Annotated in this window: 37 protein-coding genes (1 of these 37 cut by a window edge); 17 read left to right on the top strand and 20 right to left on the bottom strand. The window is 36.6% G+C overall.

Features of this window, described 5'->3' with window-relative positions; translation table 11 throughout:
• Nucleotides 1-875: sensor histidine kinase (locus tag ACR2MV_RS07860; protein WP_434021360.1), on the top strand; the 875-nt coding region annotated here is incomplete at its 5' end.
• A 70-nt stretch (nt 876-945) separates the two neighbouring features.
• The gene (locus tag ACR2MV_RS07855) at nt 946-1,689 is read left to right on the top strand and encodes an NIPSNAP family protein (protein WP_434021359.1); all 744 of its coding nucleotides are present in this window, start codon (nt 946-948) and stop codon (nt 1,687-1,689) included.
• Nucleotides 1,690-1,719: 30 nt separating this feature from the next.
• Here the strand turns inward: ACR2MV_RS07855 and ACR2MV_RS07850 are convergent, their stop codons facing one another.
• The 4 genes from ACR2MV_RS07850 to ACR2MV_RS07835 form a co-directional block, all read right to left on the bottom strand.
• Nucleotides 1,720-6,921: an adenylate/guanylate cyclase domain-containing protein gene (locus tag ACR2MV_RS07850; protein ID WP_434021358.1), complete on the bottom strand. Its 5,202-nt coding sequence runs from the start codon at nt 6,919-6,921 to the stop codon at nt 1,720-1,722.
• 4 nt (nt 6,922-6,925) lie between these two features.
• Nucleotides 6,926-7,777: an SAM-dependent methyltransferase gene (locus ACR2MV_RS07845; protein WP_434021357.1), complete on the bottom strand. Its 852-nt coding sequence runs from the start codon at nt 7,775-7,777 to the stop codon at nt 6,926-6,928.
• 5 nt (nt 7,778-7,782) lie between these two features.
• Nucleotides 7,783-9,156 carry an oxygenase MpaB family protein gene (locus ACR2MV_RS07840; RefSeq protein ID WP_434021356.1) on the bottom strand — a complete coding sequence of 458 codons (1,374 nt, stop codon included), beginning with the start codon at nt 9,154-9,156 and terminating at the stop codon, nt 7,783-7,785.
• 262 nt (nt 9,157-9,418) lie between these two features.
• Entirely contained in the window at nt 9,419-10,654 is a 1,236-nt protein-coding gene (locus ACR2MV_RS07835) for an aminotransferase class V-fold PLP-dependent enzyme (RefSeq protein ID WP_434021355.1), read from the bottom strand.
• 179 nt (nt 10,655-10,833) lie between these two features.
• Here ACR2MV_RS07835 and ACR2MV_RS07830 point away from each other — a divergent pair, with 179 nt between their 5' ends.
• Nucleotides 10,834-11,754, top strand: coding sequence for a hypothetical protein (locus ACR2MV_RS07830; RefSeq protein WP_434021354.1), 921 nt, complete (start codon nt 10,834-10,836; stop codon nt 11,752-11,754).
• A 4-nt stretch (nt 11,755-11,758) separates the two neighbouring features.
• On the opposite strand, the gene ACR2MV_RS07825 is transcribed toward ACR2MV_RS07830, so the two are convergent.
• Nucleotides 11,759-13,612: an adenylate/guanylate cyclase domain-containing protein gene (locus ACR2MV_RS07825; protein WP_434021353.1), complete on the bottom strand. Its 1,854-nt coding sequence runs from the start codon at nt 13,610-13,612 to the stop codon at nt 11,759-11,761.
• Nucleotides 13,605-14,060: a hypothetical protein gene (locus ACR2MV_RS07820; protein ID WP_434021352.1), complete on the bottom strand. Its 456-nt coding sequence runs from the start codon at nt 14,058-14,060 to the stop codon at nt 13,605-13,607. The genes ACR2MV_RS07825 and ACR2MV_RS07820 overlap by 8 nt, the downstream gene beginning before the upstream one ends.
• Before the next feature lie 272 nt (nt 14,061-14,332).
• Between ACR2MV_RS07820 and ACR2MV_RS07815 the strand changes: the two genes are divergently transcribed.
• The 3 genes from ACR2MV_RS07815 to ACR2MV_RS07805 all read left to right on the top strand — a co-directional run bounded on the left by ACR2MV_RS07815 (nt 14,333) and on the right by ACR2MV_RS07805 (nt 17,431).
• Nucleotides 14,333-15,055, top strand: coding sequence for a head GIN domain-containing protein (locus tag ACR2MV_RS07815; RefSeq protein WP_434021351.1), 723 nt, complete (start codon nt 14,333-14,335; stop codon nt 15,053-15,055).
• Between the two features lie 133 nt (nt 15,056-15,188).
• Nucleotides 15,189-15,728: a gluconate 2-dehydrogenase subunit 3 family protein gene (locus tag ACR2MV_RS07810; RefSeq protein ID WP_434021350.1), complete on the top strand. Its 540-nt coding sequence runs from the start codon at nt 15,189-15,191 to the stop codon at nt 15,726-15,728.
• On the top strand, nt 15,725-17,431 hold the full coding sequence (locus tag ACR2MV_RS07805) for a GMC oxidoreductase (RefSeq protein WP_434021349.1): 1,707 nt from the start codon (nt 15,725-15,727) through the stop codon (nt 17,429-17,431). The genes ACR2MV_RS07810 and ACR2MV_RS07805 overlap by 4 nt, the downstream gene beginning before the upstream one ends.
• A gap of 207 nt (nt 17,432-17,638) precedes the next feature.
• On the opposite strand, the gene ACR2MV_RS07800 is transcribed toward ACR2MV_RS07805, so the two are convergent.
• The gene (locus tag ACR2MV_RS07800; RefSeq protein WP_434021348.1) at nt 17,639-17,983 is read right to left on the bottom strand and encodes a hypothetical protein; all 345 of its coding nucleotides are present in this window, start codon (nt 17,981-17,983) and stop codon (nt 17,639-17,641) included.
• A 146-nt stretch (nt 17,984-18,129) separates the two neighbouring features.
• Between ACR2MV_RS07800 and ACR2MV_RS07795 the strand changes: the two genes are divergently transcribed.
• The 6 genes from ACR2MV_RS07795 (at nt 18,130) to ACR2MV_RS07770 (ending at nt 22,248) form a co-directional block, all read left to right on the top strand.
• Nucleotides 18,130-19,014, top strand: coding sequence for a ChaN family lipoprotein (locus ACR2MV_RS07795; RefSeq protein WP_434021347.1), 885 nt, complete (start codon nt 18,130-18,132; stop codon nt 19,012-19,014).
• Between the two features lie 81 nt (nt 19,015-19,095).
• The gene (locus ACR2MV_RS07790; protein WP_434021346.1) at nt 19,096-19,260 is read left to right on the top strand and encodes a hypothetical protein; all 165 of its coding nucleotides are present in this window, start codon (nt 19,096-19,098) and stop codon (nt 19,258-19,260) included.
• 117 nt (nt 19,261-19,377) lie between these two features.
• Complete coding sequence (locus ACR2MV_RS07785) at nt 19,378-20,433, top strand: bestrophin family protein (protein ID WP_434021345.1); 1,056 nt, start codon at nt 19,378-19,380, stop codon at nt 20,431-20,433.
• A gap of 29 nt (nt 20,434-20,462) precedes the next feature.
• Nucleotides 20,463-20,918 carry a hypothetical protein gene (locus ACR2MV_RS07780; RefSeq protein WP_434021344.1) on the top strand — a complete coding sequence of 152 codons (456 nt, stop codon included), beginning with the start codon at nt 20,463-20,465 and terminating at the stop codon, nt 20,916-20,918.
• 115 nt (nt 20,919-21,033) lie between these two features.
• Nucleotides 21,034-21,792, top strand: a complete 759-nt coding sequence (locus ACR2MV_RS07775) for a flavodoxin family protein (protein WP_434021343.1) — start codon at nt 21,034-21,036, stop codon at nt 21,790-21,792.
• Nucleotides 21,793-21,834: 42 nt separating this feature from the next.
• Entirely contained in the window at nt 21,835-22,248 is a 414-nt protein-coding gene (locus ACR2MV_RS07770) for an MmpS family transport accessory protein (RefSeq protein ID WP_434021342.1), read from the top strand.
• A 31-nt stretch (nt 22,249-22,279) separates the two neighbouring features.
• On the opposite strand, the gene ACR2MV_RS07765 is transcribed toward ACR2MV_RS07770, so the two are convergent.
• Nucleotides 22,280-23,107 (bottom strand): cyclase family protein, encoded by an 828-nt coding sequence (locus ACR2MV_RS07765; RefSeq protein ID WP_434021341.1) that lies wholly within the window; start codon nt 23,105-23,107, stop codon nt 22,280-22,282.
• Nucleotides 23,108-23,118: 11 nt separating this feature from the next.
• Complete coding sequence (locus tag ACR2MV_RS07760; RefSeq protein WP_434021340.1) at nt 23,119-23,691, bottom strand: peptidylprolyl isomerase; 573 nt, start codon at nt 23,689-23,691, stop codon at nt 23,119-23,121.
• Between the two features lie 118 nt (nt 23,692-23,809).
• Between ACR2MV_RS07760 and ACR2MV_RS07755 the strand changes: the two genes are divergently transcribed.
• From ACR2MV_RS07755 to ACR2MV_RS07745, 3 genes are all read left to right on the top strand, one after another.
• On the top strand, nt 23,810-24,211 hold the full coding sequence (locus ACR2MV_RS07755; RefSeq protein WP_434021339.1) for a DUF2721 domain-containing protein: 402 nt from the start codon (nt 23,810-23,812) through the stop codon (nt 24,209-24,211).
• Between the two features lie 180 nt (nt 24,212-24,391).
• Nucleotides 24,392-26,836 carry a hypothetical protein gene (locus ACR2MV_RS07750; protein WP_434021338.1) on the top strand — a complete coding sequence of 815 codons (2,445 nt, stop codon included), beginning with the start codon at nt 24,392-24,394 and terminating at the stop codon, nt 26,834-26,836.
• 56 nt (nt 26,837-26,892) lie between these two features.
• Nucleotides 26,893-28,182 carry a serine hydrolase domain-containing protein gene (locus ACR2MV_RS07745; RefSeq protein WP_434021337.1) on the top strand — a complete coding sequence of 430 codons (1,290 nt, stop codon included), beginning with the start codon at nt 26,893-26,895 and terminating at the stop codon, nt 28,180-28,182.
• 48 nt (nt 28,183-28,230) lie between these two features.
• On the opposite strand, the gene ACR2MV_RS07740 is transcribed toward ACR2MV_RS07745, so the two are convergent.
• From ACR2MV_RS07740 to ACR2MV_RS07730, 3 genes are all read right to left on the bottom strand, one after another.
• Nucleotides 28,231-29,091 (bottom strand): glycoside hydrolase family 16 protein, encoded by an 861-nt coding sequence (locus tag ACR2MV_RS07740; protein ID WP_434021336.1) that lies wholly within the window; start codon nt 29,089-29,091, stop codon nt 28,231-28,233.
• Nucleotides 29,092-29,231: 140 nt separating this feature from the next.
• The gene (locus ACR2MV_RS07735; RefSeq protein ID WP_434021335.1) at nt 29,232-30,500 is read right to left on the bottom strand and encodes a hypothetical protein; all 1,269 of its coding nucleotides are present in this window, start codon (nt 30,498-30,500) and stop codon (nt 29,232-29,234) included.
• On the bottom strand, nt 30,500-33,748 hold the full coding sequence (locus ACR2MV_RS07730; RefSeq protein ID WP_434021334.1) for a carbohydrate-binding protein: 3,249 nt from the start codon (nt 33,746-33,748) through the stop codon (nt 30,500-30,502). The genes ACR2MV_RS07735 and ACR2MV_RS07730 overlap by 1 nt, the downstream gene beginning before the upstream one ends.
• Nucleotides 33,749-33,970: 222 nt before the next feature.
• Here ACR2MV_RS07730 and ACR2MV_RS07725 point away from each other — a divergent pair, with 222 nt between their 5' ends.
• Together ACR2MV_RS07725 and ACR2MV_RS07720 are read left to right on the top strand one after the other, a co-directional pair.
• Complete coding sequence (locus ACR2MV_RS07725) at nt 33,971-36,889, top strand: triple tyrosine motif-containing protein (protein ID WP_434021333.1); 2,919 nt, start codon at nt 33,971-33,973, stop codon at nt 36,887-36,889.
• Between the two features lie 226 nt (nt 36,890-37,115).
• Complete coding sequence (locus ACR2MV_RS07720; RefSeq protein WP_434021332.1) at nt 37,116-37,850, top strand: energy transducer TonB; 735 nt, start codon at nt 37,116-37,118, stop codon at nt 37,848-37,850.
• Nucleotides 37,851-38,064: 214 nt separating this feature from the next.
• Here the strand turns inward: ACR2MV_RS07720 and ACR2MV_RS07715 are convergent, their stop codons facing one another.
• From ACR2MV_RS07715 to ACR2MV_RS07680, 8 genes are all read right to left on the bottom strand, one after another.
• Entirely contained in the window at nt 38,065-38,646 is a 582-nt protein-coding gene (locus tag ACR2MV_RS07715; protein WP_434021331.1) for an HD domain-containing protein, read from the bottom strand.
• A 15-nt stretch (nt 38,647-38,661) separates the two neighbouring features.
• Nucleotides 38,662-39,165 (bottom strand): Pycsar system effector family protein, encoded by a 504-nt coding sequence (locus tag ACR2MV_RS07710; protein ID WP_434021330.1) that lies wholly within the window; start codon nt 39,163-39,165, stop codon nt 38,662-38,664.
• Between the two features lie 222 nt (nt 39,166-39,387).
• Nucleotides 39,388-39,864 carry a hypothetical protein gene (locus ACR2MV_RS07705; RefSeq protein WP_434021329.1) on the bottom strand — a complete coding sequence of 159 codons (477 nt, stop codon included), beginning with the start codon at nt 39,862-39,864 and terminating at the stop codon, nt 39,388-39,390.
• A 112-nt stretch (nt 39,865-39,976) separates the two neighbouring features.
• Nucleotides 39,977-41,881 carry an adenylate/guanylate cyclase domain-containing protein gene (locus ACR2MV_RS07700; RefSeq protein WP_434021328.1) on the bottom strand — a complete coding sequence of 635 codons (1,905 nt, stop codon included), beginning with the start codon at nt 41,879-41,881 and terminating at the stop codon, nt 39,977-39,979.
• A gap of 24 nt (nt 41,882-41,905) precedes the next feature.
• Nucleotides 41,906-43,717, bottom strand: coding sequence for an adenylate/guanylate cyclase domain-containing protein (locus ACR2MV_RS07695; RefSeq protein WP_434021327.1), 1,812 nt, complete (start codon nt 43,715-43,717; stop codon nt 41,906-41,908).
• 107 nt (nt 43,718-43,824) lie between these two features.
• The gene (locus ACR2MV_RS07690) at nt 43,825-44,322 is read right to left on the bottom strand and encodes a hypothetical protein (protein ID WP_434021326.1); all 498 of its coding nucleotides are present in this window, start codon (nt 44,320-44,322) and stop codon (nt 43,825-43,827) included.
• Nucleotides 44,323-44,493: 171 nt separating this feature from the next.
• Complete coding sequence (locus ACR2MV_RS07685) at nt 44,494-44,847, bottom strand: hypothetical protein (protein WP_434021325.1); 354 nt, start codon at nt 44,845-44,847, stop codon at nt 44,494-44,496.
• 102 nt (nt 44,848-44,949) lie between these two features.
• Nucleotides 44,950-46,203, bottom strand: the 3' portion of a protein-coding gene (locus tag ACR2MV_RS07680) for an adenylate/guanylate cyclase domain-containing protein (protein WP_434021324.1). It continues 627 nt past the right edge of the window; only the last 1,254 of its 1,881 coding nucleotides appear in the window; the start codon falls outside the window, past its right edge; the stop codon is at nt 44,950-44,952.

The following is a 46,203-nucleotide window of genomic DNA, read 5'->3' as shown; positions in this document are numbered from 1 at the left end:
ATAGGAATAATAAAAATCGTCAAAAGGCCAATGAATTATTAACGCAACAAAAAGAAAGAATCCAAGATACTTTGGCAGAGTTAAATGCAACTCAGTCACAACTCATTCAATCTGAAAAAATGGCTTCCTTAGGTGAGCTGACCGCCGGGATTGCCCATGAGATTCAAAACCCATTGAATTTCGTTAAAAACTTTTCAGAGGTCAGTACAGAGCTGATCGATGAGATGATTGAAGATATAGATGCAGGAAAGGAGCAGGAAGTCAAAGAGCTGGCATCAGAGATTAAAGAGAATCAGGAACGGATCAATCATCATGGTAAACGAGCTGGATCCATTGTAAAGGGAATGTTACAGCATAGCAGGATCAGCTCAGGTGAAAAAACATCAACAGACATTAATGCTTTATGTGATGAGTATTTAAGATTGTCTTATCATGGTTTAAGAGCCAAAGACAAGTCTTTTAATGCTGATCTTCAAACGAAATTAGCCGAGAATCTACCAAATATTGAGGTTGTACCTCAGGATTTTGGCCGGGTATTGCTTAACCTGATCAACAACGCTTTTTATGCGGTTAAAGAGAAAAGCGAAGCAATTGGCAAAGACTTTAAGCCGATGGTCAAGGTTAGTACCAGGCTCTTAAAAGATCAAGTTGAAATTAAAGTATCTGACAATGGAAATGGTATCCCGACAGAGGTAAAAGATAAAATCTTTCAACCGTTTTTTACGACAAAACCAGCTGGTCAGGGCACGGGTCTTGGACTTTCCTTGAGTTATGATATTGTGAGGGCCCATGGTGGGGAGTTGAAGGTTGAAACCAATGAAGAGAAGGGTACCGAATTCATCATTGAACTACCTCTAAAGAGCAGAGCTATATAATCATGAAAAAAGGAAGTGGAAGATTTTGTACCTTTAATTGATTATTCATCAAATTACCAAATCCAAGGTCATGTCAAAATTTATTAGTCTATTCGTTTGTCTCTTCGTTTTTAATCTTTCATTCAGTCAGGCTGAAATCTATGAGTTGAGAACCTATGAAATCGATTTTTTTAAAAATGAACAAGTTCTTCATGATTATTTTCAAAAGGCACTGCTTCCGGCATTCAACAGACAGGGAATTCAGCATGTTGGCGTTTTTGAAGAATTGGGAGATGCCCTTCCGAAAAAAATGTATTTATTAATAACTTATACTGATTTACAGGCCTTTTCAGATCGTGATGCAGCGCTGACAAAGGATGAAGTCTATACCAAGGATGCCGCTGCCTATATGAAGACTGGCGCGAGCGATTTTCCATTTAAAAGAATGTCAAGTTCATTAATCAGAGCTTCAACTGTTTTTACAAACCTGGTAAAACCTGCTAATGATTCGGGTGTGTTTGAATTACGTATTTATGAGGCCTATAATGAAGATGCTTTGCGTAGAAAAGTCAAAATGTTCAATGATCATGAGTTTCAGATCTTTGAGGATGTGGGTTTGCCTATGGTATTTTTTGGAGAAAATATTGCTGGCGAGCAAATGCCCTGTTTAACATATATGTTGGCCTTCAAAGATATGGAAGCCCATAAAAAGGCTTGGTCTCAATTTGGCCCACATCCAGAATGGCAGCGAATTGTAAAGTTGGAAGAATATGCCAATACAGTGAGCCTGATCACGAGAGTATTTTTAAAACCTGTAGATTATTCTCAGTTATAAATGATTCAATACAGTATGTTTATGTAGATTTTATGAGGTTTGAGGACTCACATAATACATGTCAATTTCTCCTTTGTTTTTAGCCTTTATTTTACCGCGATATTCACAGTCAAAAGTGTCTTTTATTTTGTGATAGGTAGATCCTGACACATTGATCTTACCAGGTGTACCACTGCTTTCCATTCGGGAGGCTGTATTGACCGTGTCACCCCAGATGTCATAGGCATATTTACTTTTTCCCACAACGCCGGCAGTTACAGGTCCTGAATGTATACCTATTCGAATCTGATAGGCGGCTCTGTTTTCTTTTTCCTTTGTTTTATTCAGCTCATCCAGGAATACTAGTATTTCATTGGAGGCTTGGACCATGTTTATGGCTGCATCATTTTTTTCGCTTTCATCCAGCCCGGAAGCACATAAATAAGAATCGCCAATGGTTTTGATTTTTTCAATTTTATGCTTTGAAATGATGTCATCAATACCCGAGAAAAATTCATGTAATTCGTTGACCAGCATGTCAGCATTCATGCTTTCACCTAGCTTTGTAAAGCTTACAATATCACAAAACATGACAGAAACATTATTGTAACTCTGAGCCTTATACCCACCAGTACTCTTTAGTTCTTCAGCGGCATGTTTTGGTAAAATATTTAATAAAAGTGAATCTGATTTTTCCTTTTGTTCTTCAATTTCTAATTTTTGTTTTTCGATTTCCTTCGTTCTTTCAATCACTTTTTCTTCCAGGTTTTCATAGAGAATGGCATTGTCAATTGAAATCCCTATTTGTCCAGAAAGCATTTGCAATAATCGGATACGGTTTTTATTAAAAACACCCTTGATAAGGTTGTTTTCCATATAAAGTAAACCATTTGTTTTTCCTTGAGAAGTCAGTGGTACGCACATCATAGAAATGGTTTTATTTCGAATAATGTACGGGTCACTATTAAATCGTTCTTCGACGCCGGCATCCTTGATAGCGGCACTTTCATTAGAATGCCAGGCATAATTAATAAAGGTGCTGGGAACTAATTCAGATTTTTCAAATGGAATGGAATTATGAATTTTAAACTTCTCATCCCCACTAACACCTTCCGCTTCTATACATAAAACATTGTTCTTTTCATGAAGCAATACACCACGTTCTGCACCTGCGTTTTCGATTGAAATCTGTAATAATTTTTTTAACAGATCGGTATATTTCACCTGACTGGCGATGGTTTGAGAGGCTTTAAGAACACTGGCCAAATCGAGAGCCGACCGGCTAGAAGTTGACGTGACGGAGTTTTTAGAAACTTCATTTGCTCTTTTCTTAGAAGCAATCATCCTGTAAAGTTCAGGATAATCGTTTTCGAGATGACTGCACTTTGTGTGGGCTCCCCAAATTTTATAGGCCTCCCAAGAATCCAAGAGGTAGACTTCACTTTGTTTTAGTAAGCCGTTTGATTGACAAATATTTGCTGCTTTTTCATTGGCCAAAGCTTCAACATATTTGAAATCATGTTGTGCTGCTAGTTGAATCGCCTTTTCGTAAAGTTTTTGGGCCTTCTCTGTTCTGTTTTGAATGGCATTATAATCGGCTTTCAAAAGGTAGAAATGCTGTAAATAGTTAGAAGGGCAGCCATTGGACCATTCTTTAAAACTCTTTAGATGTCGCTTTAAAACCTTCAGATACTTCTTTTTTTCATCCTTGTTAAAATCCGGATAACAGGCCACGATCGTTAAGGAATTATAAAACGCTCTTAGGGCATTGCATAGGTCACCTAAAAGGTTGTCCATATAGTTGTCAAGAATCGTATCTTCTACAAGAGCGTCATGGAATCGCTGGGAATAGTATAAATGAATTAAATGAGCAGTATGAAAAACAGCAAGTTTGGTCTGGTTACCTTCAATTTTTAACCTTTGTAAGGTTTTCTCTCCGTTAAATGAATCATCGTTCCAAGTCTTTTCTGAGGTTAATCCATTTAACCATTTGGTTAATTGGAAAAAACCTAAAAAGAAATCCATTCCACCCAATCCATTTTTAATAAGAGACATATGTTCTGTTGAAACATGATAGATCTCATTTAAATTTTTTCCACCGATGTATGCATTCCGGATATAGAATGCCACAGTATACCCCGTGAATACCTGATCACCGTTTAAGACACAAGCTTTTATCGTCTGTATCGTATCATCATATGTATCTTTAAAAGGGACCCTCCAGGAATTATGGAAACATAAGACTGTGTAATAGAGCCGCCATTTAATAAGAGGTGAATGCGTTTTTGTATGAAGTTTTAAAGTTAAATCCCAAAGTTTAAATCCCCGCTTTTGCATCTTCATCGCCGAAAGCACAACCACCGAGAAACCGGAAAACCCCCAGCCGCTGGCATCAGTGAAACCATTTTGAATAAATAGTTTTATAATTTTAAAAATCACCAGCATCATCAGGTTTTTGTCCTGCTGATAGGCACTTGTGGCCAGGTCAATCAGAAAACTGTTTAACGCTATATTTTCTTCGTCATCGGAATCCTCTATTTTAAAAAACCGGTCGGTATTGCTATATTTTGTTGAAAATAGGAAGAGGTATTTGGTCATGGTCACTAAAGTGGCTGCCTGAATTGCCCTTTTAGTTTTTGGAAATTGAATATTATAAAGTTTTGCTGCTTCCATCCCTAACCTCAAAGATTCTTGGGTATTTCCTATTTTTAGATATAAGGAAGAATGGATATAATATACTTTAAGCTTATCAAAATTAGTTTTGGAATGAGCCAGTACTTCTTTGAATTGAATTTCAGCTTTTTCGGTATTGTGATTAAGATATTCACACTCTCCAAGTTCTTTCAGAATGTTATAGGTATACTCATAATTTGTTGACCAGCTATCTGTTCCTAGCAAGGTTTTACCCATCTCGAGAAAACGAACTGCTAAATCATAAGAGATAGAACCCTTTGCCTTAACACCGGCTACAAGGCATAATTCTATCAGACGGTTCTTTTCTTGTTCATTATCTAGAAGGTCTAAGCCAAGTGCAAAATGGTTTAAAAGTTCAAAAATTCCTTCATGTATTTCGTTTTCAGGTTTTTTCAACAACAATCGACCAATCTGCAAGTGCATGGATGCCAAATGCTTCTCATCAATTAAGTTATAAGATGCTTGTTGGACTTTGTCATGAGTAAAAGTGAACTGAGCTGAATAATCTGTTAGATTATAATCGAAATCATACTGATCTGTAATTGAACCAAAAGCGAGTGATCTATATTTTTTATCTAAAGTATTAATATGTCCATCCTGAATGGCAATTTTTAATGAATGATAAATGCTTGCAGGAGATTTGCCGGTTAATTGAATCAGTTCGTCTAATTTGAAGGTGTTTCCCAGAACGGAAGCAATTTTCAACACTTCCTGGGTGGCATTGGGAAGAATAATAAGTCCTTCTGTTAATAGATCGATGACATTTTCAGTATAGTTTAAACGATCAATATCTGTAATATCAAATTTCCAAGTTCCGTTTTTTTTCTGCTGAACTAATTTTTTGTCGTATAGTGATTTTAAAAAACTATGAATAAAGAATGGGTTTCCTTTCGTTTTGGAATAAACCAATTTTCCGAGGATCTTTGATTCCCCTTCAGACATGGTGAAAGAATCTGCGGTAATCTGACACGTAATTTCTTCATTTAAAGCTTCCAGAAGAATCGTTTTGACTTGCTTTTCTGTTTCTTCTATTTGTTTTAAAGTAATAAGTAACGGATGTCCTGTTTGTACCTCATTGTTTCTATAAGAACCAAAAATTAAAATGCCATTACTATTGTCGCTGTCAAGAATTTTTTTGACAAGATTCAAGGATGATAAATCTGCCCATTGAAGATCATCTAAAAAAATCACCAAAGGCTTTTCATTAGTGCTAAAAGCGGATATGAAATCAAGTAAAACCATAATAAACCGTGATTCCTGCTCTGCTGGCTGAAGTTTTGGAACCTCTGGAAAATCCTTAATAATTTTGGTTATTAATGGCACTACCTCGGCAATGAGACCAACGTTATCTCCAAGTAATTCTTGTATTTTTTCTTTCCATATCTCAATGATGTGATCTGGTTCTGAAAGTAAGTTTTTGATGAACTCTTCTGTTGCTTCGATGAATGCATAATAGGGAATATCCTGTTTGAACTGATCAAATTTACCGCTCAAAAAAGTGCCGCCTTTTTGAATTATTGGGTATTTGATATGTCTGATCAAAGCTGATTTACCCGTTCCTGAGTACCCTGCGACCAATACCAGAAATGATTTTAACTCATTGATTTCATCATAATAACCGAGCAGCTCTTCCTTTTCATTTTTACGTCCGTAAAGCTTTTGACTCTGCTTATATTCTCCTGAACTATCTTCATTTCCAGGAACAAAACCTACGAGTGTTTTATTGCTTTCAACATGCTTTTTAATAAGTTCTAAATCATGTTTCAAACCTTTCGCAGTATGGTATCGATCTTCTGGATTTTTCTCCATCAATTTGTTTATGACTTCCTCTAGTCCATCGGGCAGAAAGGACAGAATAGAACTCAAAGGTGTTGGGATTCTTGAGAGGTGGAAGTGTATAATTTCAAGCGAATCAATGGAGTCGAAAGGTGGTTTTCCTGCGACAAGTTCATACATCAAGATTCCTAAAGAATAAAGATCACATTTGTGTTTGACTAAATAAGCGGTCCTTCCTGTTTGTTCTGGTGAAATATAGTTTAAGGTTCCTTCTATCTGATCAGTATGAAGTAAATCATTTCTTTCTGAATTCAGTTGAGAAGAAATGGCAAAATCAATAAGTTTTATTTTTCCATCTTCGGTTAACATAATATTTGCTGGATTGATATCCTTATGTATGACACCATTTTGATGAATATAATGGAGAATATCTGCCAACTGAATGGAAATATCAAGCACATCTTCAATAGATATTTCTTTTTTGAAAATGGATTCTTTTAATTCTTGCCCCTCGATATATTCAAGTACAAGAGCCATGTTGTTTCCTTCAATTACAAACTCATGTGCCTTGGGAATTCCATGGTGGTTTAATCCTTTCAAAATATCAAATTCATGACCAAATTTGGAAGATCGGTTATCCTCATGAACCAGTATAGATTTCTTTAAAACGACTTTTTCACCATCTGCCTCACGATTTGCTAACCAAATTTCATGATGCTGATTGATATTGAGCATTTTTAAGGTTGAATATCCCTCAAACGATATGTTTTCTTCTACTGCCAAGTATTTATTCTTTTATAAGTACCATCAATCCATAGTACCATAATTTGTTCTGAAGTGCTTCGTATTGTCTAATGGAGGCCAAATGATTTCCATGATTCACATCATTACGGAGACCTATTTTTCTTAAGAATGTGCCGAAGCCCCAAAGTTTGTTTGACATTGAATGCAGATGGGATAGTGAAGGTTCTGTAAATTTTGTAATGTCTTCTAATGTAAAATCAGCAAAGCCCGCACTTTGAACATTTTGCTCATGTTCATCATAAGTGTCGATATCTTTAATAGACCAGCCACCGAGCCATGAGTGGAGCAAGGCCTCTCCGTCTTCAGATAATGGTCTGTCCGTTCTTATGTAATCGGCACATACAAGCCTTCCTCCAGGTTTAAGCAGTCTATAGGCTTCCTGGTAAAATTTCTTTTTATCCTGAGCATGGCACATACTTTCGCAGGCCCAGATCAATGAAAAACTCTCATCTTTAAATTCAGTATTGCAATAATCCTGTTCAGAAAAACCAACCCGTGATTGAAGTTGTTTCTTAGAGGCCAGTTTCTTTGCCTTCTGAACCTGATGAGGAACTAGTGTAATACCTTCAACTTTTACATTGAAATTCTCTGCCAGCCATATAGAACTGCCGCCTCGGCCGCATCCTGCATCTAAAATTACATCTCCATCTCTTACGCCCGCCTTTTTTGCCATTACTTTATTTAGGTTTAATAGCGCTTCTTTGTGCGTGGTAACTTCATCGTCATAGAATCCGAAATGAACTGAATTATGATTGTTTCTGTACCAGAGAATGCGATAGTCGAGCCTGGTGTTATCGTAATAACTAATAATTGATTCTTTGTAGTTTAGATCCATTTAATTTATCCTTTTAATTTCCAGTTAGCTTGAAGTGTTTTTGGTATTCTGAATCCTGTATCCTTTCCTTCTCTATAATGTACATTCAATATCGAAATCATAATGCCCCCGAGTGCTGACATGGAATCGATAATCATATGTTCTTCGAATTCCTCGATAGGGTTACCAGTATCTTTATGATGCAAGATGTTGTGAATCATCGCCAGATGAATATCAATTAATTGTTGATCTTTTTTTGAAACTCCAAACAGATTCATGAAAAAGTCAAAAATCTTTTGAAACCATCCAACATGCTGTTTTGATCCGTTTTTTTCCTTTAATGTTTTATGGTATCCCTTTAGCTCTTTATGAAAGTGAGAACGAAGCTTCTTATCATGTGCATCCTTTTTTTCTTTTGTTGTATGAACTTCAAACAATTCTGGAAATTCCTTTTCAAAAGACGGACCTAGCATTTTTTCGAAACTATCCGGAAAACGTTCATCGGCCAACATTCGTTTCATCATCATTAAAGTGAGTTTTGTTGGTAAATGAAACTTGTCCATCGTCTGGACCAAGGCTTTTGCCAGGATAACACCAGAATAGGTGTCTCCTCTAAACAGGTGATCGTATATGGTGTGTTGAAGGGTCCAGGCTTCTTCCACATCTTTACTGATCAGGTCATCTTTAACACCCATAATTTTAGCAATGGTCTTCCAGGTATGAAACCATGCAGTCTGTTCTTCGGGTGACAATTGATCTCCTAAAAGCTCAAGTCCTTTAAAAAATTCAAGAGAAAAAACCTGGTTGGTCGCAATAAGATCTTCTTGACTTATAGGTTTGCCCCATTCAGAATTCCATTGTTCATTGGTATGGTTATCATCTAATATGATATGCCGCATTCCAGCGTGCATGATCCTTACCTTAGTGGCTGTTAAGATGCCTCTTTTTTCAGGGGTCCACCATTGTTCATCCATTACATCAAAAACAAATTGTGCCGTTTCAAATATTCTTCGTTCGGCATGATCTACCAGTAATTTGGTCATTCTAAGTACATTGGCGGGTTTTTCTGCGCGGTAGGTAAAAGGAAGAGATCTGAAAAATAAAATAAAAATAAATTTCATTCCATGTTCCTCCCAAATCTTATATGTTTGATTAAAATACTTAATATCCTCATCAGAAAAAGTTAAGCTGAGTTCTTTTTCAACAAAGTCATGCATAGAGGCAGGTAATTCTTTGGATACAAAATCGTCGTTTTTTGCCATATCCTTGAGCATACCTACAAGATGCTTCATTGAATGCGATTCAAAAATGGATTCAACAGCATCATCTGCTGGTTTATCCATTATCTGCCTTTGGTCGTCAAGGTTTATTCCATGCCAGATAAATTGTTTTTTAGCCATTATAATTGATTTGGTTGGTTTAGATTTGGTGTTTAAAATGTTTCGACAGTCAAAGTTTTTTATCAAAGACATTAACTTTTAGAGACTATCCAGGACCATTTATTTTGGTTTAAGATAATTAAAAATGTTCAGTTATTGCTAAATGCCTATTATTGTCATGGCTAAAGAGATTCATTCTTACTTGTTTTTACAAGTCAAAATGGACCAATGGCCTTATATTTTTTCCGAATAGACCATTTTAGTTTTCAAAGGAATTTAACGATCAATCTTTTGACAAGACCAGCGCCAGTGCATTTATCAATTGATCAACCTCCTGACTAGAGGTATAGTGTAGAAATGAAATTCTTATGACTCCAGGATCTGTTGGGATATCCATATCAATTAAAGGACGAACAGCATAAAAATTTCCCATGCCAAGCATGATTTTTTGCTCAATGAGCTGGGCATAAACCCTCTTTATATTTTTGTTTTTTGGAACTATTGAGATGATTGGAGCTCTATCCGTTGACTCCGCAGGTCCGATAATTTCAATATCATTTCTTGTTTTTAAAAATGCCAGTAATTGATCCATGAGTTCCTCTTCATGATCCTGAAACAATTTGTTAATAGCCGCACCTCTCTCAGCGGGACTGACTTCTTTTTTGAAATGATGATGGTAAACAGTGTCGAAATAGTCAATGATTCCGGTAGAAGCTGCTATTTGCGCATGATCTGGTCCGGCAGGTGTCAGCATACTTCTCGTGATACCTTCTTTAAAATAATGAGATTGATTTTCCATTTTTAGAATAAGCTTCTGATCTACATACATCAAACCAAGATGAGGTCCATAGGTTTTGTATAGCGAGAATAGATAAATGTCACATTCCAATTCTTTTATGTCAGGAAAGCCATGGGGTGCGTATCCTACGCCATCCACTACAGATAGTGCGCCGTGTTGATGACAAAGTTGGCTGATCTCCTTTACGGGATTCACATGCCCTATTACATTGGAACAATGTGGAAAAGCAAGCATTTTTGTACGTTCTGAAAACAGACTTTTTAAGGTATCAATTTTGAGTAATCCTGAGGATGACTCAACATGCCATTCGATGACTTTAATACCCTTTTTTTCCAATCTTCTCCAGGCACCTGCATTGGCTTCGTGGTCCTGGCATGAAACAATGATTTCATCTCCGTCATTCCACATGGGTCTCATGGCATTGGCCAGAACATAGATGTTTTGCGAAGTGGAAGGCCCTAAATGTATTTCAGCTGCATCCACATTTAAATATCCTGCAAGTTCGCCATACGCAGCGTCCATTAGATTTCCCGCAAGAGTTGAAGCTGGAAAAGGATAATGTACCTGCACCTTGTTCTTCATGTAAAAATCGGTGAGTCGATTAATAACCTGAATACAAGGGTAAGATCCACCGGCATTTTCAAAAAATGCCCAGCCTTGAAGTGTTGGTTCAGAAAAAGCAGGAAATTGTGAGCGAATAAAATTTAGATCTAGTTTCATAGATGAATTTAAGTTCTTAAAGTTAATGAAATTGACCAAATCTTGACCGACGGATTGAGTAAAATCAAAGATGATTTTTATGCCAACCTCCAGAAGGTGAGAAATGGAAGGTCATGATTTTTTTGAAAGGATTCTCATTTTTGTAGACTAAGCACTAAACAAAATTTAAATTTGAAAAAATGACTTCAAAATTTTCCCCCGATATTTTTTTGATTTTTGTGGCAATATGGCTTTTTTCTGTGAATGGTTTTGCGCAGGGATGCAGTGATGCAGGAGTGTGTACAATAGATAGTTTTAAACCTCACGAACATGATGCCAGTTATGAACTTCAAAATAGTTTTAAGGTTGGTTTTAATGTGGGAGCCGCTGATTATGATATTGGCGTGTTTGGTACATACCTCGATTACAGAAGAGAATTCAATGAACGCTTATCAGTAGATGCAAAGTTAACGACCCTTTCTCAGTCAGGGAATGATATTTCAACATTCGGATTGTCCGATATTTATGTCAATGGAAATTATAAATTAGGAAGTCGAACGTCATTAACTGTAGGATTTAAAGTTCCTCTATCGGATGCCAATAAGAAAGAAGATGGTTTGGCTTTACCCATGGACTACCAGTCAAGTTTAGGAACTTTTGATTTGGTTTTAGGAATCGGATACAATATTAAAAAATTACAATTGCTGGCGGCAATACAACAGCCCTTAACACAAAACAATAATGAATTTCTGTCAGATTTATACTCATCTGATTCGCCTTTGAGTGAGTTTCAATCGACCAATCAATTTAAAAGAAGCGGGGATGTAATAATTCGAGCATCTTATCCTTTAAACCTTGGTAAAAAGTTCGTTTTTACACCAAGCTTACTGCCGATTTATCACTTGAGTAATGATAAATTTACCGATATTGATGGTATTGAAAAGGAAATTGATGGTTCTCAGGGCTTGACCTTGAATTGGAATACGTATTTTGATTATTATCTAAATGGCAAACACAGCCTTCAATTGAGTTTGGGTTCTCCGTTTATTGTCAGAGAAACCAGACCAGATGGTTTAACCAGAAGTTTTGTTGCGAACATACAATACAGGATAAATTTTTAGAGAATTAAGATTCAGTTGAATTCTTTAAGCCATTAACAAAATACATATTGAGTTTACCCTTGTTTTTGGCCTCTATTTCACCTCTATAAGAACAGTTATATGCTGCCTTGATAAGCTCGAAAGTAGATTCTGAAACATTGATTTTTCCCGCTTCCGAATTTGATTCCATGCGCGAAGCGATGTTTACCGTATCACCCCAGATGTCGTAGGCAAACTTTTTTATTCCTACAACTCCAGCGACCACAGGACCTGAATTGATGCCTATTCGAATGTCAAAGTGGGCAATTTCGTCTGAATCATTTTCTTTGGTCTGTTTGACGAATTCTATAATTTCAAAAGCGGCTTCAACTGTTTTAATCGCGTGATCATTGGTGGGAAAAGGTAGCCCTCCGGCAATCATATAGGCATCACCAATTGTTTTTATTTTTTCAAGCCCATGTTTTTCTACTATTTCATCAAACCTGGAATAATAAAAATTCACACTTTCAACTAGTTTCTCGGGAGATAATTTTTCTGAACGTCGTGTAAAACCTTTAAAATCAGTAAAAAGAACACTGGCTTTATTAATTTTTTTTGCCTTAACTTTCCCGTTTTTTATTAATTCTTTGGCTGTTTCTTCAGGAAGAATGTTTCGAAGTAATTTATTGGAAAGATCTCTTTCTTTTTGAATGATGGAACTGGTTTTTTTAATGAAAACATTGCGCCTAAACAAGGCAATAGCAAAAAGTGAAATTGATACTAAAGCGATAATAATAGCGATGATAATCACACGTTGCTTTTGTTGTTTCTCGTCTAAAAGATCAACTTCGATTTGTTTTTGAGTCACTTCGAAATTGGTTCGCAAATCAGCTATTCTCTCTACAGATTCAATATTTATGATACTATCACGATATATATAATATTGATTTAGGTATTCAATGGATTTTTCAAATTCATTGTTCTCCTGGTAGAGTTCTGAAAGTTTCAAGTATGCATCTCTAATTTGTCCCTTCAGCTCGTATTCTTGTGCTAACTGAAGACTTTTTTCGGCGTATTTTTGAGAATTTGACCAATCATTTTTTCTGAGATAGATATCAGACATATAGGTGAGATAGACCGAAATAGCGTAATAATCTTTTACTTCTTCAAGAATTGCAATGGCTTTGTTGATCTTTGTTTCGGCAAGGTCATCTTTTCCTTGTTCGGCAAGAACCATACCCATATTTCCATTGTTATAAGCCAGGCCAATGGTGTAATTAAGATTATTAAAGATGGCATCGGTCTCCTCAAAATAAAGCAAGGCTTTATTATATTTTTTGTTATTAATTGCTGCATTGCCAGCGTTCAATAGTACAGATCCCAAAGTGATTGAATCGTTGTGTTTTCTGATTTTATCAATGGCCTTTTCATAGTATAGTTCAGAGTTCTCATGATTGCCTAATTTTGAATATACCCCTCCAATGGACATATAGGAAATACCTTCCCTGTCTGTGAATTTATGTTCAACAGCGATTTCTATACTTTTAAATAAATCAGTCAGCGCTTTTTCAAATTCCTGGTTAAAGGAATAGGCAGTTCCTCTATGAAAATAACCATTATAAAGGTTTTTATTTTGGTTAGATTTGGCTGATAACTCAATTAATTCTGTGGCATACCTAATAGCTAAATTGAGATCATTGAGTTCATTAAAAGTTAAATTTTCAAGTAATTTAATACGTTCAATGCCTTGAATACTCTGGTCGGAGTAATATACGGCTAGGCTATCGGCTATTCTTTGGTCTTGGGCAATTAGAGATTCGATCGCCCAAAACAGGATAACTATGGTTACATAGCCTTTTAAGGCTTTTAAAAAAATCGTATGCGGTTTAGAATTATCCACCACTTCCAGGAGGTCTTACTCTAATCTCAGGGTCTACACGGTAGCTACCATTTCGTAAGCCACCATTATTGCCATTGCTAACTGTAAACGATATCATATATTGCTCGTTTTCGTCATCAGTATCATTCTGAACGGTTCCGATGACTTTTTCAGGAGATTCACCATTCCCATGTAGTATTGTTTTTCCAAACACATTGCTTTTTTTTTCATGACTAATACTGGTAATATTCACGATGTCATTTGGAGAAGAAATTGAAAGTCCAATCCAAGTAATATACTCTCCTGGATCGACGTATGTATACCAATCTTTGTTCTTCTGATGGTCATTTTTGGGCCATCCTAACCAACAGCAATTGTCTTCATTACCAGGGACAATGTTCTCAGTATCTACATAGAGAATTACATGATGACTTTTTATAGGATCTTTTTTGTATTCGTGATCTTTCATAATTTAACTTTAAAGTGAATAACTATTTTGTTTATTCAAAATACGTTCGATAATTCTTTACTAAAAGTCATCAAGGACGAAAGCCCCATATTTCTTTCCGAAGAGAGACTTTTAGTTTTCAAGCTTTATTTTACTTTTTGAACTCAGATGATCCGTAAATAGTGAATGCAGTGTCTTTATAACTGTCAATCTGAGTGTTCCGTATGATTCTAATTTTGTAACGATTTCAAAAGATATTCGTCTATTCATTATAATCCAATTGAAATCAAATCATGAAAAAATTAGTAGTATTATCCGCATGTATTGTCTTCTTTCTAAACGCTTGTAATGATGATGACACCTATACGGGAGAAGGCCCTATTGTTACTAAAGAGTTGACACTTGAAACATTTTCGGCCATAGAGGCAATGGGTTCTATGAATATAGTAATTTCTCAAGGTTCTGAGCAAAAAGTAGAGGTCACAGGACATGCCAATATCATTGATCGAATAGAAACCTCGGTAAATAATGAGGTTTGGGAGATCAAATTAAAAGATGGTAGTTATAAGAATGCGGATTTGTCATTTAGCATAATAATTCCGGAATTGAATGCGGCATCTATGGAGGGATCGGGAGATATAGATATCAACGATTTTACCAGTAAAGAAAATGTTTTTCTAAGAATTATTGGATCTGGTGATATACAGTTAGATGAAAACACCGGTTGTGAAAATTTGAATATGGTGATTGAAGGATCGGGAAATATAAACGCAAATGGCGCCTTTTCGGATTTAGTGAATGTCGATATCGAAATTATAGGTTCTGGCTCTTCTGACGGCTTTGTATTAGAGGCCGATCAAGTAGAAATAAATATTGTTGGAAGTGCCGATTGTTCGGTGACGGCCAATGCCACTTTAAAAGTCACGATAGACGGATCAGGTTCTGTGAGATACAAAGGGGAGCCCGTGATTGAATCTGACATTTCCGGATCTGGAAAAATTATCAATAGCAATTGATTTAATAGTTTTTGCATGAAGCCATCAAACTTTGTTAATTTGATGTTTTAGGGATATTGTGTATCTTGCTTTTCAATATACATAAGGCCTCTGAAATGACGAGGAGGTTTTTGACTAAATCATAAAATTTTAGATGGAAAGACGCGAATTAATTAAACTGGTGACCATGGCAACTGGAGCGGCCTTAGCGGTTCCCTTATCCAGCTCACTTTTAACGGCTTGCAGTGAGGCAAAAAAAGTCGAGGCATCCAATTATTCACTGACCTACTTCAGCGAATCAGATTTCGCTTCACTTCAAAATATGCTGGATATTATTATACCAAAATCGGATAGCCCTTCTGCCGTTGATGTTGGAGTAGACCAAATAATTGATAATATGGTAGGTGTGGTTTACAGCCCTGATCAGCAAAATGAATTCACTGAAAAATTTACGGCCTTAATGAGCCACACTGTTAAACCAAGTTTGGAAAGTTTTAAAACCTTAATGGCATCAGATGAAGAAAAAGACGCCTTGGCTAAGGCAGGCCTCTTGGATGTAAAACAACAGGCAGTTGCATATTATTTATCGACTGAAGAAATAGGAAAGAATTATTTAAATTATTTACCGGTTCCCGGAGAATACGAACCTTGTATTTCGGTTGAATCTGTAGGAGGAAAAGCATGGACATTATGAGTTCGAAAGAAGGAGCAGAAAATACCTTTGACGCCATCGTCATTGGCTCGGGTATAAGCGGAGGTTATGCAGCAATGGAACTGTGCACCAAAGGTCATAAAACATTGTTACTGGAAAGAGGGAGGATGGTCAGGCACGGAGAATATCCAACTGCGAATATGGATCCCTGGGATTTGCCCAATCAAAATAAAGTGCCTCATAAAGAAATAGAGGAGCATTACTTTCAGCAAAACAGGTTGAACTGGTGGTTAAATGAGGATAATAAACATTGGATCAATAGGGACAGTGACTATTCTTATGATGAGGATAAAAGGTTTGATTGGATAAGAGGACACCATGTGGGTGGCCGATCCATCATGTGGGGTAAACATTGTTATCGTTGGAGTGATATAGACTTTGAAGCCAATAAAAAGGAGGGTGTAGGTGTAGATTGGCCCATTCGATATAAAGATATTGAACCCTGGTATGATAGGGTAGAAACCTTTGTAGGTGTGAGTGGTCAAAAGGAAGGTTTGAAACAGGTGCCTGATGGTAAGTTTTTACCGCCATTCCCATTGAATTGTGCTGAACAGCATTTTAGAGAAGAGGTTGCTAAGGTTTATCCAGAAAGAGTAGTGACACCGGGTAGAGTAGCTCATTTGACTGAATATGACCCCGAGATTCATAAAGGACTTAGAGGCAAGTGCCAGAACCGAAACAGATGCCATAGAGGTTGTCCGTTTGGAGCTTATTTTAGCAGTGTTTCATCAACAATTCCCGTGGCGGATGAAACGGGTAATTTAACGATTCGTGCCAACAGTGTTGTGGCAGAGATTATCTATGATGAGACATCAAAAAAAGCTTCTGGGGTGAGGGTCATTGACAGTGAGACAAAAGAGGAGATCATTTTTAATGCGCGCATAATATTTTGTAATGCAAGTACTGTCGGAACTACGGCGATCCTTTTGAACAGCCGTTCAAAAACCTTCCCGGAAGGATTAGGCAATGGGAGCGGAGAACTAGGTCATAATGTGATGGACCATCATTATGGAATGGGAGCATATGGTGAAATGCCTGGATTTGATGATAAATATTACAAAGGAAGAAAGCCTGCGGGTTTTTATATTCCAAGATTTAGAAATATTGATAATGCAACTGAAACAAAGGACTATATAAGAGGTTTTGGATATCAGGGATCTATAAACAGGTCTAAAAATAATCCTGCAGGTGTAATTGGGGATGAATTGAAGGATCAACTCTTTAAGCCAGGACCTTATTTTTTAGGAATGTCAGCATTTGGAGAAATATTGCCCAATCATGAGAACAGGATGTATTTGAATTTTGAGAAGAAAGATAAATACGGAATCCCGGTAATTACTTTTGATGCCGCCTTAAGAGAAAACGAAATAAAAATGAGAGAGGATGCTGTAAAATGCGCCGTTGAAATGCTGGAGGCAGCGGGTTGTAAAAATATTGGATCCTTTAATGGTGAAACTGCTCCAGGTGCATGTATTCATGAAATGGGAACTGCCAGAATGGGTCGTGATCCTGAGACAAGCGTCTTAAACAAATGGAATCAGATGCATGAAGTACCCAATGTTTTTGTTACGGATGGTGCTTGTATGACTAGTTCGGGAACACAGAATCCCAGTATAACCTATATGGCCTTAACTGCAAGGGCTGTTGATTATGCTGATAAGCAGATCAAAGCTGGAAGATTATAGAAAAAGAAAAGATATACAGATAATCGAAAAAATGACAGCTCTAGAGAGCTGTCATTTTTTATTTTTGAGCAGGTTTTTCAAAGCCTTGATTGAATCCTTTCGTTTCAGCAATATTGCCATCTGGTTTTTGATTTATGGCATGATAAAAAAGGCTTATAAATTAATTTCTATAAGCAGCAGAACAGTCTACATCCTTTTACAAAGATGTTAAACCCGATTGGCTTGACTTTTATTTGGCATCAACCAATTCATCCAGCTTTTTTGCACTTTTTTTGGTACTTCAGATTTGATTTCATCGATTTTTTCGATCTCCCAATTCTCAAAATACTTGCCTTTTGCAGTAAGACGGTAATAACCTTCTCTTCTAACGCTTTCTACGTAACCATTTTTTGCAAGGTAGTCAATGGCCTCATTTAATAAGGGTCTTGTATTTGCCTCGTCTTTAAACTTTTTCCTTGAATAATTCCAAATACTGTATTCGTTAAAATCCAATTTGTAGGGTTGTAGAAACTTTAAAATTCGGGTAGTGTTGGTTTTAGTAATTTCATCCATAGCCTAGAATTTGTTATTGTTATACTCAAATATAGGGTTTTATTGCTTGTAAATCAATGATATATGTCATTTTTATCTTAGAAGCTTGCTGCTGTTGTTGCTGCCAGAATTTTTCGATAGCTTTACGATTCATTCAATTAAACACTATGAAGCGTTCATATCTAGCAATTCTCTTAATCATTTCTCTTATTTTTTCCGGGTATTCCCAAGGTAAACCTGCCTATGAATTGTTTAATAGCAATGGTAAAAAGGCCAAATATGATAAAATGATCAAGGATCTTGCTGAAAGCGATATGGTCTTTTTTGGTGAATATCATACCAATCCAATCTCTCATTGGCTGCAATTAGAAATGAGTAAAAGTTTTTATGAAGTCAAAGGAGAGAAACTTTTTTTTGGTGCCGAAATGTTTGAAAATGGAAATCAACTGGTCTTGGATGAGTATTTACAAGGATTTTATAAGGAGGATAAAATGATTCCTGAAATAACGCAGATGTGGGGGAATTACAAGACTGATTATAAGCCTTTGTTGGATTTTGCTAAAGAAAAAAACCTACGTTTTATAGCTACAAATATACCGCGACGCTATGCTTCCATGATCAATAAGAAGGGTATAGAAGTGTTAAAAGAATTGAGCCCGGAGGCACTGGCCATGATCGGACCTGATCTTGAGACTTATTTTGACCCTACTGTCAAAGCCTACGCGGAAATGGCAGATATGATGGGAGGGCATGTTCCGCCGAACATGTTGAATATTCAAACGGCTCAGGCGGCTAAGGATGCAACCATGGCTCATTTTTCATTGAAGAACTTTAAAAAAGGAGATTTTCTATTTCATTTTGAAGGGTCTTATCACTCAAATTATGGCCAGGGAATTATTTGGTGGATTAATAAAATACGGCCAGGACTCAATATTAAATCTGTTACAACCGTGATGGCAGCTGAATGGGAGGAATTTGAAAAGGAAGAAAAAGAAACAATAGCAGATTATATTATTGTTGTCGCCGATTCTATGACTCAGACAAACCGGTAAAATCGTCTTTTTAAAATCCACAGAGTTTGAGTTTAAGTAACATTATGGAAGCTGATGCTTCTAATAGTTAAAACAAGGAAAATGAAAAATAAAAATAAAGCTGGAATTGGAGTGGCTTTGGGAGTAGCCATAGGGACGGCAGTAGGAGTTGCTACTGATAATATTGGACTTTGGTTGCCAGTTGGAATTGCTCTGGGTGCTGGTATAGGTGCCGGCATGAATAAGAAAGAGCATAAACAGGAATAGGTAGTATTAATCTCTTTTACAAGTTTCAATGTGTTTAAAATTCAAAGTGGTCGAATAGTAAGTTGTGTGGTTGTTCCAAGGAATGAGAATTTAATTTATTATCATTATTTTTAACCTATGCATATAAAAAAATACTACTCTTCTCTTGAAATGGCCATATGGACTCGTTTCGACACTTTTATTTTTCTATTTATCATTTTGGCATGGGTTACTGCGTATTACTTTTTGGATTTGTCCTGGCTCAGGATACCATGGACTCCTTTGGCCCTTATAGGTACTGCCGTAGCCTTTGTGATAGGATTTCAAAATAATGCAGCTTATGACAGAATCTGGGAGGCCAGAAAGATTTGGGGAGGAATTGTAAATGCCTCAAGGACTTTTGGAACCTTTACTCAAGATATGGTGGATAATGAGCATGCCAAGGTTTCCTTGGATGAAAAATCTTTGCAAGATGAAATTCGAATCTTAACATATAGGCATATTGCCTGGATGACTGCCCTTCGATATTCGATGAGAGAATCTAAGCCATGGGAGACTTCGGTGAATCATAGAACAAATAGAGAGTGGGGTATGATACCTCCAGAGAAAGTATCTAATTTAGAAGATGAATTGACCTGTTTGATTTCAAGAAGTGATTTGGACTATGTAATGTCTAAAGGCAACAAACAAACAGCCATGTTGTATTTGCAATCCCATCATTTAAAAAAGTTAAAACTACAAGGAAATATGTGGGAGTTTTCTTTCTTGGAATTAGAGAACGTGATCAAAGAGTTATTTTCTCTTCAGGGAAAAAGTGAAAGGATTAAGAATTTTCCTTACCCGAGGCAATTCGCTACATTGAACCACTTTTTTATGTGGATATTTGTGCTGCTACTTCCTTTGGCATTGGTCCCTCAGTTTGCAGATATCGGGGCCAAAATTGGATCGGACCATTCTATTATTGGAAATTTGTTTATCTGGTTGTCTGTTCCTATGTACGTGATTGTATCATGGATCTTTCATACGATGGAAAGAATGGGAAGAACTGGTGACAATCCTTTTGAAGGAACCGCCAATGATGTTCCTATTTCTAATATAGCCAGAGCCATTGAAATTGACCTTAGGCAAAACTTGGGTGAATCAGGTGAGGAAATTCCCGTTCAGTTTCCAACAACCAAACACACACAGTTTTGACGAATTATTTTAAATAAACCAACCTTACTATGCTCAAAAGATGCTTATTTGTTTTTCTTGTTTTTATACCGTTTCTAGGGCAGGCTCAAGATGAAATAAGTTCTGATGAACATTTGGTGAAGGAAAAGGTTGATGATTTTTTTAAGGCTTTAGAGAAACAAGATACCATTGCTTTAAAAAAGCTATGGTTTAGTGAAGGGCAGGTATGGGCTATTGATAACACGACTGATCCTACCACTTATTCGATGCGGTTTTTTAAGGAAGATCTAAATAGATTTGACCCTAAAACTATATTAAAGGAAAGCGCATTATCGTATGAGATTAAAATTCATAAAGGGATGGCTATGGCCTGGGTTCCATATGACTTTAAGGTGAATGGTGAATTTTCTCATTGTGGAGTAGATATTTTTAGCTTGATGAAAGTGGATAATCAATGGAAGTTTATCTCGGCATCCTATACGGTCGAAAAAGAAAATTGTAAGTAAGATCTTTTGTTTAAGAGGGCCCGACTTATTTTCATTTTGGATTTTTGTTTTTTTAGCTATTAAGTATACTCGAGGCAAAAAGCGTATCTTTAAGGGAACCCCTAAAGCAAAATTGATGTCTAAACAACTAGAAAAAATTACAGAAAAGCAATGTGCCTTACCACCTAAAAAATACGATGATCTTAGCGTCTTATTTTTGAACTGCACCTTGAATAGAACCCCGATTTTATCACACACAGAAGGCTTGATTAAAGTGGCTCAGAAGATATTTGAGGCAAATAAAGTGAAAACTAAAATAATAAGACCAGTTGATTATGATATACCTGCGGGTTTAGGTCTTGATATGTCTAAAACTGATGAATGGGACAAAGATGACTGGCCTATGATTCAAAAGGAAGTAGATGCCTGTGATATTTTAATAGTGTGTACTTCTGTCTGGTTAGGAGAGAAGTCATCTGTCTGTAACAGAACGCTTGAAAGAATGTATGGGTACACCCATCAGTTTAATGAGAAAGGGCAATACAGAGATTATGGTAAAGTCGGTGCTACCTTGATTACCGGAAATGAAGATGGGGTTAAACACTGTGCCATGAATATTTTGTTTTCACTGTCTCATATTGGATATACGGTCCCTCCGCAAGCTGATGCAGGCTGGATGGGAGAAGCTGGTCCGGGACCATCCTATAGAGATGAAGGTTCAGGCGGGCCCGAAAATGATTTTACCAATAGAAATACAACTTTTTTGGTTTGGAACTGTTTGCATCTCGCCAGGATGTTAAAAGATCAGGGTGGAGTGCCGGCCTATGGAAATCTTCCCGACGATTGGGATGCAGGGTGCAAGGCTGGTTTTGACAGTCCTGAACATAAGAGATAAGATATCACTTTTAATTATATTTGAGAAATAAAACAATGCGATATGAAAAATACGTTTTTGACAATTGTCTTTGCTGTTTTTTTAGTAAGCTCTTGCGGTGATGATGATGGTGGACTTCCGCCTGCAAAAAATTATTCTATTGAATATAAGGTAACAGCCTCGGATGGAACAACCGTTAATAGAATTGAGTATCTTGATAAAAATGCAGAAAGGGTTGTGATAGAAAATCCAACGGTACCTTGGGAAATTTCTCTCTCAATTCCAGCTGGTAAGGCTTTAGAGGCAAAAGCTTTTGGAGACATTCCTTTTAATGAAGATTTATCCATTGAGGCAAGATGGTCTCCAGCCATAGATGGTGAGTCGTCTGAAAGTCAGTATCTTAAAAATGAGACAGAAAACTCAGTTATAAGTAATGGAGATGTGGAAATAGAAGGCAGGTCTTTACCAAGATATTAGTTTTCATTTTTAAACATTGCATTGCATCGGTTCAAGGAATAAGAGCAATGGCTCTTAGAGGAGCGCCGCTGCCTCCTTTTATTTTCATGGGCAGGGCTAAGATCTCAAAACCTTCTGTTGGCAGTTGATTTAAGTTTGTTAAATTTTCAAAGGCCGGAATATTATGAGACATCAGAATCACATGACTTTTGAATAAGGTAGATTGACCATAGTCTATACTTGGTGTGTCAATACCAATGGCTTTTATCCGGCGTTTGTCAACAAGCCATTGCGCCGCTTCTTTAGATAAACCTGGAAAATGCAATAAAGAAATTGCATCAGGCCCTCTCTGATCAGTGCCCATATAGTTAACAGCATCAGGGTAGAATTTTGAATAACCTGTTTCTAGCAATACAATTGATCCATCAGGTATTTGTTTTTGATGAACCGATTCCCATTGCATGAGATCTTCTTTGCTGATGAGGTAGTCTCTATCTTTCAAAGCTTTTTCAGAAACGTTTATTTTTATTCCTTTTCCTATTAGAGAGCTCAGCTTTAGTTGATCAACAGTGAGACCGCCTTCGGCAAAATGAATAGGAGCATCTATATGGGTGCCTCCATGTTCAGCGGTAGAAAAGTTATTTGCCGTATAATAAAAACCATTGTCGGTTTGACCGGCAAATACAGTATCAAGCTCGAAGGTTTGTGCAGTTACCCAATAGATCGTTTCTTTGGAATAGTCATGAGACAGATCTATAATTGAATAATCTGAAAGGGATGCTTGGCTTTTACCGGAGGATTTGCTTTGGTCTGTCCTTGATTCACAACTGCAGATGATGATAAGAAGTATAGCTGGGATTATTTGATGTTTGAATGTCATAAATTGCCTCATTAGTTTATTCTTTTTATGGAATTGATGATGATAGGATTTACTAAGTATTGACCATCATCTTTTTCATCTTGTATTTTTTTTACCAATTCCATTCCCTTTAGGACTTGACCAAAGGCTGCGAAGCCTTGACCATCTGGATTGCGTTGACCCCCATAGTCCAGAGATGCCTGATCTCCAATACAAATAAAAAAACTACAGGTAGCTGAATTTGGTTCGGCCCTGGCCATTGATAAAGTACCATTTTTATGAAGAATGCCCGTTTTTTCTGTGGTCTCAATTTCGATGGCCTCAAATTGCTCGTTTTCAGGAACATCACCTCCTTGAATCACTTGAATTTTGATTTCTCTATCTGCTTCATTTTCAGGAGTACAGACTCTAAAAAAAGAACTGTTTTGATATAAATTGGCGTCAACATAGCGTAAAAAATTTGCCACTGTAATCGGCGCCTTTTTTTGATATAAAGCGACATCAATGTCACCCATAGAGGTTGAGATTCGACAAACTATTTTATCTTGAGACATTCCTGAAAAAAAGGTCCAAAGAAAGATGATGAATACGTATTTTTTTAACATGATGGCAGGGTTTGATATGGATTAAAGTTACTTACTTTTTTATGGATGATTTAAAAGAGTTCCTATAAAAATATTCTAAGGACTGAATTTTAATTGCAGATTCTCTTATTTTTGAGCCATGGAACAACTCACTTTAACAACGCCTGCCTTATTATTTTCGGCAATATCATTGATCATGCTGGCCTATACAAATCGATTTTTAGCCTATGCTGCAGTAGTAAGAAACTTACATGATAAGTATAAGAAAGATCACAATCAAGTATTGATTCGGCAAATCAAGAACCTAAGACAGCGTCTCTATTTGACTCGTTCAATGCAGATCTTCGGGATCAGTAGTTTGCTGTTATGCGTAACTACTATGTTTTTAATTTATATTGAACAGCATACAATCGCCATTTGGGTTTTTGGATTGGCCTTGGTTTTGTTAATTATTTCTTTAGCTCTTTTGATAAAAGAAATTCAGATTTCGGTTCAGGCCCTTGAACATCATTTAAGCGATTTGGAAAAAGATAAGCATTAGAAGTATGTGTTTTTGGTATGTTATTTGTGAGTATTTCGACAACAACAATCCTTAGTCTTATCAAGTATGGCGCCTCCGTCTTTCCTTAAACAGTATGTTATTATCATCTGTTTGTTTTTAATTTCAACAATTTTTTGTTCAAGATTATTTTCTAATTCGGCTGTAAAGCACCTGTTTACGATGGATCATAGCTTGTATGATCAGCAAAATGAGAATATGGAGAAAGTATATATTCATTTTGACAGAGATAATTATTTTTTGGGAGATCAAATGTGGTTCAAGGTGTACCTGTTGGATGGTGTTAACCATAGTCCTTATGCTAAAAGCAAGGTTGTCTATGTGGAGCTGATTGATCCTGATAACAGAATTGTAGACATAAGAACGATTCACCTTGTAAATGGCGGTGGTGAAGGTGAGTTTGGATTGGACATAGGGACAGAATCTGGTGTATACACAGTGAGGGCTTATACCAATTTTATGAGAAATTTTGATGATTCATTTTTCTTTCATAAGAAAATGAATATCAATTCATTTAAACAATTAAAAAAAGAGCAGCAAGAAATTACTTCTGAAGAACAGGGAGAGGGAGACAGAAAAGAAGCAAGGAATGCGTTAGAATCTAATGGGCTGAAACCAGATCTTCAATTTTTCCCTGAAGGAGGATCGATGATACAGGGACTTCCAGCGAGGATTGGATTTAAAGCCATTAATGATGCAGGTCAAAGTTTTGATGTTCAGGGGGTGATTCTCGATCATCGTGAACAAGAATTAATCTCTTTTGAATCAAGTCATGCAGGTATGGGAAGTTTTACAATCGTTCCGGAAACTTCCAAAGACTTGAAAGCTAAAATTCGTTATGCCGGTAAGGAGTATTATTATGAATTACCCAAAGTACTGGAAAAAGGTGTCATTATCCGTGTCATTGATCGCGGAGATTCCTATCAGATCAATTTGCAATCTTCATTAAAGCAAGGCGTGAATGGTCTCTCCCTTATCGGTGAGCAAAGAGGAGTCGTTATATGTCGTGCTAATCTGACAGGCAACAAAGAACAAGGATCTCTCAAAGTACCTTTTTCAACACTGGACAATGGAATTGTTAAATTTACTGTTTTCGATAAAAATAACAAGCCTATCTGCGAACGATTGGTTTTCGCAGCTACGAATAGAACAAGACCTGAAGTGAGCCTGGAATCTGCCAAGAAAAATTTCGAACAAAGAGAATTTATTGAATTCGATCTGTCTCTCATGAATGATTCTGGTTTGCCGGCAAATGTATCTGTATCAGTGACCGATATGACCAGTAATAATGTGGCAGATTGTGATTCGGATATAGTGAGTTATTTATTATTAGATTCGGAAATCAGAGGAGACATTGAGAATCCATGTTATTATTTTGAAACAGAAAGTTCTGAGCGTAAAAGGGACCTTGATTTGCTGATGATGACCCAAGGATGGCGTAACTATTTATGGAATCAAGAGGAAGTGTCAGATCAGCGTAGTCAACTTTTCACTGTGGAAACAGGAAAAGATTTTAAAGGGAGTATCAGGAGTTCTTACAACTATGATAAAACGGTTCATAGCGAGGTGAGTTTAACCTATAAGAATGGGGATATTTTTGGCCATGACGAATCCAAGACTTTTGGGAAAGGGCGGTTTCTTTTTCCAGGATATACGTTTAAAGATAGTATTTCCATCATCATTGAAGCAAAAAAGAAACTCGTAAAAAAAGGAAAGAAGGCGAATTCAAATGAGGTGAATCGTGATTTTTACATTGTGATGGACACATTTGCGTCGCCATCAATTTCGTTTGAACCAAGCCGTTTAAGCCAGGACAGGAAAAGAGTTTTAGATCGCTATCAAGAAATACAGGATGCTGAATATCTGGAGGCACTTTATGCAGATCAGCCCGATTATGTGAAACTGGATGGGGTGGAAGTGAGGGCGAAAAGAGAGCCTTATGTGGATCCATACAGAAGAAAAACCATGAGATATGCCCAGCCCAGATTCAGGGTAGATTATAAAAAAGAAAATATAGTAGCCTTGGGAAATGATGTTTTATGGACCTTTTTAAATCGGACACCGGGTATTTCAAGATATAACCCTCGTTTATCAACCCAATCTACAGTGGCGGGAGTCGATGCTTTTTACTACCGTGGCTCTCGAATTGTATTCTTTCTTGACGGAATACGTTTTAGCAGTGCCAATGAATTGAATAATGTGATAACGGCGAATGATGTTAGTTTTATTGACCTTCTTTCAGGGCCTCAGGCGACCGTTTATTTATGTGAGGCTGCAGTGGTGGTCTATACGAAAACAGCTGAAGAAAGACTGGCCTATGGCAATAGTGGGCCAAGGAAGGGGATTATTAATTTTAATTATCCCGGTATTTACAAAGCAAAGGAGTTCTATGAACCTGTTTATGATACTGGAAAAGGCGGTGATATGGAAGATGACTATCGCATTACCTTGCACTGGGAGCCGACATTAAAGCTCTATACAGACAGGAAGACAAAACTCTCCTTTTACGCTGCCGATCCTGATGCAAAGTACCGGATAGAACTTGAGGGAATAACCTTGGAAGGTTATCCCGTTAGAGTTCAGACATATTTTGAAGTTGGAAATTGATTTTTTGTGCTATCTTAGATAGGTAAATAGCTACTAATAAAGCCTATACCGATCTTATGAAAAATCTACTTTGTGTATTTTTGCTTATTTCTTTTATAAGCTACAGTCAAACCAAGTCAATAAAAAATTCTCCACCACTTACCGTCGGACAACCTGCTGAGGTGGGTATGTCGGAAGAACGATTATCCATTATAGACGATATGATCAATGAATCGATAAGTAGCAACGAAATTCCTGGTGCGGTTGTATTAGTTGCCAGAAAAGGAAAAATAGTATATCATAAAGCTTTTGGAAAAGCCGATGTATCTGCTAATAGAATACTTAAGAAAGACGATATTTTTCGGATTGCCTCTCAGACAAAAGCCATTACTTCTACCGCCGTGATGATGCTTTGGGAAGAAGGTAAATTTAGAATGGATGACCCTGTATCGAAGTATATTCCTGAATTTGAAAATGTGCAAGTTCTGGATTCTTTACATGAAGATGACTTGACCTATACAACCATAAAAGCTGATAAGCCTATAACCATTCGACATTTAATAACACATACTTCTGGTATTGGCTATGGTTATATCGATGGGGATGAAAGAATCAAAAAGATATATAAAAAGGCAGGTGTAACTGATTTGTTCACAACAGCGCCGCTGACAATAGGAGAAAATGTAAAGATTCTGGCCAAGTTACCCTTACATCATCATCCTGGAGAAAAATTTACCTACAGTGAAGGTTTAGATGTATTGGGCTATTTTATAGAAATAATCTCGGGAATGCCCCTTGATGACTTTTTTAAGAGTAGAATTTTTGATCCTCTGGATATGGAAGATACTTGGTTTTACCTTCCTGATTCCAAAGCAAAGAGGTTGATTCCTATTCAGTCCTGGAAGGATGAGAAGTGGATGGTTTATTCAAACCCTGAGGTATATGATGTAGACTACCCTGTAAAAGGTGCGAAATCTTTCTTTTCAGGAGGAGCTGGTTTGTCGAGTACGGCGAAAGATTATGCTACTTTTCTCCAAATGTATTTAAATAAGGGAGAATTAAATGGAATTCGTTTGTTGAGTCGAACGACGATACAATTTATGATGGCCAATCAAATTGGTGATTTTTGGGGAGATTCAGGATCCTATTATGGACTTGCCTTTGGTGTGGTCTCTCAGAAAGGTCAGAATATGGGCGGTAATGGCAGCAGAGGAACCTTCAGTTGGGGAGGCTATTTCAATACCCAGTATTTTGCAGATCCTGAGGAAGAGGTCATTGGTATCTTGATGAAACAAATGCAAGATGTAACATCGGACGATACAGGTTGGAGATTTACCCATTTGGTCGGGCAGGCCATCGATGATTAATAAAGAAACCACGCTATAAAGCATGGTTTCTTTATGAATCATTGCTCATTACTTGAGCGATTCGTGTTTCACCCAATCTACTTCCATGACCCACTCACCGGTCATTGCAGAATCTGTAATTTTGGCGTAGTTTAAGATGGCAAACATGGGTTCAGGATATTTATCACCTTCACCTATGTTTCGATAAACTTCTTTGTCATCTACTCGATATACGAGGTCGCTGCCTTCCCATTCCACTGAATATTCATGATATTCGTTTAAGCTTGTTTCAATTCCTTTTCGTAAGGTCCACCAATCACCTTTGTCGCACTCTTCAAGACTTTTAATGGCACCAGCTGTGAAATGATCATCATCACCATCTCCATGGTGTTCAAAAATATCAATTTCGCCGGAGCCAGTTAATGGCCAGCAAACATTTTCGTTTTCTTCTTGAACCGGAGATTCGTTATTCTGAGCCCCGAGAATCCACCAGGCTGGAAACATACTGGGTTCACCATTGCCCCAAAGTTTGAGTCTCGCTGTCCATTTACCTTTGATAAACTCTTTCCGATTCTTGGATGCAATACGACCAGCAACGAATTCAGTATCCATTTGTTGATTGCCATGCTTGTCTAAATTGTCACAAGCTATTTTTTCGCCAATATTGATTACTTTAATTTTTAAAGTCCCGTCGCTTACTTCACGTGTTCCAAACTTATTATCGGGAACATAGCACTGTTTTTCGTTGTTTACCCAAATACGCTGATCTTGCCAGTTATTAGGATCAAAACTGTCGAAGTTATCGAGGAAATCTACTTCCCAGCTGGCAGGTGATAACCTTGGGGAGGTATCTTTTTTATTTTTGATGGTGGTAAAACTTATGGCTACTGTCACAAAGGTAATTAGAAGAAGAATAATAGAATGTTTCATGATATTCGGGCTGAAAATGGAAGTGTTTTTAAAGAGACTTTCGCATCGTTATTTTACACCCCATGAGGTTTAACATATGATTAAAAAACAAAAGCCGCAGATTGATACGGCTTTTGTTATTTTGTTTTTAAAAGTGGAATTTATTTAACTTCTATTAATTCAACATCATCAATATAGATCCCTGTTCCAAAATTCCCATTCCAGTTCCCTGCTTTTATGGCAAGAAAAATCGTACCGTTTTCTGTTAAATCGGAAGCGTTAAAAGTAATGTTTCCATTGGCGTCGAACTGAGAGTCATCTGGAAGTACGCAACCATCTTTGATGATATCGAATACGCTGCCGTCAAATGCGTCATTACCGCAACCTTCAACATCACCTCCAAAACTTTTGATATATAGGTCCATTCCTTCACCGTATTCTTCAGCTATATCTCCAATGGGCTTCTTATTGAAGTACACTTCCAGCCATGAACCCTCTGTTCCTTCACTTCGGGCTTGCATGTCAAATTGATATGTTTTGCCTGCTTCCACTGCAATTTCCTGCCAGATGATAGCGTTGGAATGAGTGGTGCCTGCAGCTCCAATAAATTTATATTCTCCATTTTCAAAACCATGCTCCACAGCATTGTCCGAATTAACCATGATTTGCTTATACGTCCATTTGCCAGTATCGTTCATTTCACCATCTAAAACAAGATTGGTCGATGGTTCAACAGGAACCCCTTCTTCTGCCACAAAACTAAAAACTTCTGATGTAGATTTATTCCCAATGGCATCGATACTGATCACTTGCCAGTAATAGGTCAGGTCTTTTGTTACAGTGACATCGAGTTTGTTGTTGGTTGGACTACCGGCAAGAGTTGTTGGTGGGTTGGCATTGTCGATATAAACCTCGTAGGAAACTATATCATTATCAATATCACTTCCGGTCCAGTTCAAACTAACAGTTCCTTCGTTTACTTTGGAATCCATACCAGGGCTTACCAGTGTTGCCAAATTTGGTACATGATTTTCATCGGGAGGACCCGCGTTATAGAATTTCCAAACAGCACTCTCAGATGTTTTAGAAGAATTGCTGCTTTTAGAAGTTACTGACCAGGAAAATGCTGTAGCCCTTAGAATACTTACAGATGCTTCAGTTTCTTTTGAGCCAACGGTCTGCTGGGAATTGTTTTCAAGGTTTGTAATGTTTAAGGTGTATGAATCCGCATTTTGAGCGGTGTTCCATCGAAATGTTACTTCACTGTGTGTATCAGAAACAACTACACCTTCGTTACAGTCTTTGTTGTTTTCAGGGAAACTTAGTGTTGCCTTTGCCGGAGGAAAGTCTTCAGTGACAGTATCCTCACCACAACTCAATAGCATCGTGAACGCAAATAGAATGATTGCTGTGCGATAAACATTTTTCATTATCTTATAATTTTGTAGTTAAACGTTTGGTTGTTTTGAATTACTTTAAGAACATAAAGCCCTTTTTGAAGTTGAGAAACATTGACAGGAATAACTGATTTATTATTTAACAGATGCTGTGATAGCACTAGTTTACCAGTCATATCAAACAACAGAATTTTTACATCTGCTGATGCCGACTGTCCTGTAGAAATATAAATAGTGTCTCCTGTAACTGGGTTTGGATGCACAACAGGTTGGTTGTTAAGCTGAATTACTTCTTTGTATTCACCTTGACAGTCCTTGTCGGTTTTCACCACAATCGTATTTATGTCGTCCTTTAGGCCTATGCTGAAGAAAGACTCCGAAGTTTCAAATTCTTCTCCGTTTATCTGTATGCTATATTCTTTTGAACCAGAAAGTTTTAAAGAAAGAACCGAGGAAGAAGGATCTAAACTGGAAAAAACGCTGAGGTTCTCTGGCTCAGTGACCTGAACAGTATAACACTGTTCGAAGTCTGCATCTTCGGCAACTTTAAAACAGATTGTATAATTTCCGGCACTTAAGTCCGTAAAATTGGTTTCCGAAGTAAAATTATTGGTCGCGGTGGCCGCTCCGGACAAGGTGGCTGAATAGGTGAAGGATTTAGCTGTCTTTACCGAAATTTTGCCATTATTATTTGCCTGACATGTTTCACTTTCAACTTTAATAATGAAATTATCAGATCCCACAGAGAAAGTTTCACAGCCCTTTTCATTGACAATAGCACCTGAATTACTATTTGGGCAATCATCATCTTCGTCCGCAACACCATCCATGTCGCTGTCAGCACCTGCTACCTGCATCCAGTTCAGGTTGAAGCCGCCTTTTATAACCTTCATTCGGATAGTTTGAAACCCTTTTTGAATCGTAATGCTTGTAGTGGCTGTTTCCCAATTTTGCCAACCACCGGTAACAGGTACATCCAAGGTTGCTAATTCTGTTTCGCTTTCGTCATCTCCCAGTAGGTAGATTCCGATTTGTCCTCCGGCGGATTCACTAGCCACTCTTGCCAGAAAAGAAAAACTACCATTTTCTAGTATATTTACTAAATAATCTGCGTAATCTCCTGCATCCGTATAGCCAATATTTTGCCCTCCGCCATCATCAGAACTGTCTTCCGTTTGAAGACCTGACATATTACTGAAATTTTCAGCTTCTATCTTTCCGGGAAGTTCAAATCTTGAAGCTAAATTGTTGCCAATTAGCAGCTCGCTGAACGCATTTAATTTCTTTCCTGAAACCGTACTGATTGTAGTTCCATTATAGGATACTTTTATTTCATCACCCGAAAGAAAAGAAGAACTAAAATCTAATTGAATGGTTCGCTTCTTTTCGCTAATAAGACCAATTGCAGCAATAGCTTGATCAGTTCCATTCACGGTAACAGTAAAGTTATCTTTACTGTCATTTAAAGACGACTCCAGTATATCTTCATTCACAGTTATTTCAATACTTGATTCATTCGAACCTAAAATCCCGTTTAAGGCGATCGCATCTAAAGAACTGCTATCTCCTGATTTAGAAAAACGAAGACTACTAATATTGAAAGAAACAGCTCCATCAATATGTAAAGTGATCACATGAGTTCCTTTTTCAAGTAAAATGTCTTGAACACTATGAGTAGCAAAAGTAGTCCATCCTCCTGTTGCATCAAGGGTTTGAGTTTTAGTGATGGCCTCATTATTCATTGATAAATGAAATTGACCACCATCATTCTCGCCCGCAATTCTTGCATCCAGCTTGTATACTGCTGTTTCATCTATTTCAACTGTATAGTTGATCCACTCACCTTTGTTTGTAAACCCTACATGATATCCATTACTGTTTGTTTTGTCATCATTTGCTTCTAAATCTACACCGTCATTTCTATAGGTCCAGCCAGAGTTCCAGGCTTGAAATTGATTGGTAGACAGCTGATAATTGGCTGCATCAATGTCGTAGTAGGCAAAGTTGTTTTTACCTAAATCATAGTCAGATAAGTAGATGGTTCCGGGTATCGATTGCTTGCTGAAAGCTTTGGTCTCATCAGTTATAATCTGTCTGAATTGAGCATCAAGAACATCTTTGTGGAAACTGCAATTGCTACTATTGGTATTTGTAGCCAGTTCCATCATCGCAGAGAAAGCTGCTGCTTCTGATGGTTTGGAAGCATTGCCTCTCCAGTATTCCAAGATGTTTTTATAGCCATCTGAAAATTCAATTGAATAGGGACTCACTGTCGTCTCAATTCTTTTCATTGGCCACCATGACCATCCAATACCATTGCTTTCAAAGAGGCTAATAGCTTCCTGAAACCAGGTATTTGAATTTTCACCAGCTTCTCCCATCCATAAAGGGACATTTTCTGATTCTCTGAGGTCTAATACCCATTGAATTGAAGCCTGGTCGTTAAAAGACCAGTATTTATGGAAACTATAAACCATATTGTCATCCCATGCAGGTGTCAGGCCTGTAAAGTCGTTGGCAAACCAGTTTCCTTCAATAAAGATGATGTGATCTGTGTCTACAGAGCGGATAGCGGTAGTGATATCTTCGTAAAGACTTCTTAGGTCAGTTCCGCCTGGTAATTGCCAGTTGACTTCATTGAGCAGGTCATAACCACCCATCCAAGGTTCATCTTTATAACGTTCTGCCAGTTTTTTCCATAGAGCGATGGTTTTATTTTTGTTTTCTTCACTTTCCCAGAGAGAAGGTTTCTCGGGATCGTAATCTGAAATGGCTGCATTCGCTCCCTGCCCACCAGGTGCCGCATGTAAATCTAAAATTAGATACATTTGATTTGCTTCGCACCAGTTCAACAGCTCATCGACCATTTCGAAACCTTTGTTCAAAAATGTATTTTGACCTGCCACAGGTTCATCTTCTATTGGTAGGGTAAATAAGTTGTAATGCATCGGGAGTCTCACACTGTTAAACCCCCATTTAGCCAATGAATCGATATCTTTTTTAGTGACATGATTTTGTAGCCATGCCTCAAAAAATTCATCCGTTTTTGGTTTGCCGATGAGGTCTTCCAGTCGTTCTCTGAATTCGTGCTGGGTATCTGCCACATCAGAAGATTGCATCATATAGCCCTCCATTAACATCCAGCCGCCAAGTCCGGCTCCTTTTAAGATGACCTCATTGCCATTCGTGTCGATAATTTTCTTTCCTTCTGTTTTTAATCCTTGGGCCGTCAACAAGGCACTTGATAACAGAAGAATAATTAAGAGTAGTTTTTTATGCATAATGTGAGTATTTTGATCTTATGGACTCAAATTTACTATAGGATTTAAACAAAAACATTTTAAAAGCTACACTATAATTACGTCATGTGAATTTAGTATTACATCACAACTACGTCAATTTTTATAAAACATTGATATACAGAATATTAATTTTTAAAAAATAAAAATAAAATATGGTATATTTACGATCTTGAAGTATTTTATATGAACTAAAAATCAGATATGTTTACATGTTTTTTTGAAAAAAAGACTTTCAATAATTTTCTGTTTTTTCTCTTCTTTAGTTTTTGTATTCAGAGTCAGGAAAATAATCAAAAACTACATTTTAGCCCAAAGGTTACCCACTATTCACGTCTTGATTTTAACGCCAATGAACAGTTTTACTCATTGATTGAAGGTGAAAATGGTATTTTGTATTTCGGGAATAATGACGGTGTTTTAATCTTTGACGGAGAAAGGTGGCAAACCATTTCCTTACCCAATAATTCTGCGGCCACCAGTTTAGTGAATAATGAGAAAGGGGAAGTATATGTGGGAGGTTATAACGAATTAGGTCAGATTGTCAAAGATTCACTTGGGGGCTACAGTTTTAGATCTTTACGTGAGCAATTTAAGTTAGATGCTACCAATTTTGAATATTTATGGCAGGCACACTCTTTGGGTAAGACTGTGATATTTAGGTCTTTTAATGAGTTGTTGATGGTGAGGAATAAGATTCTGACCCATTTGAAACCTGAGAATGTTTTTAGTTTCTCCGGCGTTATCAATAATGAACTATATGTTATGGATTATGGAAAGGGGTTCAAAAAATATGATAAGGGCCAAAAGAAGTTGGTGCATGTGCTGGAAGATATCCCCATTGCGTTTAGTGATATAAGTGGTTTGCTGGAAATCAATGGATCGAAGGATTTTTTGGTAGTAACTTCTTCAGGAAAGATTTTTAAGGTAAATAGTGCTTCAAGAACTGCCAGTCTCTGGAAAGAGGTCTTGACAGATAATTCCCAGGAAATCGTAACAGCTGTCAATTTTAAAGGTGGTTATCTTTTAGGTACCAACGAATCTGGTTTAATATACCTGAGTGAAACGGGAGCAACAGAGGCAAATAATCCTGCTTTTTCAAAAATGGGCAATACTTCCTTGGTTCGACTGGTAACGATGGATGATAGAATATGGTTTTTAACCAAGAGTGGATTGTCCTTGTTAGAATTTAATTTACCTGATTTTCATTTGTTTAATGGAGTTTCTGTATATGATATACTATTAGACGAGTCAATGATCTATCTGGCAACCAATTCCGGGGTCTATTATTCAGAATTTGAAACTACTGAATCGATTATTTCCGGATTGAGTTTTATCAAACTACCGGATTTAGATGGTCAGGTATGGAACATTGATAAGTTTGAAAAGGATATCTTAATCAGTGGACATAATGGCTTGTATAGGCTCGAGAACAATGTTCCACAGCCACTGAATGATTTAGATCCATTTTGGAAAGTATTGCCCGTGGAGGGTAAGCCTAACACATATCTTGCGGCTGGTTATCATGGGTTGTACTTATTGGTTCACAACGATGATTCCTGGATATTTAAATCTAAAATCAAAGGTTTTGATGAATCAAGTCGAGATATATTACAGGCAGATGAGTTGAACACGTTTTGGATCTGTCACGGATATAAAGGTGTTTATAGACTTACCTTAGATGATGAATTGACAAGAACCATTTCGATTGAACACTTTACGGATCAGAATGGATTTGAATCGCCTTATAATATTAATGTTGTCCGGTATAATAATGACATTGTATTTACCAGTAATACTGGTGTGTATTCCTATGAAGAAAGAGAGAAGCGTTTTGTTCCATATACATATTTAAATGACATTCTGGATCCGGGATTTAACACTACTAAAATACTCAAATCCGGAAGCAGAACCTGGTTGGTTCAGAATGACGAATTTGGTTATTTTGATAGTGGCAACAAGGAAGTGGATTTGCATAAAGACCTTTTCTTGAATTTGAATGGTAAATTAAATCGTAGTATGGAAAGCTTTGTTCCGTTGGAAGATAAGAGTGTTTTAATAGGCGCAAATGACGGACTTTATTTATACCGTACGAAGATGAATCATGCAGAAACGGACCGCAACACACTCATTAGTAATGTTCAGTATTATGATGGAGAAAGCAATTTGTGGACAAAAATTCCACTTTCGGACCAACTGCAGCTCCCTGGACAAGTCGATGTGATGCGGTTTGAGTTCACGAACCCTCAAATGTCTTCATCTGTCCGCAAACAATATCAATTTAAACTGGAGAACATAGATTCCAATTGGTCTGAATGGTCGGATATACCCTTTAAAGAATACACCTACCTTGAACCTGGAAACCATGACTTTAAGGTGAGATCCAGAAATATGATTGGTCAAAAAGGGAATGAAGCATCTTTTAGTTTTGTAATTGCACATGCTTGGTATGAAACTGAAATGGCTATGTTCCTGATGCTGTTATTGGTGATTTTAGTTATTTATTTGATCGTCTTTTGGGTGCGACGATTTGTTAGGAGAAAGATTCAAAAAGAAAAAGATATTGTTGAAAATTCTAAACGTGTACTAGAATTAGAAATAGAACAATTAAAGCTAAAACAGCAAACTCAGCAAATAGAGCTGCAAAAGAATAAATTAGAGGAAGACCTTATCAACCATCAAAAGGAACTGGCCAATTATACCATGCTGCTGGTAAAAAAGAAAGACATTATTTATAGTATTTACGATGACCTTAAATCGGTTTCAAATAATTTTAAGCAAGCCACTCAGCGTCGATCGATTGATACCATTTTGAATAAAATCAGGCAGCATCGAATAGGGGAAGAATATATGGATGTGTTTGACGTTAATTTTGAAAAAGTGCATGTTGATTTTTTTAAGCGATTGTTGGATATTAATCCGGATCTGACAAAAAGAGAATTACGCCTCTGCGCTTTTGTAAAAATGGATCTTTCTAATAAAGAGATTGCTCCTTTATTGAATATATCCGTGAGAGGGGTGGAAACGGGTAGGTACAGAGTTAGAAAAAAATTGGGTATTCAGGAAAAGAACTTTAAGGCCTACCTTGAGAATTCTCTGAATGATCAGAAAGATGTTGTTTAAATTTAGATAGTAAATCAACTTTGCAGCCGGTATTCAATTGCTTAAAATCACAATCTTTGTTTATTGGAACTTTACAGCTAGAATATTGATTTTGTAAGCGTTTTCATAGTTTATTCCACAATAATGCGATGTTGATTTTTATTGATTTTGTTGGTTTTGGATGTTTTGTGATACATTTCTTGGCACGAAGTTTGGTTTAACAAAATTTTAACAAAACCACTTTCATATGAAAAATTCAAAGTACAACATCAGTAAAAGAAAATTAATGCAACTCGATTCAAGATTGTGCCTTCAATTAGGGATCATATTTGCTCTCATAGTGGTTTATATTGGATTTGAGTCAACTTTTGCCAAGGATCTGATTGTGATTTCAGAAAACAGGCTTGTAGATAATGAGCCAGATATGTATGCAGTTCCTCCTTTTGAAATTGAACAAAAGAAAGCAATAGAAGAAAAACCGAGAGTGAAAACCCCGGTTCTTATCAATGATTTCGTTATTGACGAACCGGATAAAGTTATTGAAGAAGTATTGGCTCCGGAGCCGCCATCTGACCCCGTTGATTTTGATGAGGTATTTAGCGATGTTCCTGAGATTGCAGAACCAGATGATGAATCTTATATTTTTGTTGCCGTAGAGCAAGCTCCGCGGTTCCCTGGTTGTGTTGAGGATTCGGAAGAAGCGTACCGGGCATGCTTTAATGAAAAAGTTAAGAAACTTGTTTCCAAAAAGTTTAATACCAATCTGGACCTGGGTCTGCGAGGAAAACAAAGAATTATCGTTTTCTTTGAAATTGATAAAGAAGGGAATATAATTAACGTTGTGGCAAGAGCGCCTCATAAAAGATTAGAGAAAGAAGCCATGAAGGCCGTTGGGAAATTACCCCAAATGATTCCTGCAAAGCAGCGGCAAAGAAATGTAAGTGTAAAATATTCATTACCCATAAGTTTCTATTTGCAATAGAAATGGGAACCAATACATAAAAAAAAGCCTTTGACACTTGAATCAAAGGCTATAAACAAACATTAAGTCAAAATTGAGGGGTTTTATTTTATGATACTGAAACTACGAAGTAAACATAAAATATAAAATATTTTTTTCGAGTACAGGTATACGAAGATTGCTGGAAAGAGAATGAGTTGATTTCAGCCTGTTTAGCCTATATAATTACTTCTTATTAGCCTACTAGTTTTTTTAATTCTGCAATCCGCAATTCCTTTTCAGGTTGCCTGTTTTGAATTGCGAATTCAGTATGATAGGTATGAGCCTCAAGAAATCTGATTTGGAGTTTATTCCAATCGTCGAAGTCATCGAGTACGTCTAATGCTTTTAATTCCTGAAAAAGTTGATTGCTTATGGCATAAAAATCCGCCCTGCCTAAATAATCCAGATCAACATCACAAATGATTTTTTCGAGGAGCGTTTTTGGTTGTTGCGGTATTTTTGTGCTCAAAATGAGCCCTTCGATTACTGATTTGTCTTCTTCGGAAATGCCATTTTCGCTTAAAAGTTTATCGGCGATCTCGGCGCTTTTCTTTTCATGTTCTTTGGTTGTTTCTGTGAAGCCTATATCGTGCAGAAGCACGCCGAGGCGCAGTAACTTAGCTTCATGGTTACTAATTTTATTATGTTTTAAATAAACACTACAGGTATTCAAAGCATCAACCGTATGATGAACACCGTGGTAATGTAGATCTTTTGATAGTTTTGTATTCAAAATATCAAGAATGATCTTTCGAAGTTTATAATATCCTTTCATAGCAAATTCTTCATGTTATACTGTAATGATCCAAAAGGCTAGGGCGGCCAGGACAAAAATAAAACTCAAACCAAAAAACTTAATAGATTTTCGAACGCAAATGAATTTTTGATCAATAATCTTACTTTCGATATGAATTTGTTGACTTAACTGTTCATAAATTTCCTCACCTTCACAAACCTCCATCAATCTCTTTGTATAGGCCTTGACATCACCAAAAGAATAAACGGCATCTCTGAAGAAAAATACATTCTTTTTATATTTCAATTCAATTTGAGGTTTAAAGCATTTAAAACAATAAAAAATAGATACTAAAACGCATGCCATCCACAAAAAAGAAAGAAGCACAAATACCTTGCTTGTTTGAATAACAGGTTGAAACTGCTCTATCCGATCAATAAAAAGACCAATAATTAGACTATGAAATGAAAAAATAATCCCTGCTTTTAATTCAGAGGCACGAATAAGCTTTTCCAATCTTTCCAGTTGCTCCCAATAATTATTTGGGTCCTGTCTCATGTCATTATTATTTTAATGATTTAATTTGTTTAAAGTTAATGTAAAACAATTAAACTTTTCTTTTAAGTTTTTATTGCGACAGTTTTACTACATAAATAAATGTCAAAATGGCCTTTTATCCTATATTTTAAGGGTTTTCAAAGTTTTTATGGGTCACAGAAATATTTAGCATATCTATTAAATAAAGACGAAATAACAAATTATCAGTATCAAAAAAATAGATTATTCTGCGTGAAATTGCAATATTGGATCAATCGTATAGACCTTGTTATTAATTGAAATAGAAATATTATAGAATTGATTGGCCAGATTTGGAACCTCTCCTTTTTTCTTTACCATGGCAGAAACTTTTCCCTTTTTTCCTCTGATATAAGTCTCTTCTAAAATGTTCGTACTGATATTATTTTCCTTGAAATTTACTTCAATAATCTGGATGGTCTGATCTGAATCAGGCGAACTCATCCAGGTTACTTTTTTACCGGCATATACTTTCGTCATAAAATACTCAGGAAAACCAGGTAAAGAATGCGCACTTCCTCTGTTATCTGAAAATTCAATACATTCTCTGATATTGACACCGGGTCGAATGTCTTTTATTACTTTTAAATAAATTTCAGTATCAGAAACCTTGTTCGTATTGTTTGAGTTGCAGCTGATCAAAACTGAAGCCATTAACAGAATGATAATAGATTTTTTCATGGTAATAAATAGTTTAATTTCCCTGCAAATTTAGTTTTTTTGACAATTTAATAAAAGAATTTTTAGTTGTCTGTAGAAGTACGAGAATCGTCGCTGAATTGAATATTCAATATCAAAGAACGATGTTTTTTATTTCCTTCTCCTGAACCGAAAATTGATTGGAAATCACATTAATATTGTTTGGCTGATTCACATAGAACATTTTAAGTTTGCCTTTATTTTTAACTTTGATTTCACCTCTATACTCACATTCAAAGGAATCTTTGATAATTTTATATGTATTTTCTGAAACGTTTACCCGGCCTATTTCACAATTACTTTCCATACGTGATGCAACGTTGACAGTGTCTCCCCAGATGTCATAGGCGAATTTTTTAATTCCGACTACACCTGCCACTACCGGTCCGGTATTGATCCCTATTCTAACATCGAAATGGGCGAGCTCTTTGCTACCTGATTTCCTTGATTCTTCAACAAATTTAACAATTTCAAAAGCAGCTAGTACCATTCTAGCTGGGTGATTTGAACAGGGAAAGGGTAAACCTCCGGCACACATATAAGAATCACCAATTGTTTTGATTTTCTCCAGGCTGTATTTACCTATTATTTCATCAAATTTTGAAAAATAGTAATTTACACTATTGACCAATTGTTCAGGGCTAAGGTGCTCTGAGTGAATTGTAAACTCTTTAAAATCAGTGAATAAAACACTCACGGACTCAAATCGTTTCGCTTTAACCTCACCACGTTCTTTGAGTTCTGTTGCTGTTTCAAGGGGTAAAATATTATTCAATAAGTGGTCAGAACGACTCATTTCTTTCTCAATAATGAGGTTTGTTTTTTGAATAAACCTAAATCTGTGGAATAGACCTAAAGCCCCAAGACTGGTTAGAAAAAGAGCAATTACAATTGCGATTACCATAATTTTTTGATTCGCTTTTTGATGATTAAGACCATCTATTTCGCGCTGTTTCAGTGCAATTTCAAACTCAGAACGCGTATCCGCTATTTGCTGAATAGTTAGATGGTTGTGTAAGCTATCTTTATAGATGATATGATTTTTCAATAATACGTATGCTTTATCTGCATTTCCTTTTGATTTTTCGATATCGGAAAGTTTTAAATAGGCATCACTGATCTGTTCTTTTAATCCATAATTTGTAGCCAGGTCCAAAGCTCTGTTTGCAAATTCAAGGGCAGTATCAAAATTTTTCTTTTCGAAATAGATGTCACTAATGCATAACAGGTAAATAGCGAGCCCCTGGTAATCGTTATTGGCTGTCAAGATACTTGTGGCCTGCTGCATGTATTTTTCAGCAAATTCGGGCTTTCCTTTTTGAGCATAAGCTATTCCGATCAAGCCAAAGTTATTTCCAATCCCTCTATTGTTCTTAACACTCTTGAGAATCTGCCCGGATTCCTTCAAATAGATCAAGGCAGTATCGGGCATTTTTTGGTTTAAATAGTAATCTGCTTTGTTTTGAAGCGTAATAGCGTAGTGTAGTGAATCAGGAATTGATTTAAAAAGATCTAATGATTGATTATAATAATCGAGTGCCTTCGACTTATTGGATAAAGAAGCATACACCATACCCATTGAACTATAGGTCATCGCTAAATTACTGGTGTTGTGACCTTGTGAGGCCAGTTGTGCAGCCTGCTTCAAATTCTCAAGCGCTAATTTGTAATTTCCTTTATCGAATAAAGCCTGACCTTTATAAAGATAGCCGGAAAAGAGATAATCCAAGGAGTCTGATTCTGTCGCAGCTTTGATGAGTTTATCGCTGTATTTGATTTTGAAATCTGGATCATGGTAAGTTTGAATCAATAATTTGAGGGTATGCAACTGATCTTTTTGCTGAACCAGCCGTAGATCAATTTTATGTTTTAAACTATCATTTCTGCTTGTGTGTTGGCTGTAAGAAGTGCTGATCAATCCGATTAATAAAGCAAAACAAATGGCATACTTCTCCCATGTTTGCTTTAGAAAGAGTGAAATGATTGATAAGGGTTTCATGAAGTGGGGGAAATAAATTGACAGTTAAACAGTGATTTTTACTTTTTTATTACTTCTTTTTCTTTTTAGTCTTTGGTCTTCACGTAAAACCTTGGACCCTTTTTTTTCTTCAACAAAGTACATTCTCATGAGTCCTTTGTTTTTAACTTCAATTTCGCCTCTGTATTTGCAATTGAAATCATTCTTAATGAGTTGATAGGTGTTCTCGGAAACATTAATTTTTCCCACTTCAGAGTTTGTTTCCATGCGAGAAGCAACGTTCACCGAATCTCCCCAAATATCATAGGCAAATTTCTTTTTCCCTACTACACCGGCAACAATGGCCCCGGTGTTAATGCCTATTCGAATATCAAAATGGGCCATATCTCCCAATTCTGAATGCTTTGATTTTTTAACAAACTCCGCTATTTTGAAGGCTGCTTCTATCATTTTGATATGATGATCAGGGCTCTCAATATTCAATCCTCCCACGCACATATAGGCATCCCCAATGGTTTTAATTTTTTCCAGATGGTATTTTTCAATGATGTCATCGAATTTTGAAAAATAATAATCCACACTCTTTACCAAAACTTCCGGACTTAATTTCTGAGAATGTTTTGTAAAAGCCTGGAAATCTGTAAACATAACCGTGACTGACTCAAACTTTTTGGCCTTTACCTGACCGTTTTTCTTCAGTTCTTCAGCCGTTTTGGAGGGGAGGATGTTGAGCAGTAAATCGTCAGATTTTCTTTTTTCTTTATTGATATTCCAATAGTATAATCCTGTCATTCCGAGTATTACAACCATGCCTAATACTAGCACTCTCTGATTTGTTTTCTGCTCATTGAGCAGGATTACTTCTGCTTCTTTTAATTCGATTTCTGCCTGTTTTTGCGAGACTTCAAATTCAGTTCGCATATTGGCAATTTCCTGAACAGATGATAGGTTTGTTACACTGTCACGGTATAGTATATGATCCTTGAAGAATACATTTGCCTGTTTATCTCTTCCTGACTGTTCATAAATCTTTGAAAGCTGTAGGTTTGCCCGGCTTATTTCAGGTTTAAGATTGTGTTCCATGGCTAAGTCGAGGCTTTTATGAGCAAATTGAGCGGCCCTTTCTGTTTCGTTTTTCACTAGATAAATAGCTGAAATTTCAATTAAAGTTTCGCACATAGCTTCAAAATGTCCATATTTTTCAATGATTGGAAAAGCACTGTTTATGTTTGATTCAGCATTTTCAAAATCTTGCTGTTCTGCATAAATTGATCCTTTGTTTAATTCAACGTATGCAAGTCCGATTGTGTCATTAATCCTGTCAAACAATTCACCGGATTCATTGTAGCAGATCAAAGCAGAATCAAGTTTTTTCTGCTTTACATATACATAACCTAAATTCATGATGGAGATAGCTAACTTAGAAGTATCTTTTTTTTCTGAGATATTATTACGCAGAATACGGAGAGTTTTCTTATGAAAGTAAACACTTCTTTTATAATTTTCCATATTTTGATAAACATTGGCAACTGACCCATACATAGTTCCCAGTGCTATAGAATCACCATTTTTAATAGCAGCATCACCTGCCATTAAATAATTGTCGATAGCCTCGGGCATTTCCCCCAACGAACTGAATATATTGCCCTTTTCCAAGTAGGCACTATATAAATACTGAATGGAATCCATGCGTTGGGCAAGCGAAAGAAGTTCGTTTGTATACCTCATTTTTGCCTGTAAGTCAGGGTGTTTTATAGACAACTTACACAGGATTTGAAGCCTGTGTTCCTCTTCGAAATTACCGTTATCATATACTGTTTCCAGACTATCAGCAAGATGCTGGTCTTGACCTAGCATCGTTATTGAGATAAAAAACAGCATGCCGCTGCATAAAACCTTCCTAAAAAGGATGAAATAAAATTTACATATATCTAGTTTGTTAAACATTTACATCAAAAGAATGATTATTCGGCATGGAATTTTAGAATCGGGTCAATTGTATAGGTTTCTTCATGGCTAACACCATCCGTTTCGAAGGTGACCTTAAAAGTGATACTATATAATTCTTGGGCCAGATTTTCAATACCTTCTTTTTGAACTCTGCCATTCACATTGCCCCAAATATTAGGGACCATGATCTTTTTTTTCAGAATATTGATACTGCCTTTTCTTTCCGTGTAATGAACAGCCATAATCTTAACTTTTGTGACATTTCCAGCTTGATCTGAATTCTTTCTCCATTTGACTTTTTTTCGGGCCCAGACATCGGAGGTAAATACTTCTGGCTTACATACTTCGGAAACTGACGAAGCTTGATTATCTGAAAATTGCACATAACATTTTATGTCATCAACTCTTTCGGGAGGCATTTCTTCAATTATTTTTAGATAAATGGTGGTGCCAGATTGTGTGTAACTAAAAATCGGTAGCAAAACCAGCAATAGAAGTACATATTTTTTCATGTTTGATATTTTTCGGATGGATGATTAAATATAATTGGTAATGGAATTTTATAAAAATGAGCTAGGACGAACATACCTAATTTGTTACCCTAGGTCCTGTTTTATTTACCCATGATATTATTTCATGATGTTCTAATTCATGAGTTGAGAATAGCGAGAATACATTTAAAATTATACTTTAAGACTCTTCTTTACAAAAGATGGAATGGGAACTTCTCCTTCTCCAACAGGTTCTTTTCCTGTGCAGATTCGTCCGTATTTTCCATATTTATTTTCCCAGTGACCTAAGAATAAGGGTTTCTCATTGCGCAATATGTCAACTATAAAGGGAAATTTTGATATAGGGTAGAGGATATAAATGTGATCCATATCAAGAGGTTGTAATTCTTCGAATTCATCTTCAAAAAATTGAATGCTTCCGATCATTTCATCGTCCTTATCAAATAAGTTAATAGTTGTAAAAGATCTGTTTTTCTGTGTTCCGGAATCCAGAAAAACGCGGTAAGATTTTATTTCAGTATACATGCTTATTGTTTTAGTCTGTTAAATTATAAAACAACAAGGAGGATTGGGATGATAAGGGTCAATATATCAGATGATTAAGGTCAATTGAATCATTGTTAGTACTTAGACCTTATGAGCAATATTTTTAAGTCCTTCGACAAAATACATTTTCATTTTACCTCTGTTTTTTGTGTCTATTTCACCTCTGTAGGTACAGTCATATTCATGTTTTATTAACTCAAATGAATTGTGAGATATATTTACTTTACCCGATTTAGAATTGGATTCCATTCTGGAAGCAATGTTGACAGTATCACCCCAGATGTCGTAGGCAAATTTATTCGTTCCTACCACTCCTGCTACCACAGGACCTGTGTTAATTCCAATACGAATCTCAAATCGCTGCGCGCCGCTTGGATTATTAATACGTGCATTTTCAACAAATTCAGCAATGTTTATCGCCGCCTTTACCAGTTTTGATGTATGGTCATCTGTAGGGAAGGGTAAGCCTCCCGCTGCCATGTAAGCATCTCCAATCGTTTTAATTTTTTCTAAATCATGAGATTTTATGATTTCGTCAAACTTGGAATAATAGAAATCCACCGTCTTTACAAGTTCTTCGGGACTCAGACCTTCAGAATGCTTTGTGAAATCCTTAAAGTCGGTAAACATCACTGAAACTGAATCAAATTTTTTGGCTACCACTTTGCCTTCTTCTTTTAGTTCCAACGCTGTTTGTTCCGGTAATATATTGAGCAGAAGCTTATCGGAAAGATTGCGTTCTTTTTCAATGATTCTGCTTGTTTTTTCGATGTATCGATTTCGATTATATAAACCAATGGTAAATATAATAATGAGAACTAAAGCCATGGCAATGGCAATTATGGTGATTTTTTGATTCTTCTTTGATTGATTTAATCGATTTACTTCCAGTTGTTTTTGTGCGATCTGTAAATCTGTTTCTTTTTGATTTTGTGCAATTTCGAACTGTGTTCTTAAATTGGCCATTTGTTGCACATTGGTAATATTGTTCACACTATCCTTGTAAATGGTATAGTTTTTATACGAATACAAGGAAGCTTTATGATTGCCAGAGGCTTCATAGATTCTTGAGAGTTGAAGATTTGCCGAGCTAATTTCATCTTTTAATCCATATTTCTCAGCAGTCGACAGGCTTTCCTGGGCATATTCCAAGGCTCGCCTGAAATCTCCCTGATTCATGTATATATCCGACATATAGGATAAAAATACCGAGATTGCATTTTGATAACCTGCCATGTCTTCGAACATATTGATAGCATGGGCGATTTCTGATTTGGCCAAATCGTCTTGTCCTAATAAAGCATAGGCAATGCCTTTATTGCCAATATTCATGGC

This window comes from Lutimonas sp., assembly GCF_051011215.1.
In the GTDB taxonomy this organism is placed as follows: Bacteria; Bacteroidota; Bacteroidia; order Flavobacteriales; family Flavobacteriaceae; genus Lutimonas.
The sequence above is the reverse complement of the archived record's forward strand: the minus strand, read 5'-3'. Positions and strand labels throughout refer to the sequence as shown.

What these genes read in the sequence shown, in the direction of transcription:
- ACR2MV_RS07855 (WP_434021359.1), top strand. Translation starts at nt 946, where the DNA reads ATGTCAAAATTTATTAGTCTATTCGTTTGTCTCTTCGTTTTTAATCTT.
- ACR2MV_RS07845 (WP_434021357.1), bottom strand. Translation starts at nt 7,777, where the DNA reads ATGGATCTAAACTACAAAGAATCAATTATTAGTTATTACGATAACACC.
- ACR2MV_RS07840 (WP_434021356.1), bottom strand. Translation starts at nt 9,156, where the DNA reads ATGGCTAAAAAACAATTTATCTGGCATGGAATAAACCTTGACGACCAA.
- ACR2MV_RS07835 (WP_434021355.1), bottom strand. Translation starts at nt 10,654, where the DNA reads ATGAAACTAGATCTAAATTTTATTCGCTCACAATTTCCTGCTTTTTCT.
- ACR2MV_RS07830 (WP_434021354.1), top strand. Translation starts at nt 10,834, where the DNA reads ATGACTTCAAAATTTTCCCCCGATATTTTTTTGATTTTTGTGGCAATA.
- ACR2MV_RS07820 (WP_434021352.1), bottom strand. Translation starts at nt 14,060, where the DNA reads ATGAAAGATCACGAATACAAAAAAGATCCTATAAAAAGTCATCATGTA.
- ACR2MV_RS07815 (WP_434021351.1), top strand. Translation starts at nt 14,333, where the DNA reads ATGAAAAAATTAGTAGTATTATCCGCATGTATTGTCTTCTTTCTAAAC.
- ACR2MV_RS07810 (WP_434021350.1), top strand. Translation starts at nt 15,189, where the DNA reads ATGGAAAGACGCGAATTAATTAAACTGGTGACCATGGCAACTGGAGCG.
- ACR2MV_RS07805 (WP_434021349.1), top strand. Translation starts at nt 15,725, where the DNA reads ATGAGTTCGAAAGAAGGAGCAGAAAATACCTTTGACGCCATCGTCATT.
- ACR2MV_RS07800 (WP_434021348.1), bottom strand. Translation starts at nt 17,983, where the DNA reads ATGGATGAAATTACTAAAACCAACACTACCCGAATTTTAAAGTTTCTA.
- ACR2MV_RS07795 (WP_434021347.1), top strand. Translation starts at nt 18,130, where the DNA reads ATGAAGCGTTCATATCTAGCAATTCTCTTAATCATTTCTCTTATTTTT.
- ACR2MV_RS07790 (WP_434021346.1), top strand. Translation starts at nt 19,096, where the DNA reads ATGAAAAATAAAAATAAAGCTGGAATTGGAGTGGCTTTGGGAGTAGCC.
- ACR2MV_RS07785 (WP_434021345.1), top strand. Translation starts at nt 19,378, where the DNA reads ATGCATATAAAAAAATACTACTCTTCTCTTGAAATGGCCATATGGACT.
- ACR2MV_RS07780 (WP_434021344.1), top strand. Translation starts at nt 20,463, where the DNA reads ATGCTCAAAAGATGCTTATTTGTTTTTCTTGTTTTTATACCGTTTCTA.
- ACR2MV_RS07775 (WP_434021343.1), top strand. Translation starts at nt 21,034, where the DNA reads ATGTCTAAACAACTAGAAAAAATTACAGAAAAGCAATGTGCCTTACCA.
- ACR2MV_RS07770 (WP_434021342.1), top strand. Translation starts at nt 21,835, where the DNA reads ATGAAAAATACGTTTTTGACAATTGTCTTTGCTGTTTTTTTAGTAAGC.
- ACR2MV_RS07765 (WP_434021341.1), bottom strand. Translation starts at nt 23,107, where the DNA reads ATGACATTCAAACATCAAATAATCCCAGCTATACTTCTTATCATCATC.
- ACR2MV_RS07760 (WP_434021340.1), bottom strand. Translation starts at nt 23,691, where the DNA reads ATGTTAAAAAAATACGTATTCATCATCTTTCTTTGGACCTTTTTTTCA.
- ACR2MV_RS07755 (WP_434021339.1), top strand. Translation starts at nt 23,810, where the DNA reads ATGGAACAACTCACTTTAACAACGCCTGCCTTATTATTTTCGGCAATA.
- ACR2MV_RS07750 (WP_434021338.1), top strand. Translation starts at nt 24,392, where the DNA reads ATGGATCATAGCTTGTATGATCAGCAAAATGAGAATATGGAGAAAGTA.
- ACR2MV_RS07745 (WP_434021337.1), top strand. Translation starts at nt 26,893, where the DNA reads ATGAAAAATCTACTTTGTGTATTTTTGCTTATTTCTTTTATAAGCTAC.
- ACR2MV_RS07740 (WP_434021336.1), bottom strand. Translation starts at nt 29,091, where the DNA reads ATGAAACATTCTATTATTCTTCTTCTAATTACCTTTGTGACAGTAGCC.
- ACR2MV_RS07735 (WP_434021335.1), bottom strand. Translation starts at nt 30,500, where the DNA reads ATGAAAAATGTTTATCGCACAGCAATCATTCTATTTGCGTTCACGATG.
- ACR2MV_RS07730 (WP_434021334.1), bottom strand. Translation starts at nt 33,748, where the DNA reads ATGCATAAAAAACTACTCTTAATTATTCTTCTGTTATCAAGTGCCTTG.
- ACR2MV_RS07725 (WP_434021333.1), top strand. Translation starts at nt 33,971, where the DNA reads ATGTTTACATGTTTTTTTGAAAAAAAGACTTTCAATAATTTTCTGTTT.
- ACR2MV_RS07720 (WP_434021332.1), top strand. Translation starts at nt 37,116, where the DNA reads ATGAAAAATTCAAAGTACAACATCAGTAAAAGAAAATTAATGCAACTC.
- ACR2MV_RS07715 (WP_434021331.1), bottom strand. Translation starts at nt 38,646, where the DNA reads ATGAAAGGATATTATAAACTTCGAAAGATCATTCTTGATATTTTGAAT.
- ACR2MV_RS07710 (WP_434021330.1), bottom strand. Translation starts at nt 39,165, where the DNA reads ATGAGACAGGACCCAAATAATTATTGGGAGCAACTGGAAAGATTGGAA.
- ACR2MV_RS07705 (WP_434021329.1), bottom strand. Translation starts at nt 39,864, where the DNA reads ATGAAAAAATCTATTATCATTCTGTTAATGGCTTCAGTTTTGATCAGC.
- ACR2MV_RS07700 (WP_434021328.1), bottom strand. Translation starts at nt 41,881, where the DNA reads ATGAAACCCTTATCAATCATTTCACTCTTTCTAAAGCAAACATGGGAG.
- ACR2MV_RS07695 (WP_434021327.1), bottom strand. Translation starts at nt 43,717, where the DNA reads ATGCTAGGTCAAGACCAGCATCTTGCTGATAGTCTGGAAACAGTATAT.
- ACR2MV_RS07690 (WP_434021326.1), bottom strand. Translation starts at nt 44,322, where the DNA reads ATGAAAAAATATGTACTTCTATTGCTGGTTTTGCTACCGATTTTTAGT.
- ACR2MV_RS07685 (WP_434021325.1), bottom strand. Translation starts at nt 44,847, where the DNA reads ATGTATACTGAAATAAAATCTTACCGCGTTTTTCTGGATTCCGGAACA.